A 57,671-nucleotide genomic window follows, 5' to 3' on the forward strand; every position below is an offset into this window, starting at 1 on the left:
TGTTCCCTTCTCTTTAACGTGGTAAAGTGCTCCCGGCTGATCGAATGTTATTTTTATTGGAACTTGATCTTTCTCCTGCATTTGGACAGGTATCATAGCACTACATAGCATCAATGTAACTAACATAAATAGTATCACTTCTATTCTAAACTTTGTGTGTTTCATATTAAATTTTACTTGGTTACATATAAAAAAAATCAAAGTTACAAAATACCTCGCAAATTACCATAGTCTGACATCACATTTGTAATGTTCAACATCTTTTTGAATAAGTACCAATACTTAATTACCCTATATACCTGTATCTTTATAGACACATCGTATCACGTCTTGTTCCAACTTACCATCATCCGTATCTATAAGTTCGTGTAAATGCTATAATCAAGTACAGCAAACCGGTAATCAAATGGATTTTTTCATGGGTAATTTATTATCAAAACGTGAATTCGATAGATTAAAATCTTTATCGAATTCACATTAAATATCCAAAGCCTTACCTGTTAACTATTTTAAATTTCATCAAATATTTATCAAGCTTAAATCCATTTACAATATTACTGAATAGATTTTACTGTTTCCCACTTCAATCTAGGAGTATCGCCGGTCAAATCCCAAATTTCAGTACTCTAATCTAATTCCGACTTACTAGCAGTTTCCTTTAACTTTGTTTCACCTGTTGTAAACACTACCGGATTTTCATCAATGGACCATTGTTCTTCAGAAAAGTACTTATAAGAATGATCAGCGGGAAGTTCGGCTTTCATTTCCTTTTCTGTTAATTTGGAAAACATAGCAATTGTTTCTTCAGCATCCACACTCCGCTTGACATCAATTTGAAACGAAGGAGTCGTACGTATATCAATAACATCTTGTAGTCCGGACTCAACTAATGAAACAACAATATTTTCGGGTTGTCCCGGTCCATCCGGTTTCTCTGTCGAATCTTTATTACCCGAAATCTAATATTCAATCATACACGCAAATCCCTCAACGAAGAGACATTTAAACAAACGCTTCAGCAAGCAGAGGAATCTTCGTATGATATAGAGAAGCAAGTAGAAGCAGCAGATTTAAATATTTATATCGGGAAATTAATTAAATTACTGCCTCCACGACAGCAGGAAACATTCCTGATGAGCAGAGAAAAAGGCATGAGTAATAAAGAAATAGCTGAAAAATTATCAATTTCGGAGAAAGGTGTAGAAAGAAACATTTATCTGGCATTGAAGTTTCTAAAAAAGAACCTTCCTCTATTCATTATATTTATGGGTATACAGCTTCAACAAAACCCAACACAAGAATGGTTGATGAATAAAATAGAAGAGAATAAATCTATTCTGCCAATAACAATTGGCAAATATTATATTGGATATAGTGATTCATCTGAAAATTAGTTCTATCTTCATACCCTAAAATTAGAATTATGATAAAAAATATAGTTTTTGATTTCGGTGGCGTTATTGCCGATATCAGTCGTGACAAAGCAGTTCGGGCATTCTTCAAAATAGGACTAAAGGATGCAGAAACACGTTTGGATAAATATCACCAAACAGGTATTTTTCAGGAATTAGAAGAAGGCAAATTAAGCGCTGATGAATTTCGGGAAGAACTAAGTAAATTATGTCACAGAGAACTTACTATAGAAGAAGTCCAACAAGCATGGTTGGGATTCTTTACGGGAATAGATATACGCAAATTAGATTATATATTAGAGCTTAAAAAATCATATCGTATATATATTTTAAGCAATACAAACCCTTATGTGATGTCATGGGCATGTAGTTCTCAATTCTCATCACAAGGAAAATCTCTGGTTGATTATTGTGAGAAACTTTATCTATCTTATCAGATAGGTTACACAAAACCTGAACCAAAGATTTTCGATTATATGCTAAAAGATAGTAAGATAATTCCTTCAGAAACAATGTTTGTCGATGACGGAAGTTCAAATATAGAAATTGGGAAAAAACTAGGATTCTACACATTCCAACCTCAAAATGGTGCTGATTGGAGAGAAGAATTAACACAGTTATTAAAATCACCATCATAAGTAAAGATAGGTGAATTAACAATAAGTTCCATACTAATTTCTAGAAAATAGGGAACAAGACAAACAATCAAATGAGAAATACAACTAGAAAAATATAAAATTCAGCAAAATAGTTCATAAGGTAAATACTCAATAATATATATTTAACCGAGAACTTTACCACCTTGAAAATTATATTACTCTTGTTGGAATAAAATAAGTTATGGCATTTGTTAATTTAAAGTATAAATACATATTCATCGTTGTCTGTTTGTTAGCCACCTTTTTATGTGGCTATAACTTCAAACGGTGGTATATCACAAATAATAGAACACAAAAATATATCTCCCTCATATATTCTTTCTCTGAAAACGGCATTGGCAACGGAAATTTTGAAGAACTTTTAAAGCAGGAGTTCAGAAAACAGGGAATAGAACCTGTTTTCAATAAGTTCTATCTTGATTGCAATAATTCCTGCGAAAAAGTTGGAATAGAAAATATGAATAATTATCTGGAGACTATCAAAAATAAGCCGATCGATCTTATTCTGACAGTCGGAGATCAATCCATCAATTCTTTATTATCAACCAAACACCGTCTCCTTTCCTCTATTCCCGTAGTAGCTTGTAATGTCCATTTTCCTAACGAGAAACTTATTAAAGAATATGAGACTAGGAAAATATATATTTTACGTGACACGCCGGACTTTAAACGTAACATTGAATTTATAAAGTCATTACAACCTCATAAAAGAATTAATGTTATTTATAATGTTGATTTAACTCCACTCGGACGTCAATCCTTTGACTTATTAACCCATATCGTTGATAGAAAAGATGTGCGGTTTCTAAGCCCCCAATCAGCATTTACCAATGAACTTGAATATGAAGAGATAAGACAAATGATTGAATATTATTGTCTCATGCCGGCAGTAGCCAACAATAATAAAAAGGAAGATTTAATGATTAGCCTTTATCCTTTCCAATACATTAAAAACAGTTCTTTACTTTCTATGTTGAATAGATCAAAATGTGATCAGGAGAAAAGAGTATTTCTGCTCGATAAATTCGATTTAGCAGCACTTCCAGTAGTCAAAACTCTAAATATTCCTTCTTTCAGTTGTTTACACAGAGGATTCGGAGAAGGGGCCAACGTTGTGGGAGGCTATATGGCCACCGAAGAGATTTCTGCGCGGGCTGCTGTCGATCTGGCTATCCAATTATTTAATAAAGAAAAGATTGGCATGGTTAAAATAAGAGATTTGGAGAAAGAATATGTGTTGGACTGGACTTGTTTCTCAACTTATAGCGATTATAATATTAAAGATATACCCTCAAATGTACGCATTATCAACTATTCTTTTCATGATCGTTACCGTAAGGAGATCTATTTCTTTATCGGATTATTTATTCTTGCATTCATCCTTATATCCACTATATTGCTACGTATTTACCGGCGTTCTCTGATCGAACGTAAAAATCTGAATATTCTTCAGGAAGCTCATAAACGATTGACTCTTTCTACAGATGGAGGTCAGATTTCCCTTTGGAACATGCATAGGGGCGAAATAGAATTTGACGATCATTTTGTTCGTCTGACAGGACTGGAACAACGTCGGTTTACACAAACTGATCTTTTAAAGTATGTACATCCTGATGATTTGCAACTATTAGATTCATATAACGAAATACTATACAAGTCGCCAAGCATACAAATATTGCGTATACGATTCTGTTTCAACGATAAGAATGACTATCAATGGTACGAACTCCGATGCCGCAGCCTGACCGATGCACAAGGTGAAATGATGCTGGCGGGTATTGTGCAGAATATTCAAGAACTGGTAGAACGCGAACATCAACTTATTTTAGCCAAAGAGATGGCTGAAAAGGCTGAATTGAAACAATCTTTCCTCAATAACATGAGTCACGAAATTCGTACTCCACTCAATGCCATTGTAGGATTCACTAACTTACTGGTAGAAAGTGCTGACGAAATCGATCAGGATGAAAAGAAAAGTATGCTTGAGATCATCAATCATAATAATGAACTGCTTTTAAAGCTTATAAATGATGTGCTGGAAATATCCCATTTGGATTCCGGTAACATGAATTTTGATATAAAAGTATGGGATGTAACAACCATTATCAAAGAGATTTATTGTAAATATCAGTCATTAATCCAACCTTCCTTGCAGTTTCAACTTGAATTGGATGAGACAATGATTCTGCCTGTAAATATAGACCGTTCACGCTTCATACAAGTTATTTCTAACTTATTGAACAATGCCAACAAGTTTACCCGGAGTGGAAATATCACATTAGGATGCAAAATCGACCAGACCCACAATGAAGTTCGTATATATGTGAAAGACAGTGGTAAAGGAATTGATGATAAGGAACTTATGATGATCTTTAACCGTTTTTACAAGAGCGATGAGTTTGGACAAGGAAGTGGTCTCGGACTTCCCATTTGTAAGGTTATTATTGAAAAACTATCGGGACGTATAGAAGTACATTCAGAAGTAGGAAAAGGTAGTTGTTTTACTGTAATCTTGTCTATAGCAAACAAAGGAGATGACGAAAAATAGTAGATAGTACATCTATTTATGAAGCGCGCCACGAAAGTCATTTTTGGGGTATATTCCTTATTGGAACCGGAGAATCATTCTTAATCAATTCGTGATTATATTTAAAAATGGGATCCAAGTAAAAAATATCAATCCTAAAGTTTTCTATTTACACAAAATTGTGGAGAGTGCCATAAGCCATTAAGCGTGGATTTTACGGAATTCTCTACTGAATTCGTAAAATCCACACTTCACAAATAGGATGATTATTAAAATAAGATTCTTCTATTTCTTTAATCCGTCTACCTCCTTTAAAAGCTCATCAACAGCAGCTTTCAATTGTGCATCTTCACCTTTAACTACCTTTTCGGGGCTATTGGCTACTTTAATATCCGGTTCCAATTGACTATTTTCCAAATAACTGCCATCAGGTAAACGATAACCTATAATAGGAATACCAAAAACTAATGAAGGATCTTGTAAAGTTTCCCAAGACACGCTAGTCATCGTACCCGGAACAGGCATTCCGACAAGTTTGCCTATATTACGATGGCTATATACCCAAGGAGTACCATGTGCATTCGAATAGTTAGCTTCGCACTGCAACATTATGGAAGGCTTATTCCAACGACGGCTGGGCATATCACAGGCTTCACGCCCACGTACCACTTGAGTGAAATACTTCTGTCCACTGAATAGGATTTCAATATCTTCGTGCAAACGACCACCTCCATTAAACCGTGTATCAATTACAATCCCCTCACAATTATTATATTTACCCAAGATATCCGAGTAAACAGTACGAAAACTATCATCTCCCATAGACTGAATATGAACATATCCTAACCGTCCATTCGACCATTTCTCAACATCTGCCGTACGTTGTTTCACCCACCGATCATATAATAATCCATTCAACTGTCCGCTAGTGATTGGCATTACCACTTCATCCCAACGCTCTTTACTCTGTGGGTCATAGATAGAAACCAGCGTTTTCTTTCTTGCTTGATTATTCAACAAGTTCGTTATATTATTATCAGAAGTTATCTCTTCTCCATTAATCTTTTCAATAATACATCCCGCTTTGACCTTAGTACGAGAATGATCGAACGGACCTTTCTCAACGATTTCTGCTATCTGCATACCCTTTCCCTGGTAATTCCAGTCAAACAATAAACCCAAATTGGAAGTCACATCTCCATTACCTCTCGGATAATAGCGTCCTCCGGTATGTGATACATTTAATTCACCTAACCACTCGCTTAACAATTCGGCAAAGTCATAATTATTATCGATATGAGGCAAAAATTTGCGATAAGCAGCAGTCATAGTATCCCAGTCTACCCCATGCATATTGAGATTGTAAAAACGTTTTTGCTGTTGCTTATACACATGGTTGAACATAGCTTCCCGTTCGGCTGCCAAGTCCATCCTCATCTCAGCCTGATAATTAATAGATTTCAAAGCATCCGATTTTGCATCCATCTTTTGCATATTTCTACTGCCCAATAAGAATATACTCCCATCTTTATCAAGCATTAACGATGCCCATCCTGAGTTCAATTTATGCAGACGTTTCGTATTCTTCTCACGAAGATTCATTTTCCAAAGATCATATCCTCCTTCAAAAGCTGAGAAATAATAAAGATTCTCTCCATCTTTCGACAAGATAGCACTACCTAAATTAGATGAATTAGGAGTGAGACGTACAATTCGGTCTTCAATCCCTTTAAGTTCCACGACAATATCTTTCTTATCCTCTTTTTTATCTTCCGTTTTATCCTTGTCTTTATCTTCCGTCTCTTTTTTATCCTTATCTCTTTCTTTCTCTTTTGCTTTTTTCTGTTCCTTCTCAAAGTCTTTGAGCAGTTCGAAATCCTCTTTACTCAAGCGGTAACGATCATAAGCATCCTGATTTAAAAATACAAGCATAACGTCTTGTTGTGATCCCCACGAAGCATGAGCACGCATACCATAACGCTCTGTTTGGAAAAGAATCGCATTTCCATCGAGCACCCAACGCGGAGAACCACTGATATACCCGCTATTTGTCAGATTGGTGATTTCTCCTCCTTCAGCACTGACAATACCTATATCCGAATAAGGATCATGACGATTTCCTATAAACTCAAGGGTAAACCATTTACCGTCGGGCGACCATTCATAATCAAAACCACCTCCTGTATTAAACCAGGTAGAGCCATCCGTTACCTGACGTACCTTTTTCGTCTCCAGATTATATACCATCAACCGAACACGGTCTTCAATAAAAGCCAGTTCCTTGCCATCCGGAGAATATTGCGGATAAGTACGTTCCACTGTTTTTGAAGGAAGTAGCACTTCCTCTTCGATAAGAGTCGCATTTGGAAAGTTCGCTTCTTCTTTACGAGCTATTTTAGCGGTATAAAGTTGCCAGTTGCCATTCCGTTCACTAGCATAAACCAATGTACGGTTGTCCGGAGCAAAAGAAACAGCAGACTCGCCAGCCGGAGTATTTGTTATTTGTTTTGTTGTACCATATTCCGTCGCAGTCACAAAAACATCACCACGCACGATAAAAGCGACTTGCTTTCCGTCAGGCGATACGCTGGCAGAAGTTGCTCCTTGAGAGAATCTCAATGTAGTCAGTTGGGGCTCATCGTCACGAACTAATTCCACTTTCACTTTCTTAGGATGGGCATTTGCCTCTTGTGTATAAAGTTCACCATCATAAGTATAGCACAATGTACCTTTATCACTCACCGACAGGAATCGTACCGGATGAGTACGGAATTCAGTAATAGCCTTCACCTGCTGAGGAGCATTCAGCGGGAAAGAATAGACATTAAATGATCCTCCATTACGTTCACTCAAAAAATAAACAAAATTTCCATCGGGAGCAAAAACCGGATCCCGATCTTCTCCTCCCCGATTGGTTAGATTTGTATGCTTTCCGTTCTGGATATCATATAACCAAAGATCTCTTGTAATCGACGATGTATGATGTTTTCTCCATTCATTCTCAAAACCTTTTTGATCCTGATAAAGAAAGTTCTTCCCCGCTTTGTCAAAACAAACACGTTCGGCAGGTGTTGCCAGTACTTGTTCTGTTTGCCCTCCATTCACTGGGACTTTATATAATTCTGTCATTGCTCCGGAAGGAAACAAGGCACTGCTTGCAGGGTCTTGAATAGAAGCTGAAAAGAGTACATACTGCCCGTCAGGAGTAAAAGCCGAAGGTATTTCTGAAGCTGAATGACTCGTAAGTCGTTGAGCAACTCCTCCGTTGGCAGGCATAATAAAAAGGTCAAAATTACCGTTACGGTCACTGGCAAATGCAATTTTCTTTCCGTCGGGCGACCATACCGGATTGGCTTCATAGGATGCTTGCGTTGTCAGTTGAGTAGCAATACCTCCTTGGGCTGGGACTTTATAAACATCCCCTTTATAACAAAAAACAATTTCTGTTCCATCGGGTGAGATACGTGCATCACGCATCCATAAAGGGGTAACGGCATAACCGGATAATGCCATCAGTGCAAGTGATAAACATGCAATAAATTTCTTCATATCAATCAATTATATATTATTTTTCAAGTCAGTTTGGATAATTCTTCCTGTATAGTTATAGAATATTCTCTCACCAAAATCCCGATAAAAGAACGCATATTTATCTACCCCTGTACAGTGGCAAACACCTATCTGGAGAGGTAAAGAGTTCCTTAAATAACTCGCAATCACCTGATATTTCTGTTCTTCCGCATTATGAATATGGAATCCACCTAATACCAGATTACAAGGGAGTCCGGGAAACGCATTCTGTATAGTTCGCAATATATTGGTAATGCCGCGGTGAGAACATGCACTTAGCACGTATAGTCCTTTAGAATCAACCAAAGCTACCGCCAATTCATCCTGAAAGGTATCTGGTATTTTACTGCCATCTTCCTGCTGTACCCAAAAACGTTCAAAATGAGTGTCGCCTTGATCTACAATCTCCAAAGACGGGAAAAGAAAAACTCCGGGAACAAGCTCTGTCTGCTCATCAATGAAACGAAAGCGGGAAAGATCAAATACCTGTGTATGTTTGATTCCATTCTCACGCTCATCCTTAAATTTCGGAGAAAAAACTTCTCGTTTACAAACGACTGTTGCCCGGCTATTCAATTCCAAAAAATAACGTAACCCACCTGTATGATCAATATGACCATGAGAAAGAATTAAATAATCTACAGTCTGCAGATCAATATGCAACAAACGTGCATTATGTATGAACAGATCAGATGCACCTGTATCAAAGAGTAATCGATAACCGGATGTCTCAATATAAAGAGATAACCCATGTTCGGCTTGCAATTTACGTCCATAGACACAATTCTCTACAAGAGTGGTTATTTTATATCCCATGATTTTGATTTTAGAATTATACCCAACAAAGAGTTCTGCTACAAAATTAGGATAATTCTATGGCAGATCAAACACTTAGTCAAAAATTAGTTCGAAATGAAGAAGGGAATTCTTAGCTTCCAGCCTTACTAACAAGCTCGAAACAACCAACAAAAAGAAGAAAAATTTTTCCTACCCATTTATAATTTATATCTTTGCCCTAGTACACAATATCACAAAACAATGAGAAAGATCTCGCTATCCGATTCGCATAAAGAAAAGTTATTTAAAATTCCTCTCTTTCAGGAATTACCATTAAATATCAAGCATTCTTTGCTTGATAAGTTGGAGTTTGTGGTTTATGAAGCGGATAAAAAGGAAATTGTTGTTATGCAAGGCACACCTTGTAATAAGCTCTATGTATTGTTAGAGGGGAGATTACGTACTGACATTATCGACGGACTAGGAAATGAAGTGTTGATTGAATACATCATTGCTCCACGCACTTTTGCCACTCCCCATCTATTTAGCTCAAACAATACACTACCTGCCACTTTCACAGCTATTGAAAATAGCGTATTGTTGATGGCTACTAAAGAATCGACTTTCAAGGTCATCAGCCAAGATCCTCAAGTACTGCATAATTTTCTTTGTATTGCTGGCAATTGCAACATTTGTACAGTATCTCGATTAAAACCTCTTTCACGTAAGACTGTGCGGGAAAGATTCATTGTTTACCTGTTTGAGCATAAGAAGAAGGACTCTTTGATAGTGAATATTATGCACACTCAGTCTCAATTAGCTGAATATCTAAATGTGACACGTCCTGCTTTATCCAAAGAAATCAATAAAATGATCAAGGAACAGCTAATCACAATGGAAGGAAAACGAATAGAGATTCTGAACAAAACGGCATTAGAAAAATACATCTAGATCGTCCTCTGTTTATTGGGATTCACTCATAATTTAAGTAAGTGTTCATCATTAGTTAGTACTATCTGTCTTTCAGACGACCGTAGGGAGGAAGAGTCTCTTTTTTGTGGCTACAGAAGAGGAAATTCTTCGACAGGTTCAGGATGACAGAGACTATATATATAAATTAATTATGAACATCTACTTATTCATTTATCTTAGTTCTATAAGTGCTCTATCCCGTAGAGTAGTATTACAACACTATTTCCTATTTATAAGTAATGTTATGCCACCATATTGGCACACTTATGCCACCATAGTGACACAGCAGTGCCACCATACTGGCACAACTATGCCATCATAGTGGCACTGATTGAAATTATATAAGATATGCTTTTACCATTTAACGAATAAAACTTTCGGATTTATATTCAGCGAAACCCATCCCCAGTCCTGCCAACTTTTATGATCTCCTCCTTTCACAACATCCATTGTTTTTGTGCCACGCATGAAAGAATATCCAGCAGACAATTTCACATCTTTCATAACCGACCAGTTAATCTGATAATCAACCTCTGAACCTAATGACTTACTCAAATCCGGTAATTTAACCGCAGTGGTAAAATAGTGATAATTCAGTTCCATATCTACTTTGGTAGATGTACGGAAACGGATTCCAACACGACTATCCATAAGCCCCGGTGCAAATCCGTCTTTAAACAAAGAAGCATAGAAGTAGTCCATTCCTCCGTAAAACTTATGATGCGTCCCGTAAAGAGGATCAAAGGCTTTATATTTATCGCCATCACCTTTATCACCACTTAAATAATCAAAGCTGACTACTGCTCCCCACGTCTGATTAAAAGTATAAGCAGCCTGTACACTTCCCATCAAAGCTGAAACTTTCTCCGTATTCTTATTCTTGCCCATCTGATAATAGAAAGCACCATCTAAGTTCCAACTATTATTCTTATAAGTGAGATAAGTTCCCATTGTTTGCAGGTAACGGGTATGAGAGTCCTGCGTAGCTGCGTCTCCCGTTTCCAATCCTAGATTCATAAACAGTAGCGAAGCGCCAAACGGAATCTCATTTGCTTTATAATGATACCAAACCGTTTGCATATTCTTGTAAGGTTGTCCAGTAGCGTCATTATAATAAGTACCACCTATCTTTTTTTCATCATTCTGATTGAAAGCGAGGATAAGATGCAGTTCATTATTTTTATTAGCATATCCTAACTTCAACGCATCATGATATCGACCGGCCACATTCCAATCCAATCCTCCTAAGATACGCTCGTCATCATAAACTAATGTTTGGCGACCTAGTTGGGCAAAGAATCCCTGTCCGAAATTCAGTTTCGCCCAAGCCTCATTCAAGATAAAACGTCCGTTCTTGTCAATCTGCGGATCTTGTCCCCAGACACCGACATGCTGAGCAGACATTTTGATTTCCAGATCCGAGCGCTTGTAATCCATAGACAAGCGGGCACGATTATTGATAAAGGATGCAGCCTCTTGTCCTTCATTTCGAGGAAACAAAGCTCCATTCCTATACTCGGCACGAGGTCTGATTTGCATAGACATCGTAAATTCATTCTCTTTCTCGGTGTTTTGTGTATATGCCATGCTTGGCAATAGCATAAGAATAAATGACCAATAAAGTGCTTTCATCTATTATTTCAATTTAAGTTATAAGTATGTACACTGACTCCCTGTGCAGATGGTAGATAATTAATGCCATACCAGCACATTTGTAACAATACGAATGAGACTAAAAGAATAATTAATGCCGGGCGAACCTGCAACGGTTTCCCCAATCGGAAATGAATATATATCAGATAAGCAAACCAAGTAGCTGCCGCCCACGTCTCCTTCGGGTCCCATGCCCAGTAATGTCCCCAGGCTTCTTTTGCCCAGACTGCTCCTGTAAGCATACCCAAAGTCATAAAGGCCAGACCGACATAAGTGAGGTTATCACACAAATCCATTTCGTTCCGTTCGATGGTTTTCTTTTTGAACCAAAGTAAATAGACTGCCATCACTGTTGCTGCCCCTAACATGGCATAAGCAAACATATACACAATCACATGAGGAGGAAACCATGGACTTTGAAGAGCAGGCATCAAAGTCTTATTATGAATCTCCGGCTTGAAGATATTAATACAGATAAATACCAATGAAAGGATAAAACTGAAACTGAGAATCCATTTATACTTCCAACGGCTATAGGTTATCAATCCGGCAAGTGGCAGGAAAAAAGAGTACCACAGTCGAGTCTCTCCCATTGTACGCATCGGTGGACGTTCCAGAGACAACCAAAAGCCAACAATAAAACTGAAAAAGATAGCTAGCCCTAATATAGTAAATCCATACGCCCATCCCGTTTTCTTTCCACGCCAAGCAATAAATGCTCCTAGTCCCCAGCAGATAAGTGCTGCTATTGCAAATAAAATGAAATGTTCCCAACTCATACTGTTTCCTCCTCTTTCTTCTTCTGAGCATTCACAAACAAACAGATAGCTCCAACCATCATCATTACAATTCCTGTATAAACTACAGGTAGCCAAGGATCCCGGACTAACTCAAAGACACTAATATCGCTCCACCGCCCTTTCGATTCATCGTAACTTAATTGATAAATCTTCCATCCTCCCAACTCTAACGGACGGTTTACTTCTATGGTCGCTTCCGTAATCGTTCCTGCCTGCGTATAGACTTTTACATCCGACGCAAAACGCTGAGGTTCACGTTCCGGCATTACAAGACTGGTCAATGAATCAAGACGTAATGCTTTATATGGAAAAAGGAAACTGCCACAACTAACCCAGCCTTCTCTAGTTAGCTGTTTCTTCTGATTCACAGCTTTCAAATAAACAGCATACGTTGCTCCCATGGAGTGAAAATCCGTAAATTTCAATGTATCTTCAGTAGTTACAGAGGCAGCCATCGGAATAGATTGTAAGATAGTTAGTTGCCAATCTTGCAATGCTCCATCAGTCACGTTTTCTTCAAGCAAAAGATGAACAGGGGATTTTTCGGGAAGCGCATTTCCCGTTTCATTGTCAATCAGCATCAGTTTGGGAGGATACTCATCAATCGTAAAATCCTTCAATTCGATAGCCAACGGCAGTTCAATCAATTGTCCCTGTTCGTCAGAAGCACGCCATTCTGTATTTCCCATCTGTGTCGTCATCTTTAGTCGTTGCAGATCTGCATTTCCCAAAGTAGCAGTGATCAAAGCTATGAATAATCCTATATGATTAAGCAAGAAAGATAATTTACTTACTTTCAAAGGAAAGCCGGCACGAAGGATTGTTAATCCCAAAACCGTAACCATCCAGAAATAGAGTAGCACAAAAGGCCAGGACGAAATCATTCGGGAAAAGCCCAAGATATCGCCAGGAGAATTACCGGAAGAAGCTTGCCGGATAAGCCCCATCATTACTGTTAGCAATGCCACCCATGCTAAGGATGAAACTGCCGCAGAATAATGACTCAGCCATCCAAACAAGTAAACGCGTTTACGAAGAAGGTGTATACTGACTAGTCCGATAATATAAATTATCAATACAATCACATTGACCGGATAGGCGAATAAGTTCCAATTGATCGCTCCTACAGTTACTTGCAACAGAAAGCCTGTCACCAGCAAGCCCATACCAATCAACAGACCTTCTTTATAACTCCAAGGTTTACTCCACATATATCTGTTTTTATTTCTGTGCCAGACGACCTGCTGCCTTTGCTTTCTGTAACCAAGCAGGAACTGTTGTATTCAGGAATTTCTCTTTAGCTGCTTTTTCTGCATCCATATCCAAACCGATATATTGCTGTGCTTTAGCCTTAGTAGAAATATCAGGCATTGGAACTTCTCCTGTAAAACCGTTCTTCACTAATACTTTGGATACTGCCAAACGAGCTTGCATAGCACGATCGAGTCCATGAGAAAGTATTCTTTGAATTTCCTGAGGAGCATGGAACGAACCACCATGTGAAGCAACCCCAAAATCCCAACGCCATTGTGCCTGACGAATCAAAGCAAGTACGTCTTTCATCTGGTCTTCTGTAGCTCCGGCATCCCAAGCATATTTTGCTTCGATATGTGCTTTTGCAAGTTCCTGTTCCAAACGGTTACGGATTTCATTCGCTTTGCGTTGGCGTTCGTAAACGTTGTTTCGCAATGTTTCTTCACTCTCGCGATGACAGGCCTGACAAGTACGGTCTATCATTGCCAAAGGACTTTGTATATGGTGATCACTGAATTTCACACCACCTTCACTCTTATACGGCATGTGACAATCGGCACAAGAGACACCTCTCTGTCCATGAATCCCCATCTGCGCAATTTCATAATCAGGATGTTGAGCTTTCAAAATCGGAGTACGGCTCAACTTGTGAATATAATCATAAAAACCTGCCTCATCATAATATGCTTCCATATCTTCTACTGTGAAACCTTTATCCCAAGGGAATGTCAGATATTTGCCATCACCTTTGAAATAATATTCTACGTGACACTGTGCACATACCAGCGAACGCATCTCTTGCGGAGTAGCTTTCGTGATATCCTTACCTTGACGTTGGAAAGCCTCAATCAAAGCCGGACGACTGATATGAAGATTCATCGTTTCCGAATCGTGACAATCGGAACACCCGATCGGATTCACGATTTCATCACCAAATGCAGCCCATTTATTATGATAAAATGAATCTACGCCAAGAGCTTCCATCATACGAGGAACATCCGGGCTTTTACATGTCCAGCAAGTAGAAGGTTGAGGACCTTCAGTCGGATTCATAGGTGCTCCGGTACGCAGGGATGCAGTTATATCTTCAATAGCATGCATGTGTCCACGTGGAGTAGAATAATCTTTAGAGAATGCATATCCAGCCCAGAGAACAACCATCTCAGGACGTTTTTCCAACACATCAACTGCTATATTCCCATTAAACTCACTCTCAAAATCAGTCTTGGCTGTTTCCGTCCACGTCTGATATTCACGAGGAAAATCATCGTTATAGCGTTCATTACGAGCCTCAATCCCTTTGATAACGTTTTTACGATTATTGAATATGCTTGCTACTTCTGCTCTCCGTTCCATCAGCGCAGAAACACACAATCCCAAAACAAAAACAACAACCATTGAACCTCCGAACAATAGCCATCCTTGCCATGATTTTAATTTCTTTTCCATCATTATATATTGGTTTTATTATTTATGCTGCATTATTGATCATTCATCATTTTCCGAAGCCACTCCGGTACAGGAGATTTCGGATAAGGCACAATAGCTGCCGGAGTACTGGAAAGTGAGTTCTTTCCACCATGAGGTACATCACGATGACAATCCCAACAAGCTTTTCCTTCTCCAACTTGTGACATCATATAGTCTATCTTTCCCGTCTTCACAATTTCCATATTCAATTGTGTATGGCAACGGATACAGTTATTCATAATTACTTGAGAACTGGCTTCATGAGCCTGAATTACCTGCGGCTCACTTTTCGTAAGGAATGCGGCTACATGTTTCATTCCATCCATTCCTTTGAACACCCATTTCTTCACTGCATTTTCATGAGGAACGTGACAATCATTGCAAGTTGCATTTCGGGCATGGGAACTATGAAACCAGGTTGCGTAATAAGGTGCCATGATGTGACAGTTCACACAGGCTGCCGGATCATCACCCAGATAAGTATGTGCCCGAAGCTGATACATGAATAAGCCCCCTCCACCTACAATAATACCGGTAATAATGACTGCCGTCACTTTCCACCTGTACGAAGGGAATATTCGATTTAGAATTGGAAACTTCATCATATAAAAAAGTATTTTTCACAAAGATAAAGGTTTAGAAATAAAAGAAACGTAATATCTATTACACTTTTTAAAGAAAAGATTTGGTTCTAAATTGAGAAAACAGCCTGCGATTCTGCAGCATATAGCCACATGAATAACCATTAGGCAATAAAGATATAAATTAATTATTGTATTGCAAAGGTAAGTTATTGGTAAGAAAAAGAATATCTTTGTGATTTAGTTTTTTAAATGCAGCAGGAGATTAATGAGAAACTTTGCAGCCATTGATTTTGAAACCGCAAATGAACAACGTACCAGCGTATGTAGTGTCGGAATAGTTATTGTACGGAACGGAAAGATTGTAGACAGAATATACAGTCTCATTCGTCCCTGCCCCAACTATTATACACAATGGACTACTGCTGTTCACGGTTTGACAGCCATTGATACGGCAGAAGCCAATGACTTTCCTACCGTCTGGTTGGAAATAGCACCACGCATCCAAGGTCTGCCACTCGTGGCACATAATAGCCCTTTTGATGAAGGATGTTTAAAAGCTGTTTATGAAATCTATAAGATGACTTATCCGGATTATAAGTTTTATTGTACTTGCCGAGCTTCCCGAAAAACATTCAAAAAAGAACTCCCCAATCACCAATTACATACAGTTGCAGCAAGATGTGGATATGACTTGACCAATCATCACCATGCGTTGGCAGATGCAGAAGCCTGTGCCCAAATTGCAATGCAGATTATTCCTGAACCTGATTATAATCTGACACTAAAATGGTAGAAAAGATCAGTGAAAGAGGGTGTCCGACACCCTCATAGATAAATAAATTAAAGTTGCCGGTGAATAAATATTCCATCAATCCAGTAAGTCGCATGATTGGACTTGAATTTCAGTAACACATAATTTGGATCGGTAGGACCACCGGGAAAATGAGCAATAAACCACTCTTGCCAAAGTTCCGCTTTCTGTTTCTCATCTGTCACGACTTCTACTTCTCCCGTTAAAGCTACACTATCTCCTTTTTCATAAAAGCATAACCCCGCTTTCGGATTGGAACGAAAATCCTTAGTCTTCAATGACTCAGCTCCGGTAGCCATCCATACAACAGAAATACCTTCGGTTGCTATTTTACTAATTGGAACGGGACGTGGATACCCTTCTTTATTGATTGAAGTCAATACGACGACCTCACATTGCTGCAACAACTCTGCTGCCTGTTCTTGTAACGTTTTCCTTGTCATAAATCAATTGTTTTTAAATTTGATGACACAAAGATAATGGATAGAAAAACCGCTTTATTGTAAAAAATCGACTTTTATGATTCTACATAAGTCAATGTGATATCATCCGGGACCGTAAGCGAAAGAAACGAACCGGGTGTATTACCAGATAAGGCTTTGATCTCTTTGGAGAAATGTGACAGATCATAATATCCGGCATCAATAGCAGTAGATAATAAATTAGCTGTGGTACTGTTTCGAAGTAAATCAATCGCATTTTTGAACTTGACAATCCGGCTATATTCTTTAGGAGTGAATCCGGTGCAATGTTTGAATTTTCGTTCAAAATGCCGTTGGCACATACAGACTTCATCCATCAAATTAATCATGGACAACTTTCCCTTGAATTGGTTGATGGTATTCACTGCGAAAACAATACGGGCGTCTGCGGATTGATAATAATGTTGGAGATATAATAAAAGATATTCTTCTACCAACCGGATGCGCCCATTAATATGTTTCTGTTCACTAAGTCTTTCTACAAAAGTCTCCTCAAAAACAGATGACATATCACTTGTACTGATTCTCTGATTGGCAAATTCATTCAAAGGAAGCTTAGTAAAACAAGATAACCCGCAAGGTAGAAAACGAACTCCGAACATATGTACTGATTCGGTATATATTACCAACTCCGAATATCTGGTCATCGGTCCCACAAAGAAAGAACGATAGGGTTGCATAACTTGTACCTCTTTCTCAACAGCGTTGGCAATTTCTCCAAACGTAAATATAAAGTCAGCACACCCATCCGGCAAGATATGGACACGCATCCCATATTCCGGATTTCCTTTAAACTCCCAATAATTATCAATATATGGAGCCAATATAGGAGAAGGTTGATATTCAGTGTACATTCTCTATTTTTGTGTACAAATATAGTAAATAACTTCTAATTGAGAATTCACACTGAGAAAAACAGATATAATAATTAAGTAGGGCACCACCAACATCATTACTAACAGTAACAATGATCAGCGTTGCCCTAACAAAACAACTAACTATGAAATTCGTTTAGAGAATAGACTTAGCAATACCCATTTCCAATCCGCGAAGCTCCGCCAATCCGCGAAGACGACCTAAACAAGAGTAACCCGGATTTGTCTTTTTCTTCAAATCGTCAATCATCTGATGACCATGATCGGGACGCATAGCGATCGAACATCCGCGACGTTGTTGCAACAGAATCAGATTTTTCATAACATTGTACATATCTACATCACCTTCCAAGTGGTTTGCTTCATGGAAATTACCTTCAGCATCACGTTGCGTACTACGTAAGTGTACAAAGTTCACCCGATCACCCCAGCGTTCCATCATACCTGCCAAATCATTATCGGCGCGTACTCCAAGAGAACCTGTACACAAGCAAAGACCATTCGATTCGTTAGGTACAGCCTCGACCAATTTCTTAAAGTCTTCCTCTGTACTCATAATACGCGGTAAACCTAAAATGGTATAAGGGGGATCGTCCGGATGGATCACCAGCTTCACCCCTACTTCGTCGGCAACCGGTGTAATCTCTTTCAGGAAGAAAATCAAATTAGCACGAAGCTTCTCAGCGTCTATATCGTTATATCTATCCAGAGCCTCTTGGAATTGCTCTACAGTAAAGCTTTCCTCCGAACCCGGCAAACCGGCAATCATGTTACGAACCAACAATTTCTTGTCATCTTCACTCATTTGTTCGAAACGTGCTTTTGCTTTAGCTATTTCTTCCGGAGTATAGTCTTTTTCTGCTCCCGGACGTTTTAGGATGAAAAGATCAAAAGCTACAAAAGCTGCTTTTTCAAAGCGAAGTGCTCTGGAACCATCAGGCATAGTGTAAGCCAAGTCTGTACGAGTCCAGTCCAATACAGGCATAAAGTTGTAAGTAACTACCATTACACCACACTTAGCCAGATTACGGATACTTTCTTTATAGTTCTCGATATATTTCATGAATTCTCCGGTTTGCGTCTTGATATGTTCGTGTACAGGTACACTTTCGACAACCGACCACGTCAAACCCACTTCTTCAATCATTTGCTTACGCTTCATGATCTCTTCTACTGTCCATACTTCGCCATTCGGAATATGGTGAAGAGCATTTACTATACCGGTAGCGCCGGCTTGTTTGATATCCCACAAGCTCACAGGGTCATTCGGACCATACCAACGCCAAGTTTGTTCACATAAAAACATTTTGTTCAGTTATTAAATATATAGTATTATTGTTTAGATAGAAAATGCATCGAAACCACCGTCGATAACTGCTACTGTACCTGTTACGAAGTTAGAAGCATCACTTATTAAATAATGAATTGTTCCATAAAGGTCTTCCGGTTCACCAAAACGATTAAAAGGAGTATGAGCTAAAATAGTTCTCGAACGGTCGGTCAATGAACCGTCAGGATTAGTCAGCAATGCACGATTCTGATCGGTTAGGAAGAAACCTGGAGCAATCGCATTTACACGTAGACCGTTACCGAATTTCAAAGCCAACTCACCGGCCATATATTTAGTAAAATTCGCAATAGCAGCTTTAGCTGCACCATAACCGACAACACGAGTCAATGGACGAAGAGCTGATTCAGAACAGAAGTTTACAATAGAACCTTTCTTTTGTTCAACCATCACCTCAGCAAACACCATCGTAGGCAATACTGTACCAAACAGATTCAAATCTACTACTTTCTTGAAAGCGTCTACTTGCAGATCAAAGAATGTTTTATCTGGCGCGATAGTAGCTCCCGCCATGTTTCCACCGGCAGCATTAAGCAACACATCAATACGTCCGTAAGCCTTCATAATCTCTGCTTTATTACCTTGCAAGATTTCTTTGTCCATTACATCTGTATATAGAAACATAGCTTCGTTACCTTCAGCTTTTATGCTCTCTACCAAAGCTTTTCCAGCCTCTTCACTTCTGTCGAGAATTACTACTTTTGCACCTTCTTTTGCAAGATAAGCAGCAATTCCTTTACCCAAGATTCCGGCTCCACCGGTGATAACAACAACTTTACCTTTTACATTAAATAATTCATTCATAACTTCTTGATTTTTATATTGTTTATAACATATTATTCAGATAATATTTCAAGTTCTCTTTCAGGAGAATATCAATCGGCATCAGGTTTACTTTCTCCAAACTCTGTTTAAACAACAGATGATTACATAAAGATTTGATGCCATCATATCCCTGTTTTTCAGGGCGTTGTGCAACTAATGCAGTTATCACACCTTCAGAAAGCAACTGTGTATTACGTTTGATTAGATCATAACCAACCAGTTTTACAGACTTCATTTCTCTCGCCTTTAAGTAATTTCCCAAAATATAACAAGTTGAATTAAAGATAACAGCACCTGCAATATTCGGATTCATTCCAAATATCTCATCTAATTTCATGAAATTGTATACCGAATCATCAATTTTTAGTTCTACTTCATACAGCTTTCCGCCGAAACCGATTTCTTTTAGGTAACGGCAAAAACCTTCTCTGCGGTTCTTTCCCTGATTAGAGTCATTCTTCCCATTATGAGTAATTCGCGCCATCAGAATATCGGAAGTAGAAGAAAGTCTGTCTGTCAGCAATCGGGCAGCTATTACTCCTGCATCATAAGATTCCGTTCCGTAATAAGCCAATTGATGTTGTCCTTCAATATTGGAATCTACGTAGATATAAGGTATATCATTTTTATCCAGTTCCAAGGAAAGACGAATAACAGAATCAGTAAACAAGGTAGCAATCAGGACTCCATCTACTCTCTCATCAAATAATTTACGAATTATATCATCAAACGTTTTATTATTATACTGATCAAAAAAGAGCTTGGTAATGGTTACGTTATAGGATTCCATTTCTAAAGCAGCTTTATCAATACCTTCTGAAATGGCCTCCCAATATTCACCCTTAGTAAAAAAAGGAGTAATTGCCACAAAATGATATTGTTTTTTAGAAGCTAAAGAACGTGCCATCAAATTAGGTTGATAATGAACCATATCGAGAATAGCCTGAACCTTCTTCCGGTTCTCTTCCGAAACTTTTCCACGACTATGAATCACCCTATCTACCGTACCGATAGAAACTCCCGCCATTTTAGCGATGTCTACAATACGTATATTTGAGAATTCTTTATCCATTACCAAACAAGTTGATTATTTTTCGTTGCAAATTTAAAATGAATTATTGAAATCGGCAATAGTGTGTGCGTACACACATATTACTCTAAATAGATTAAATTACTATAAATCAAAATATTATAAAACAAAGGAATAGTTATACATGCTGTTAAACATAATAAAAAGAAGAAATACAATAACAAAAGAAGAGATACATCGTCTGTTATAACAAATAAAGAAGAAGAAATTACCATTGAGAAAAGAAGAAAACACATACAAATAGGAGAAAATGTGTACGAACACACCAACACCATATTCATCTATCGAATAAAGATGAAATTACCTCACTTTTTATACGAACTGAAAGTTTAAGATATTCAATAAAGAACTTCCATCATCTTATAATCCTTTCTAATTTGGTGTAAATGAAACAACTCCAATATCGAGCAGTGCATTTATAAAATAGGGATTATTATAACGTTTCTTTCTGTTAGACATCCCCTAAAACGCATCTCTTCATTATGCAAATCACTAAAAACAGATAAATAATTCATCAATCGGTTAAGTCAAACCGCTGAAAATTTAAAATAATTCTATATCTTTGCCAATATGAAAAACATAAAAAAAATAATCATTATTATGGTTTGCTACCTGCTGGTGTTACCGGCACAGGCTCAAACAAAGTCCGAGAAAAATAGCTGGCGTTTAGGAATCCAATCTTATACTTTCCATCTTTTTTCTTTGACGGAGGCGCTTGATAAAACAGAAGAGTTAGGGATAAAATATATTGAGGTTTATCCCGGTCATAAATTAGGTAGTAAATGGGGAGACAAAGTTTTCGACTTTAACCTGGACCTCCAGACTCAAAAAGAGTTGCGGGAATTTGCCGCTTCTAAAGGAATAAAGATCGTCGGAACCGGAGTTTTCGTAACTGATAACCCTACTGATTGGGAAAAGATGTTCAAGTTCGCCCACAACATGAAGTTGGAATTCATCACCTGCGAGCCTGCTTTGAAAGATTGGGACTTGGTGGAGAAACTTGCCAAACAATATAAAATTAAAGTTTCCGTCCATAATCATCCGAAACCTTCAGATTACTGGAATCCCGATAATTTACTAAATGCTATTTCCCACCGCAGTAAGCTATTAGGCTCATGTGCAGATGTCGGTCATTGGCGTAGAGAAGGTCTGGATCAGATTGACTGCCTGATAAAATTAGAAGGTCGTATTGTTTCTTTGCATTTCAAAGATATCGCACCTAAAATAGAAGGCGAAAAAGAACAACACGATGTAATCTGGGGAACAGGCATTCTGGATGTAAAAAGTATGTTGAAAGAATTGAAACGGCAGAATTTCAAAGGTGTATTCTCTATCGAATATGAATATAACTGGAATAATTCGATACCTGATATTAAGGAATGTATCAACTATTTTAACAAAGCAATCAAGCAACTTAATTAGAAAGAGTTGTTCATTGAAAACACAGATTGAAGATATTACACCTAGCTTATAAAAGACTTAATGTTATCTTATCAATCTGCGTTTTTATATAGCTGCAGTACCTATATACCCCTAACCATATCCTTTATTTCTCTAACTTCTCCTTTACTTTACCAGCCACTTTATCAGCTTGCTCAGCCACCTTATCAGCAACTTGTGCTCCTGCTTCCACTGCTCTTACACCTAAATGTCTGGCTTTTTTTTCCGCATCAGCAGCAGCCAATTCGGCATCCTGACCGATACGATGGATAGCGTCATAAATATCACTTTCAAGTTTCTTCACTCTGGCAGTACGTGACAAACGATAAGCTACAGCACCAAGGACAGACCCAATTCCAAGTCCAATCCAGAAATTTCCATGTTTACATCCCATAATTAAGTTTCAAGTTTTAATTGATTAAAAATATAATGATAATAATTCTATCTAAATAAAGAAGCAATCCATAATACCAGAATAGCTCCCACAGTAGCAGTAATCAAACTGCCGATCAATCCGGAAGCAGCCAGTCCGAAAAGACCGAATACCCAACCACCTAATATTCCTCCGAGAATACCAAGTAACAAATTTATGATAAGGCCGAAGCCTCCTCCACGCATGATTTTGCCAGCAAGAAACCCGGCTACAATACCTATAACAATATACCAAATAAAGCCCATACTATTCCTTTTTTTACTTTTAGAACAGTAGGTACAGAGGAAAGTTCAATCATTCAAAAATGAATTAACGACAATTTAGAATACTTAGTTTTAAAGTTTAAAGGTTCTTTATCTAAGAAAACGCATTCTTTATCTCCCCCTTATTTGAAATATATTCTCTATTTTATTACAAACAAATATATTGATACAAATGATATATTAAAAATTAGTGACTTCACAGCTTCCTCCCTAAAACTTCTAGATAAAAAACTTCTTCTAACCTATACATCATGAATGTCAGATATTAACAGTATCCAGCAAACTAATATCAAATTAATATGAACTGCCAACATGTCAAGTTAATCGTAATATATTTATTTTCTTTTTTCATCTATTTCATATTCAAAATTTTTCGTCTATACTCCATTCATTTTTCGGAGTTTGAAAGCACTCTGCCAAAGATATGACCTGAGCTACGGTTTGGCTAATGTTTGATTTAGCCATATCCGGCTCCATTGCTTTCTCTAAAGACATAGGGGCAGAGAGAATAGAGAAAATTCCCTGAAAACCAATTTGCCTCAGGAGTTCGGAATCCTTCACACTACCTACTACAGCAACAACAGGTATAGATTGTTTTCGTGCTTCTTGAAGTACCCCCGATGGTACCTTCCCCATAATAGACTGACGATCGATCCTTCCTTCTCCTGTAATAATCAAATCGGCTCCTCTAATCCTTTCAGCAAAATTCAGCATCTGAAACAACAAATCAATTCCCGATTTCAGTTCAGCGTTTAGAAACGCAAGAAAGGCTCCTCCTAAACCTCCTGCCGCCCCTGCACCCGGCACATGAGTGATTATTTTTCCAGTTACCGATTCAATCACTTTAGATAATAAGTACATTCCCGCATCCAATTCTTCAATCATTGCACTATTAGCACCTTTCTGGCGGGCAAATATATAGGCAGCTCCTTGTGGGCCACAAAAAGAATTACACACATCACAGGCTATTGTAAAATGGGAGTCTTTTAAAGCCGGATGAAGAGAAGAACAATCAATAGTAGCCACCTGCCTCATCACCTTACCACCGACTCCTAATATATTTCCATTGACATCAAACAATCGAATACCCAAAGCCTGCAACATTCCAAGCCCGGCATCATTGGTTGCACTTCCTCCTATACCTATGATAAACTTCCGGCATCCGTACTCCAAAGCATCCAAAATAAGTTCTCCCGTCCCGAAAGTAGTAGTCAGCATAGGATTTCGCTCCGACTCCATTAATAAAGGCAGTCCGTTTACAGCAGCCATTTCAATCAAAGCAGTTTCTCCATCTCCCGAAATTCCATAACAAGTCTTCCTCTGACGCATCAAAGGATCATTTGCGAAAACCTCTCGATAAGTACCATGGGTAGCCTCAACAGAAATTTCTAATATCCCCTCACCACCATCCGCTATTGGAATAAGAATCACATCACAATCCGGACAAACTTTCTTAATTCCTTCTTCGGCAGCTTTCTCTACCTCGGCAGATGACAGACAGCCCTTAAAAGAATCCATTGCAACTACTACTTTCTTCATATCTTTTCAAATTAACTGTTACAAATATATCGAGAAACAGGAAGTTTATCTACCTTTGCAGCCAATTTTTCAGGAACATCTCAAAAAGAAATAGGTATTATGGTACAAAATCAAGAACAACCAGTCGGAAAAATTACATTTTCCATTTTAATAGGGTTGAGTCTTTCACATTGTCTCAATGATTTGTTACAATCCGTCCTCTCAGCGTCCTATCCATTATTCAAAGATGATTTGTCGCTTAGTTTTGCCCAGATTGGTCTGATTACATTGGTTTATCAGTTATCTGCATCCGTATTTCAGCCAATTACCGGGATCATTTTCGATAAACATCCCATAGCTTGGTCATTACCCATCGGAATGAGTTTCACTATGGTTGGATTAGTCAGTCTGGCTTTTGCCACTAATCTTCATTGGATATTACTTTCGGTGTTCTTAATTGGAATTGGCTCTTCAGTTCTGCATCCTGAAGCATCCCGTATTACCTTTTTGGCTTCAGGTGGAAAACGTGGACTTGCACAATCTTTGTTTCAGGTAGGTGGTAATTTCGGCGGTTCATTAGGTCCTTTATTAGTAGCCTTACTTGTAGCACCTTACGGAAGACAACATATTGCAATCTTTGCTTTTGTTGCACTGGCTGCTATCGGAGTGATGTATCCCATTTGCAAATGGTATAAATCTTACCTGACACGTATGAAAACACAAACTGTCAGCGTCAGAAATACAATGAAGCTTCCCTTGCCTATGGACAAGACAGCTATCTCCATTGGAATATTGCTGATACTGATCTTTTCGAAGTATATTTATATGGCAAGTTTGACGAGTTTCTATACTTTCTACCTGATTCATAAGTTCAATGTAACCGTACAGGAATCACAGCTATATTTGTTTATATTTCTGGTCGCCACAGCTATCGGAACATTAGTAGGAGGACCTTTAGGAGATCGTATCGGTAGGAAATATGTAATTTGGGCCTCTATTTTAGGCGCAGCACCATTTAGTTTGCTAATGCCACACGCCAGTCTGGAATGGACCATTATTCTCAGTTTCTGTGTGGGATTAACCCTTTCTTCTGCTTTTCCCGCCATTCTATTATATGCACAAGAGTTACTTCCCAGCAAACTCGGACTGATTTCAGGGCTTTTCTTTGGGTTTGCTTTCGGAGTAGCTGGAGTTGCTTCAGCTGTATTAGGAAACATGGCGGATCATTATGGTATAGAAGCTGTTTATAATGTATGCGCCTACATGCCATTATTAGGATTAGTCACATGGTTCTTGCCTAATTTGAAAAAGAAACAAAAATATAACCTTTAATGATTGTCAATAGTCAATATACTAATTAAAATAGATGTTTCCGTACTATAACACTGCATTCCAAAATTTCTTATTCAATATTGGGAAATAATGTATAGTACGGAAATTTCACCTTATATGTTTACTTCAATTTATCTAATCAATCTGTCAAACTTCCATTCATTTAGAATAAAGGTATTGGGAAAGAACGTATTTCCCCGCTCAAACGTGAATAAGTTACCCAAATATTTTGGTCTTGGTCAGAACACCCCATACGTGCATCCATCATTTGTTCAAGTGTATCGTTCAAACTGGTCTAATTCCCTCTATAATGGAGGTTGAATACGGACCTTATTATATTCCGGACCGGCAAGATTATTCTTACAACCTGAAACTTTCCAATTATCGGGTCCCCAGCCTTTTCCGGTATATCCAATATGAAGAGACCTGTGGAAGCAACAAAGCACCTACCAAGAAAGTAAAAAAGACGTGTCCGCCATTTATATGTTTAAGTAATGAAAATGTACATAGTGTCGTTGAAAGTGTGATTTTCATGTTTGTAAATTAATAGATTATAAGTTCTATAGAAAGATATTACATTAATTTTTGCGTCATATCCCTACTAATAAGATTTATCTTTTATTCTACAGCTATACAAAAATAGCCGATATGCGTCATCCCGACGTACACCGGCTCACATGTTAAGGTCAAAGTCAAAAAATCAAGAGAGCTATTTAAAGATTCGGGTTAGCATTTATTTCTTTTTCCGGAATAGCATACAAATAGTAAGTACTATTTGGAGTAAACGGTTTCTTGTTAGGGAATTTAAGGAACCAATGTCCCAACGGATTACGTTTGGCAAAAGTACCGTCTTCCTGCAAACAATCAACTTGGGTCTTTTGTACTTCTTCCGATAGAGCAGTACGTTCTACCGCTTGCTGTGTACGAAGTACATCAGTAATACCAAATCCTTCTCCCCAAAGTTCACGACGACGTTCCATCAAAATTTCTTTGATCACATCGTCTTCGGATTTACCGGTCAGATCGTAATCACCTACTCCACGCGCTTGGCGCAATGTATTCAACGGTATGACAGCTTGCTGCAATGCTACTCCGTCACGAACTTTTGCTTCTGCTTCTATCAAATACATTTCAGCAGCACGCATCAGTACGATATCAGCTGTATCATCCGCGCGCATTTGGAATTTTTTATATCCCAGGTAACCTTCACGCATCCATTGAAACAGGGGTAGACGAATATCTCCCTCCGTAAATGTATCCTTTAAATGAGGATCTGCCATAAAACTGCTATATCCACCAACATATATGGGATCTAAATACAAAAAGTTATAACTTGCATCCGATTGAGAAGGAATTTGCGGAAAACCCCATATCCATTCCTTATTGGATACGTTATTAAAACCTCCATATTCAGCCGTTGTTGTCATTAACGAATATCCTTCACGAGCAGCTTCTGCTGCTTTGGCAGCTTCTCCCCATTGTCCGGTCAATAAATAAGCACGAGCTAAAAGCCCATTGATGACTGCCGTATTGGGTTTAAACTTCTGATTATCGCCACCACGAGCATAATTCTTGAGATAATCTTGTGCCAGATTCAAATCATCAAAGATACGCTGATACACTTGTGCCACAGACGACTTTCCTTTTGGCACTGAGGTATAGGTATTAGGCTCTGTATAAATTGGTACGCAAGGAGCATCTTTATCCTTCAGATAAGTGAACTGATAGTGTTGCACCAAATGCAAATAACAAAAAGCCCGTAAAACTAATGCTTGTCCTTGTGACTGCCGAAGCTTTTCCGAGTCGCCCTTTATAGAAAGGGCTGTATTACAATTATCAATCGTCTTATACATCAGATACCAGGCAAATGCCGTTCTGTTATTGGAAGGAATTGCCACATCACCAAACTGATATGAAGAATTGAAACCGTATTTTGGACGGGACACAACGTCGCTCGCCATCATATCGTCTTGACATTGAAGTGCACGATAACCGACATTGGCAAGCGTACTGGTATATTCAAACAGATTATACCATGCACCATTAAAGAGTGCTTCCGCATTTTCCGGGACAGGAACTTTATCAGAATCTACCGCATCCGTAGGATCCGTATTCAAGAAACTACTGCTACAGCTTGTCACCAGGAAGAATCCTGCAACTACTGTTAGAATGGATTTTATTTTTATCTTCTTCATCATTTATGTTGCATTTAAAAAGAAATATTAATGCCGCCGGAAATCGTTCGCATAGCCGGATAACGGTAATAAGTGATACCTGTAATCCCCTGTTCCGGATCTAATCCCTGATTCCGATGGATTGTAAATAGATTGTCTCCCTGCACATATACCTGCACTTCTCCTAACGCAATTCTGTCAATCCATTGTTTGGGCAATGTATAAGAAAGTGTCAGGTTTTTCAGACGCATATAGGAGTTATTCTGTAAGAAGCGAGTAGAAGTCGAATTCCAATTATTGGAAGTAGTACTCAAAGCAGGTACATCCGTATATCGGTTTTCAGGGGTCCATCGTTTTAAAATCTCCGTAGACCAATCACGCCCTTCCAAACTACCATTGTGCAGAATCATTGTGATATCACGATTGTAAATATATCCACCAATGCTATATGCAAATACAGCCGAAAGATCAATACCTTTCCAGGAAAGCGAAGTATTAAACCCACCATACACTTTAGGAAGTGAGGATTTATTAATATAATAATTACTAGCCAAAGAATAATCGTTGGTAGTAGTACGACCAATCACATTTTCATTGTCATCTTTCAGATCTTTATACCACAACGGATCTCCGTTTTCAGGATTCACTCCTGCCCACTCTTTCATATAGAAGTCATAAACCGAACGACCTAGCTGCAATTTATTCACTCCGCTTTGTGGCATATCTTTCAATGGAAGTTCAGTTACCTTATTTTTATAATGAGTCAGGTTTATACCAAGTTTCCATATCCAACCGTTCTGATTGATAATCGTTCCGTTCAGTACCAATTCAATACCGGTATTCTTCAATGCTCCCACATTCTCATCTATCGTATTATATCCCAGAGAAGGTGCTATTGGGCGGGCATATAACAAATCTTTCGAACGTCGCTGAAAAAAGTCAAACGAACCGGAGAAACGGTTATTGAAAAGAGAAAAATCAAGACCTAAATTAAAATTCAGGTTAGTCTCCCATTTCAAGTTAGGAGTTGCCATACGACTGGATATCAGCGCATTTTCACCCAAATTCGAAACTATTGTATAAAGCCCTTTACTTGCATAATACGTACCCAGATTATCATTTCCCTGTGCGCCATAACTCATTTTTAAGGTTAGAGCAGACAACCAATCGATAGTAGCAGCCATAAAATTCTCACGATCTATACGCCAGGATGCACCTAAGGACCAGAAGTTACCCCAACGTGTTCCAGGTGCAAACCGGGAAGAGCCGTCTCGACGGTAAGAAGCTGAGAAGAAATATTTATTCTGATAATCATATAATAACTGTGACAGATAACCTACCAATGCATAATCTATACGATATCCCGACCCTCCTGTCAGTTGTGAACCGACTACCAATTCCGGCATATCAGGTTGTGACATTTTAGAACGGGAAGCTGTCAGTTCATCATAACGATACGAATAGGCTTCCATTCCTGCCAGAATATTAAAATGATGATCACCAATCGTTTTATCGTAAGTGGCGATATTATTCCAAGTCCAAGAGAAAGTCCTGGAATTGAGGCGACTTGCTCCACCACCGTTTATGGCTGCGGGACCCAATTTGATATTCGTATAATCTAATGTATTATAGTTAATCAAATCGAAGTTAAAACTCGTCTTGAACTTCAGTCCTTCAATAATAGTTGCTTCCAGAAACGTACGACCGGAGAATTCATCTTTCATCCTTTCGGACTTATCCGTCGGTAATGTAGCCGGTAAATTCCAGTTTGCCATTGATCCTGAAGGACGATATGAACCGAAATCATAAATACGATCTCCATTTTCATCCAACCGAAAACTCCCATCTGCGTTCCTTTCATAGATAGGATAGAAACCGGGCATGGTACGTCCGGCAGTAATCACATTACTAGTCTTTGAATCCGAAGATACCGGATAGTTCTGCATTGAATGGGCAAAGCTGAGGTTTACACTTCCTTTCAGCCAGGAAGTCATTTCACTTGTCACATTTGAACGCAGATTAAAGCGTTGATAACCAGACTCAAGCGCTATACCTTTATCATTCAGATATCCTGCTGAGAAAAAGTATTGATTGGATTTACCACCACCGGAAACACTCAGATTTAAATCTGTCCGAAGTGCTTGTTGCTCCATAGCATCACTCCAATTGGAATTCCACAACGGACGTGCACCATTCACCAGTTTACCATCTGTACCGACAGGCTGAGAGTATTGCAGACCATAAGGATTCGGACCGTCTCCCATCAACTTAGTAACTAAATCTTTGGAGGCCTGTATAGCCGCAGTTGCAGAGGTATAATCGGAACTACTAGCATATTGATTTCTAAGTGCCTCCCAATATAATTCAAAATATTGATTAGTACTGACACGGTCGTAATCACGAACGGCTCGATTAGAACCTCCCAAAGTAGCTTTTATCTTCACTGTCGGTTTAGACTCCTGCTGACCTTGTTTTGTTGTGATAATAATTACACCGTTAGCACCACGCGAACCGTACAAAGCAGCAGAGGCCGCATCCTTCAATACTGTCATAGAGGCTATATCATCGGGATTAATAGAATTGACACTACCATCAAACGGAACCCCATCCACCACATACAACGGAGCACTGGAAGCATTGATAGAACCGATACCACGAATGCGAATCTCTGCATCCGTACCAGGCTGTCCACTGGCTGCACTAGCCTGTACACCCGCCACCGTTCCCTCCAATACACGTGAAATACTGGAAGTTTGCAGTTTTTCAATTTCTCCGGCTTTCATCGTCGAGGCCGCTCCGGTAAAACTATACTTTTTAGCTGTGGTATAAGCTACCACCATTACTTCATCCAATTCTTTGCTTTCCGCTTCCATAGTAACATTAATCGTGTTCCGACCATCCACTACTTGTTCAACGGTTTTCAAGCCGAGAAAACGAAATATTAATGTTCCATTCGCCGGAACTTCAATTGAATAATTTCCATCTATATTAGTGATTGTACCGGTAGAGGTACCTTTTACTTGCACGGAAACGCCGGGTAAAGGTTCGCCTTCAGAGCTCACTGTACCCGTTACGCGTTTATCCTGCTGCACTCCCGCATATATTATATTTCCCGTCGAGAGCAAAAGAAACGTCATGATCAGACGAAAATAAATTCTCATAATTTTGTGGTTTAGGATTTATTTGCTTGCTGTAACTAACAGTACAGTGAAGTTTATTGTTTAGGAAACAAAACATTTTTTAGATGATTATTAGTATAAATCCAAGAAAGGTCGTACTTTCGTAAAACGAATTAGGCCCAACTGACAAAAGGAATCACATGATAAAACGATTTGTTCTTTATCTTTTTCTATCTATGTCGTTCTCCCTACAGGCTCAGACTGAGAGGAAGGATACACTTGTCTGCAACAGTAAACAAACAGATACCATCCCCACCAAATCCGGCACTTTCAAAAGAGCAATCAAGAAGTTCCTGAATTTCAGTGATTTTGATACGATCTATATTAGTCCTAATCGTTACAATTACGCACTCATGATCACTCATTTCAGCAATTTCGAATATTATTCTGTCACCAGTACTCAGCCGCAGCCGCAGAAGTTGAGTTTTTCACCCAATCCTCACAATAAAATTGGTCTTTATTTTGGTTGGCGATGGATCTTTCTGGGATGGTCTTTCGATGTGGATGATATCTACCGGAAAACAAACCGGAAGAATAAAGGAACCGAATTCGACTTGAGTCTTTATAGTTCTAAATTTGGTGTGGATATCTTCTACCGCCGTACGGGTAATAATTATAAGATTCATAAAATAAAAGGATTCCCAGAAGAAATACCATCGGATTATACCGCCAATTTCAATGGAATGAAAGTAGATATAAAAGGATTGAATCTATACTACATATTTAATAATCGTAGATTCTCCTATCCTGCAGCTTTTAGCCAATCAACCAATCAACGGCTTAATGCAGGTTCATTCATTGCCGGTTTTTCAATCTCCAAACATAATCTGGATTTTGAATATACACAATTACCGGATATTATTCAAGAGCACATGAATTCCGGAATGAAAGTACAAAATATAAAATATACGAATGCTAATATCAGTTTCGGCTATGCCTACAACTGGGTCTTTGCACGCAACTGTCTGGCCTGTCTTTCTCTCACTCCCGCTATTGCTTATAAAGCGTCCGACGTAGATGCAGAAGTCCGCGAAGGAAGAAAATGGTACGGCAAATTCAATCTGGATTTCCTTATTCGTGCAGGGATTGTCTACAACAATGGAAAATACTTTGTGGGTACTTCATTTGTCGGAAAGAACTATAATTATCATCGAGGCAATTTCTCTCTTGACAATGGTTTCGGTACACTTCAGATATATGCCGGCTTCAATTTCAATGTACGTAAACAATATCGGAAAAGTAAATAAAGATTTGTTTATCCATAGATTCTTCGTACATTTGTCCCGTTCTATTCAAATAAGGACACGAACCTGATGAAGAAACAATATCACATACAGACTACACGCACCCTTCCCCGTTTCCAATACTGGGGCAGAAAAAACTATGCCGCTTTTGCTAGTTTGGGACGTGAATTTCAGATTGGTCATCTACATACCAATGTGATAGATGTTGCGCTTCAGAAACAGGACGTCAAAGTAACTATCTCATCCCAAACATTTATGACACTTAAAGAAATTAAAGACCAAGTGCTGTCAGGGGTCGAACTATCGCCCGAACAAGCTGCTTGGCTCGCCAACATGGCGGACGGCGATGCGCTCTACGCTGCTGCGCACGAAATTACTGTCGCATGTGCTTCACACGAATTCGACATGTGTTCCATCATTAATGCCAAGTCCGGAAGGTGTCCGGAGAATTGTAAATGGTGTGCACAATCTTCCCACTATCAGACTAAAGCGGATATTTACGACCTCCTCCCCGCAGAAGAATGCCTCCGACAGGCAAAATACAACGAAAATCAAGACGTCAATCGTTTCTCCCTCGTCACCAGTGGACGAAAACCTTCTCCCAAACAGATTACCCAACTTTGTGATACGGTAAGTCATATTCGAAAACATTCATCGATTCAACTTTGTGCTTCATTGGGATTACTCAATGAAGGAGAATTAAAAGCACTTCATGATGCAGGGATTACCCGTTATCACTGTAATCTGGAAACGGCTCCCTCCTACTTTCCACAACTTTGTTCCACTCATACGCAAGAGCAAAAATTGGCTACACTTGATGCAGCACGCCGAGTAGGCATGGATATTTGTTGTGGAGGTATTATTGGTATGGGAGAAACTATGGAACAACGCATTGAATTTGCTTTTACCCTTGCAAAACTGAATGTCCAGTCTATTCCTATCAATCTGTTAAGTCCTATACCGGGCACTCCTCTCGAAAAGGAAAAGCCGTTAAGTGTAGAAGAGATACTGAGGACCATTGCATTATTCCGATTTATTAATCCCACAGCATTTCTACGTTTTGCCGGAGGACGTTCGCAGCTCAGTACGGAAGCTATGCAAAAGGCATTGTATATCGGAATCAATTCGGCAATAGTCGGTGATCTTCTTACCACTCTAGGCTCTAAGGTATCCGATGATAAACAGATGATTCTGAAAGAAGGATATCATTTTGCCGATTCACAATTCGATCGGGAGCATTTGTGGCATCCTTATACTTCTACGACAGACCCGCTTCCTGTGTATAAAGTGAAACGGGCGGAAGGTGCAACCATCACATTGGAAAGCGGACAGGAATTGATTGAAGGAATGTCTTCCTGGTGGTGTGCGGTACACGGATATAATCATCCTATACTCAATCAGGCTGCGAAAGAACAGTTAGATAAAATGTCTCATGTCATGTTTGGAGGATTGACACACGATCCTGCAATAGAATTAGGCAAGTTAATCCTTCCTTTAGTTCCCCCTTCTATGCAGAAGATTTTCTATGCAGATTCAGGATCGGTAGCGGTTGAAGTCGCTATGAAAATGGCTGTTCAGTATTGGTATGCTGCAGGAAAATCCAGCAAAAACAATTTCGTAACGATTCGGTCCGGTTATCATGGAGACACATGGAATGCCATGTCTGTTTGTGATCCGGTCACAGGAATGCATAATCTTTTCGGGACTTCTCTTCCGGTTCGTTATTTTGTACCTTCCCCTGTTTCTAAATTTGGGGAAGAATGGCAACCGGCAGATATTGAACCGCTACGAAAAGTGATTGAAGAGCATTCCAATGATTTGGCAGCACTGATTCTGGAACCAATTGTTCAGGGTGCCGGTGGTATGCGGTTCTATCATCCGCAATATCTAAAAGAGGCTTCCCGTCTTTGTCAAAAACATAATATCTTGCTTATTTTTGATGAGATCGCTACTGGATTCGGACGTACCGGGAAACTCTTTGCCTGGGAACATGCGCAGGTAGAACCGGATATTATGTGTATTGGTAAGGCACTGACTGGAGGTTATATGACCCTATCTGCTGTATTGGCTAGTAACCGGATAGCTGATACAATTTCCAATCATGCACCAGGAGCCTTTATGCATGGACCTACTTTTATGGGTAATCCGCTTGCTTGTGCTGTGGCATGTGCTTCCGTACGATTATTGTTAGATTCGGGATGGCAGGAGAATGTGAAACGAATCGAAACACAATTGAATGGAGAACTAGCACCCGCTCGTAAACTTCCGCAAATAGCTGATGTACGGGTATTGGGAGCTATCGGAGTCATCGAAACCAAACAGCCTGTAAATATGGCGTATATGCAACGTAGATTTGTAGAAGAAGGAATCTGGGTACGACCATTTGGAAAACTCGTTTATCTGATGCCTCCATTTATTATCACTGATTCCCAATTAAGTAAACTAACTTCCGGATTGCTTAAGATAGTAAAAGAGATGTAGAAGGAAACCGTACAGAAAAGAATTAATTATACTAATGAATATTTATTAATTATGTAAGCAACTACCATATGAATGATTTTATCAATTCAATACAAGAAGAATTACAAATTTTAAAAGAAAAAAGAAATTTCCGTTCCCTTCCTCAACTTATTCACGACAAGGGTGAAGTAGTCGTGAACGGACAGCGAATGCTGAACCTCTCTTCCAATGACTATTTGGGCCTGGCGAATGACCTGTCCCTAAGAAATGAGTTTTTAGAAACTTTGACTCCTCAAACATTTCTGCCAACTTCTTCTTCTTCACGTCTACTGACAGGCAATTTCACAGCCTATCAAGAATTGGAACAACAATTAGCAGATATATTCGGTACGGAAAGTGCATTAGTATTCAATAGCGGTTATCATGCAAATACCGGAATTCTTCCGGCTGTCAGTGATATCCATACACTGCTCTTGGCAGACAAGTTGGTTCACGCCAGCCTGATAGATGGTATCCGTCTATCAGCTGCAAAGTGTATCCGGTATCGGCACAACGACTTATCACAATTGAAAAGATTAATAGAAGAAAATCACAATCACTTTGATAAAATCATCATCGTCACCGAAAGTATCTTTAGTATGGACGGTGACGAAGCTGATCTTTCAACTTTAGTCAAGTTCAAACAAAACTATTCGAATGTCCTATTATATGTCGATGAAGCTCACGCTTTTGGTGTACGCGGAGAAAAAGGGTTAGGCTGTGCCGAAGAACAAAACTGTATAAACGATATAGATTTTCTGGTTGGAACTTTCGGAAAAGCAATCGCTTCTGCAGGTGCTTATGTCGCTTGTCGCAGTGTGATACGCGATTACCTCATCAACAAGATGAGGACATTTATTTTCACAACAGCCCTTCCACCTGTCAATGTGCAATGGACTTCTTTTATTTTAGAACGCTTATCAAGTTTTCAGGAAAAGAGGCAACATTTACTACGGATTAGCCGAAAACTTAAAGAAGTTCTCACTTGCAAAGGATATGTTTGCCCTTCTGTCAGCCACATTGTACCTATGGTGGTAGGCGACAGCAAAGACACTATTCTTAAAGCAGAAGAACTTCAACGAAAAGGATTTTATGCTTTGCCTGTTCGTCCGCCAACAGTTCCTGAAGGAACTTCCCGCATCCGTTTCTCATTAACAGCAGATATCACTGAAAAAGAAATTGATGAATTAATAAATTCTATTCTAAACAAATGATACAGGAATTTTTAATCAAGAATAGTCATCCACACCTGATTCTCTTCTTCGCAGGGTGGGGAATGGACGAAACGCCATTTCAACAAATTCATTCCAATGATTGTGATTTGATGATCTGTTATGACTACCGTTCATTGAATTTTGACGATACTCTTATTCAAAAATACTCTCATATCACACTGATTGCCTGGTCAATGGGAGTATGGGTAGCCTCACAGATTATGCAACGATTTCCCCATCTACCGATTGTCCATAGTATTGTTCTCAACGGCACACTTTATCCGATAGACGACACACGAGGTATTGCACACTCAATTTTTGAAGGAACACTTCAAGGCTTAAATGAACAGACACTACTTAAATTCCAAAGGAGAATGTGCGGTTCAGCGGTTGAATATAAAGAGTTTCTATCAGTAGCCCCACGACGCCCTGTTGAAGAACTAAAAGATGAACTAGCTGCCATTCAATGTTTGTATCTGGCTTTACCTCCTTCTTCATTCATTTGGCAGAAAGTTGTCATTGGAAAGAATGATCGTATTTTCCTTCCGGAAAATCAATGGCAGGCATGGAAAGACAAAGTAGATATGATAGAAGAAACAGATGCAGCACACTATCAGAAAGAGCTTTTTAACTTACCATTAAAACATTTATTTTCAACGGACTAGTAGTAACGAACGAGTCATTTAACTATTGAGATATTGGCTATTAATAGTTGAGAAATAGACTATTAATAGCTTGGAAATGAAGTATTAATAGTTGAGACATAAGCTATTAATACTCAACAAATGGATAAATAATTAACCTTCCCAAGCCTAAGAAAACCACTTGTGGAAGTAAAGTATAATATTGCAAATCAAGCGTGAAACTTTAATTATTGCTCATGAATAAATCATTGATTGCCGAACGCTTCTCTAAAGCCATCACCACCTATTCCGAGGAAGCAAATGTACAAAGACAAATTGCCGACAAGATGATCCGCCTTCTTCAAGAACACTTGTCCGCTCCTTGCCCAAATGTCATTGAATTCGGCTGTGGAACAGGAATTTATTCCCGTATGTTGCTCCAAAGTCTTCGTCCAAAATCTCTGGTGTTGAATGACCTTTGCGAAGAGATGAAATATTGCTGCGAAGATTTATTAAAAGAACATCAAGTTGCCTTTCTTCCGGGAGATGCAGAAAATATCTTTTTTCCTAATAGTAGTTCATTAATCACTTCCTGCTCTGCCTTGCAATGGTTCGAATCTCCCGAAAAGTTCTTTCAGAGATGCAACAACTTACTCAACGAAGACGGCTATTTTGCTTTCAGCACATTTGGAAAAGACAATATGAAAGAAGTTAGGGAACTCACTGGAAACGGACTCCCTTATCGTTCACGAAAAGAGTTAGAAGCAGCTTTATCTCCTCACTTTGATATCTTATATTCAGAAGAAGAAATTATCCCTCTCCGCTTCGAGAATCCAATGAAAGTGCTCTATCATCTGAAACAAACCGGTGTAACCGGACTGTCAGCACCTGTTTCCTTACATACGGAACAAGATCATAAGGCAAAAGAACATCTCTGGACCCGTCGTGATCTATACCACTTTTGTGAACGTTACACCCAAAAGTTCAGTCAAGGTAGTACAGTATCTCTAACATATCATCCAATTTATATTATAGCAAAGAAAAAAAGAGTATGAAACAGAATGTATATTTTGTAAGCGGTATCGATACCGATGCCGGTAAAAGTTATGCCACCGGTTTTCTGGCACGTGAATGGAATAATAGCGGAAAGAAAACCATCACACAAAAGTTTATCCAAACCGGCAATGTAGGGCATTCCGAAGACATCGACCTGCACCGCCGCATCATGGGAATCCCTTTTACACAAGAAGACAAGAAAGGACTAACCATGCCGGAAATCTTTTCTTACCCGGCCTCTCCCCATCTCGCCGCCCGTCTGGACAACCGCCCCATCGACTTCGACAAAATCAAACGTTCCACACAAGAATTGAGTGAACGCTATGATTATGTACTACTTGAAGGAGCGGGTGGTCTTATGGTACCTCTTACAACAGAACTCCTGACTATCGACTACATCGCTCAAGAACAGTATCCGCTGATCTTTGTCACTTCCGGTAAATTGGGTAGTATTAATCATACGCTTCTAAGTTTGGAAGCTATACAAAGACGTGGCATTACACTAGATACTGTACTTTATAATTTATATCCGACTGTAGAAGATAAAACAATTCAAAATGATACCATGGAATTCATTCGTACTTATTTGAAAAAGAACTTTCCAGGTACTAAATTTCTTTTAGTACCTGAGATATCTGAAATTTAAAGACTAAATTGTACATTATCAAAGAATCTCTTCTATTAGTATAAGAAGAGATTCTTTCTACATATTATATCCTCTACCAGATACATAATAGATCGATGAGGGACTGAAATATAAAGAGTTAATATGCTATTCTCCAGAAATCTATGTGATTAATATTGTGTAATTTAACAATTTCAGTTTTTCCATTAAAATCCTACCTGTCGTTGCTGTTCAGCATTATAACGATCTCCGACAACCGGAATGGCAACAATCGCATCTTCTAGTTCTTTCCATTCTTCAGTGGATAATGTTAAATCGAGGGTACGTAAATTCTCTTCCAGATGCGAAAGTTTCGTCGTTCCGGGAATCGGTACAATCCATGGTGCCTTCTGCAACAACCAACCTAGCGCTACCTGCGCAGAAGTCATACCTCGCATACGACCAAAGTTTTGCAGCACATTCACGATTCGGGTATTCATTCTCATTGCTTCCGGTTGGAAACGTGGCAGAGTCTGACGGTTATCATTGTTCGGATCAAAAACCGTATATTCGTTTGTCCGAAGTTACGAAAAGAGTGTAATTTATTGGAAATGAGCATTGGGTAATCGCTCATAATAGTAATAGGTTACGAATTAGTTAGTTATCTACTGCATTATTCTTCTGTGCGTTGCGTAACCTTCAAAGAACTCTTCGTATGCAAAAGTAACAATAAAACGGGAGATTTAGAAATGAATCTCCTGATTTTTCTTCTCACACAAGTTTTTCCGTAAAAGCGATTTTATCCGTCAGCACACCATCGCCCAAAAAGATTTTGAACGAACGTGTGCCGACTGCCGCATAAGCGGAGAAAAGGGCTTTGCCTCATGCCTAAACAATAGTTTAGACTGATGAGACAAGGCCCCTTTCTTTTGTGCTTATGCCAAAGAGGTGCTTTTACGGGGTTTTGACGATTTTTCTTTTTTCGTTGTCCTTTTGAGCCGGAAGCGGAAAGCCGTGTATGACCGCACATTCCATAAATGGAACAAGCCGTCACTCACGGCAGACAAACCGGGAAGAATGATTTTATCCATCCGACCAAACACGTTTGGCCAAACAGATAAAAACATACTTCCTTGCCGATGGTTTGCTCAGTTTCACGCTACCGGCTATGTTCTTTTCTGTTGGGGATGTCTTTTTCACGGATTTCTCTTTTGAAGTTTTCCTGTCTAATCTGCCTCCACTTCCGTTTACCTCCATTTTCGCGCCTTTCAGTGAGCCGCATCAGGCAGTCATTTTCGTGCTGGGTGCAAAGGTAACTCCGGGATTGTACGGGAAAGCAAGGTCAAGCCTCCTGTTTTCTGGAAAAATCTCCAGCCTTTCGGGTAGTATTTTTCGTTAAAATTCTTCTATAATCTGCTGAATAGCTTAAAATGAGCGATTTATAAGTGTTCAACCTCAATAGAGGTAATGATTTGGCAATAGTCACAACTTCTGCAATATGCATATGTTTGCTTTGCCTAACAACTCTTTACAGTTGCAAAAATACAAAATAAAAATGAAACCACACTATGTTGGTGCAAAAAAACAATAGTCATAAAACAAAGATTAACTTCGCCTTATGACTATTGTTGTCCACATTAAACTTATTTATCATTTAATTGGTTCCGCATGCACATAGTATTCACTGTTTATAGGGTCTTCCCCGTCAGTTTTAAGTATCAGTACCATGCGAGAATGTTTTGTACGCCAATATGCTTTAATATCAGCATCTTCGGGTAGTGCCTTAAACGTTTTACACAGCGAAGCCTTTTCTGTTTCTTTTATAGTACTATGTGCTTCATAGTACTGGTCCATAATCTTCAACAGACCTTCTCTTTCACGTTCAAGCACGCCTAACATATATTCCTTGTCGTTTTTGTCTTTTGCTCCTTTCAGTACAATACGTAACTCTGCATACGGTTTTGTAATGTCTTCTTTGTAGGCAGTAGGTGGAGTTAGGATAAACTCACGGCTCTTGTCCAGCAAGCAATATTCTGTTAGTTCGGGGTTCTTGGAATTATACCTTACGTTATCCCAATCGTAACCAAAGAATCCATCATTCACCAAATAGAGCCTCTTTCGGGCTTGATAGACAATACGGCCATCTTTATAGCCATTGGCATAGACAATAGTATTGTCATGAGGCGTGAAGAAGTATGTGCTCCACCAATAGGAAGTATTCAAACAGTTTGTCTTACGTTCCATGATTCCAAAGCTATCTGGCATATCACGACAATCACTCGTCCAAGTAATTGAATCGTAGTAGTTGTAATAGGCATTATCTGAAGAGTTGAAACCATATTCATCGGTAAGCTCAAATGTTACAAGGCAGAAGGTCTGAAACACAGGGTCTGTGTTGTCTTTGTCGTCTTCTGCATAGTATGCCTTAATCTTAAACTTGCAGTTGTCGGGAACAGAACGGTCAATATCCGTATCATACGTGTAACTTTTCTTCATCATTTCCAAATCGGTTTCGGTCATGCGTTTATATACAATCATGCCATATATAGACTTGTAACCATTGCTGCCATCACTCGTCGCTCCCAATTTTTGTATGGTGTACATTAAGGTCTTGCCATTCGACTCGTCAAGCTTAAGAATCTGCATGTATCTGCTGTCTGTTGTCTGCTTGTTGCTGCCAAACAGTATGAAGCCTTTGTCCATGTCATAAGTCCATGATACACGACTGAAACAAAAGGCTGGCAAGGCATCACTATAAAAATAACTAAAAGCTTGCTGTGATGTCTCAAACCAAAAGTGTGTAGGGCTGCCACCAAATCTGTCTTTCCAAAATTCCTCCTTGCTCAACTTTCCGTTTTCCTGTACCTCATAAGTGGCAATACTCTCCCAACCATAGCCCTTGACCTTACTCTGTATTTCTTCTGCTGCTATTGGCTTTCTCCCTTTTAGCACACAGCACCCCTCATCATTAACAGTATAGGTTTGGTTGAATAGATTCATATCCAACTTACATTGCTCAACACTCAATTCCTCAGACTTATCGCAACTGCCAAATACAACAGTGCAAGCTACGATGAGTGCTATTAACCAAAACTTCTTAGTCATAATAATCCAAATTTAAAGATTTTACATATAGACAGATTACGGATTTTCAGTGTTTCAAATTCTGCTGTCCAAGATAACTGAGTGCAAAAATACAAAAGTATCAACGTAATAGTGCATTTTTTTATTTTTTATAACACTCAAAACATACTTTTGTGCAAATAAAGGAAGAATAAACTACACCTGACAAATCTATTTACATATTTCTATGCACTGCCTACAGTTGGTACACTCACTTTCTGCAACCGTTGGGAGCAAAATTTCTTCGCCCTCATGGTGGAGCGAGGCGTTTTGGGGTTCCCAAAACATAACCTCGCTCCCTCCTCTAAGAACAAAAGACGAGATATTTGCCTTTCGGCTTTCCATGCCCAAGGTTGCAGACCTTAATTCTCTCAATTTACGCCAAACATCAAAGCTGCCACATTGAAAGAACAAGGTCACAGACACAAGCTACTTTGTACATGGAGTTTGCAAAGGAAAAGGTGATATTTTCAGTGTGAAACTTGCCAAGTGTTTCAGTTGTGTGTTGTTGATTTCCTTTGTGAACTATGCCGAGTGTGCTGTGTGTCCTCGGTATAGTCTGCATAAATCTAATGCCATGCTAAAACACTGCGGAGGTTCGCCCAAGTGGCTGGAGGCGCAAAGCCTCCAAGAAACGTTGCTGCAACCATTTCGGAGAATAGAGCGGTTGCCAATTAATCCACAAGCACATTTTACAGCGTACCAAGTGAGGGCATGTAAAACGTTGAATTGTTGAAGATAGGTGTTATCTTTATGAGAACCAACCACTTATACCCTCAACAAACTCTCAACAAATAGCTCTACACAACAAATTACTGGGCAAAAAAGAAAGAAAGGAATGGTGTTCATGGTTTTCTCTTTTCAACATTATCTTTCTTTTGTTGAGAGATTTGTTGAGAATATGTTGAGCCGTAAATGCCTGATGTTCAATACTTCTTTCATCATATTCAACAATTCAACAAAAATAAGGGGTGTTTTGTCCGTCATTTTTATGAACAGAACTCATCCCCCTACAAGTAAGAATGTCATGCTTATGCTTCAGTACTTATTCACGACAGTACGACAGCGCCAAGCCAACAAACAAGCAAGAGGACATTCAACTAAAGGCGGTTGTTCTTCTATTGAGTTGTAGGATAATGACACTACTTTTCTCTTTTGCCCCGTACAATCTCTTGAAGATGGTGGCACGAAACCGAGCTGCCCCGTATGAGTTTATACGGAAGCAAAGGGCAACAATCATCGGAAAGCCATACAACGTTTGCCAAATGCCATTGGAAGTTTCCTGTTTCTGTTGGACTTCCGACACCGTCAATAAACCATCCTTGTATATTGACCTTATCACAGCATGGAGTTTCATGGCGGTGACATGAAGCATATCAACCAATTCACCCTCACTCATCCACAAGTCTTGCAAGTTGGACGGAATGGATAACATTCCATTTCCGTCCACGGTGATTACAGTCCTTTTCATGCCATTCCCCCCATTGTCGGCATATGCCCCTTGATTCGACTTTCAAAAGCTGATATGTCATGCTCCAATTTAGTACTTGTCACCTTTGCGTAAATTTGTGTTGTGGCGATGTCCGTATGTCCCAGTATCTTGCTTACACTCTCTATCGGCATACCGTAGTTTAAAGCCAAAACTGCGAACGAATGCCGGGAGCAATGAAATGAAATTCGCTTCTTGATGCCACACATTTTTGCCACTTTCTTTATACGCTTGTTTACCATGTCAAGTGAGCCAATATTAAACAAGTGCATATCTTTTCTCAATGGCTTGTAACGTTCAATTATCTGTATGGCTGCATCTATCAGTTTAATTTTGAATGGTACGCCTGTCTTTTGACGCTGAGAAACTATCCATGGAGACCCACTTATAATGGCAACATTGTCCTCTGTAAGATTCTTGATGTCAACGAAAGAGATACCTGTCCAACAACCAAACATAAACAAGTCTCTCGCAAAAGCAAAGTTGGGATTTTCCAACTCTATTCCTGCAAATATGTCCAATTCTTCCTCTGTCAAGAACTCACGCTCCTTGTGGTCTGGGTCAACGTGGTACATGGCAAACGGATTTCTCTGTATCTTGCCGTTGTAGTGTGCTGCCGTGACGATATGCTTCAATGGTATGGAGTATATCCAAATGGTAGATTGCGTGAGTCCAATGACATTCTTCAAATACAGACAAAAATCACGGATGAACTCCTCGGTAAGCTCATTCATGGACATATCGCTGCGCTTGTACTGAAATTTGATGAACTCGGCAACGTACTTTCTTACCGTCAGATACTTGCGGTAGGTTCGGACAGCTCGGTCTTTTCCCACGCGTTGGGCAAAGGCTGCGTTCTCCTTGTCAAAAGCTCTGAGTAATGTCTCATACTCCGTACCTATGCCTTGATATGCGTTTCTCACCATTTCAGCGGTAACGAACGCCTCACGGTCGGAAAGCCGTTGGTAATGCTTAGCGATTTGAGCCTTGATGTTATCAAGCGCAAAGTTCACCTCATTGGCTTCCTTGCTTCTGCCTTTGGCTCTGTTGCCCTTGGCATCCCATATCGCCTTGGTCACGCTCAGCTTGCAACTGAACTGTGCGATAGTTCCGTTGATTGTCACACGTCCCATGATAGGGACAATTCCGTTTCTCTCCTTGCTTCCGTTTACATAGAAGACTGTCTTGAATGTACTTCTCATAATTCCTTGCTTTTTGTTCTGTGCAAAATTAAATCATGAGAGTTGCATGGCAAATTCACAACCTGTGCAGAATTGAGAAGTAAAAACCGAAGCCGTTAAAAATGCTTATTAGAGCGTTTCTTTGAGGTAATGACTTGAAAGCGTTTCTACTTCTCAAATCCGCCATTTTCGCATTTCCTCACGAATGCCACAAAAAGCCAACGACTGCCACAACCACTTGAAACTCAAAACAAAAGCTCAAATCTGCTATTTTTTGCTTTTTTAGTCATTCTTTTTCCGAAAAACCTTGCATTCCCTAATCCCTACCTTTTTAAGCACCCGAAACGAAAACGACCGATGCGACAGAAAGACGCATTAAAAAAAATGTCGGATAAACGAGAAGCAGATAAGATAGTTTGAAACTCAACTCCCTCAGCTCTTGAATCCGCATTAAAAAACAAAAAATCAAAAACAAAACGGATATGAGAACGGCAATAGCAACAAAATTCGTGGCATGGGAAGTACCAAGTTTGGAGAACCTGCAAGGCAGCAAGGTGTACGGACTTCGCACCAAACTGAACAATGGTGAGAAATTGAGCCGAGAGGAAAAGGATTGGCTTACACGCAACGTGAACAGCAACACCTATTTCAAGAGCGCAGTACCCTTGCAAGGTTGGATGTTTGACTTTTCCGACATTCTCCGAACCTACATTGTAAAGCAGTATGGACATTGGGCGGAATACAAGGCTACCGACAAGACCGCACTCCGCAGTTTCCTATACGGCAGGATAGACAGCATCGTGGAACTTAACAAATGATACGGCTATGACAGCAACGGTAAATTTCAGACAAATGGCGCAATACATAGGGCTTGCGATATGCACCCTAATCATGCGCACCGCCTTTTGGGTGTCCGGCATCCTTTGGTACATCGTCAGAGAGATAATAAACGGAGTGTTCCGAGTGGCAATAGGGGTAATCGTGGCTATTCTTTCCGTTATCCTGTTCTTCGGCTTCATTCTTTGGTTATTCACCCTTTAATCCCTACCGACATGGCAAAGAGAAGAAGCAAGACAGTGGAGCAACAATGCAGATACTACGAGGTGGGCAACATCTTCGAGTACATGGTGGAAACATACCTCAACGGCAATATGTCCGTGTTCCGTGGACTCTACCACGAACTGAACAAGGACGCACGGAAGGACTTTATAGACTTCCTATTGAGCGAGGTTGAGCCGATTTATTGGAGGGAGATTTTGAAACATACTATTTGACAACTCATAAAAACGACAGCGATATGAAAGGAACAGACCATTTCAAGAGAACGATACAGATGTATTTGGAACAACGTGCGGAGGAAGACACGCTCTTTGCGAAGAACTACCGCAATCCAGCCAAGAACATTGACGATTGCGTAACCTACATTCTGAACTATGTGCAGAAAAGCGGTTGTAACGGCTTCACGGACGGAGAGATATACGGACAAGCAGTACACTACTATGACGAGAACGAGATTGAGGTGGGCAAGCCTATCCAATGCCAAGTGGCGGTGAACCACATTGTGGAACTCACGGCAGAGGAAAAAGCAGAAGCACGTCAGCAGGCAGTCCGCAGATACCAAGACGAGGAACTCCGCAAGTTGCAGAACCGCACCAAGCCGACAAAGGCGAAAACAGAAACCCAAGTTCAACCCTCATTATTTGATTTTGGCTTATGAAACCGAGAAACAAATTTGAAAAAGCAGTTCTTGCCCAAAGCAAGAAACTACGCCCGATAACCCCGATACAGATAAATTGGGCATTCCGTAATTGCGTGGAGCATTATGCACACCGCTTGCCGAAAGGTCGTACCACTTGTATGGATTGCGGTCATAGTTGGGTAATGACGGAGCAGACCGAGCATTGTACGTGTCCCGAATGTGGAGCAAGTTTGAAAGTCTGCCTCACCTATCAGCGCAAGGTAAGACAAAAGCAGTATTTCACAACCCTTACCACAAGCGGAGAATACCAAGTGCTACGAATGTTCTTGCTTGTCGTGGGTATGGAGAAAGGGGTTAATGCCAAGTCCTATGCCCTTGAAATCGGGCAGTATTGGTGGAATGAACAAGGGCGTAAGGCTGTTGTTGCCATTCCACGCACATTGGGATGCTACATCGACACGTTCTCATTCGCTTCTCCTTTTGCTATCCGCAATGACAATGAAGCGTACCGCCATATCTCATATTCCCCGATATATCCAAGATATAAGGTGTTGCCGACGCTCCGCAGAAACGGCTTTAACGGCAATTTCCACGACATTGTACCCACCAAACTAATACCGGCATTATTGTCGGACAGCCGTGCGGAAACGCTGTTGAAGGCAGGGCAATATCCCATGTTGCGCTACTATCTGTACCACTCTTTCAATATTGGAGAGTATTGGGCTTCAATCAAGATATGTATCCGCAACGGCTATACCATTGAGGACGGCTCAATGTGGCGTGACACCATAGACCTCCTGCGTCATTTCGGCAAGGACACAAACAGCCCGAAATACGTTTGCCCTGCCGACCTCAAAGTTGAACACGACAAGTTGGTGGCAAAGCGCAACCTGCAAAGGAAACATGAGTGGACTGAACAGCAACGCAGGAAAGCGATTGAGGACGAGAAACAATATCTGAAAGCTAAGGGCATATTCTTCGGACTTGCCTTTACCGACAGCCTTATTTGCGTCAAAGTCATAGAGAGCGTGGAAGAAATGGCAGAGGAAGGAAGGACGATGCACCATTGTGTGGGCGGTTACCACAAACGAAAAGACTCCCTTATCCTATCCGCCACCATTGACGGAAAACGAATTGAAACGATAGAGGTGTCACTAAAAACTTTTGAGGTGGTGCAGTGTCGTGGCGTATGCAACGAGAACTCCGAATACCACGACCGCATCATCGCCCTTGTGAACAAGAACGCCAACCTTATCCGCCAGCGGATGAAAGCGGCATAATATCGACATCTAACAACTAACATTATGGAAGTAAGATTTGAAAGCATGGTTTTCCTATGGGATGATAAAATCCCCACGATGTTCCTTGAATTTATGAACCTCCTCACTCTTTGTCAGAGTGAGGAGCAATTAAGGGCGAGCGTCAAGGACTTTGCCGAGAAACACGAACTTGACAAGTTCTTTTATTACGGCTTCGGCTCACATCATTTCTACCTGCACCAACGCTATACGAGTAACCCCGAAATAGTGATGCAGAACAGAGTGTTGTCAGTACATTTCTAACCATCTAAAAATAACGATTATGAGTACACGGATGACCATCAACGGAGTAAGCACCTGCACGCAAGCAGGGACAGAGAAATACGAGAAGTCCCAAACGGGTATCGGCAGACGTAAGCGGACACTTATGCAATACGACTACCGCCACACGGACGGGGAATTGTTCTCTTGTGTGAAACCCACGTTAGACGAGTGCCGAGCCGCACGGGACAAGTGGCTGACGGCAAAGGAAAGAAAGGAGGACAAGCGATGAACGAAGTTGCCTACCAAACGCTGATAGTCAAGTTCAGCGAGCCAATCAAGGCATTGGACGGAATGTTTGATGATGCCGAAGCATGGGGAGTTGATACCCTGAAGGGGTGGATAGACAACTATGAAAGTAGCAGGTTTACTGCCATTGACAGCCATACGGCAGTCATAACGAGCGAGTATAACATGGAGTGGCTGAAAGAGTGGCTGGAAAGATGCACACCCATAGCCGAGAAAACTGAATTTTGAACGTTGTGGCGGTGTCCGCACCGCCACAACATAACGCCTAAAATACAACGAATATGATAGCGAAGACAATTTTGGAGCAGATAGGTGGCAGACGCTTTGCCACCATGACGGGAAGCAAAGACTTCATAGACATGGGCAACGGCTTACGCATGAGCCTTGCGAGGAACAAGACGAGTGCCAACCGCCTTGACATCATCTATGATGCAGGGGCAGACCTCTACAATATGCGCTTCTACCGCAGGACGTTCAGCAAAAAGACATTCGAGTGCAAGACGAAAGACATAGAAACGCACGAGGGGATATATTGCGATATGCTGGAGGAAATGTTCACGATGGTGACGGGGCTTTACACCCGTTTTTGAACGATGGGCGGCGAAAGCCGCCTACTTTCTTTCAGTGAGCATGATGGCGGACAAAGAAAGTAGCAAAGAAACCTTTGTTCCAATCTTCGATAAAATTCTTATTTGAATATGTAAAATTAGCCATAAAAGGCTAATTTTGCATTGTTATTTTTTTGTATATTAATATGAATATAGAAGATTTACAACTAATTGTAGAAACAATATATCAGCACAATCCATCTGCATATAAACGAGGAGGAGATGTTGAGTTGTTGAATTCTCATATAAAAGCGATGCAACATCTGAAAGAGGTCAATAAAATACATTATAAAGAATATAATTTGACTGATTTAGAAGCATTAAGTATCGTCATCCTTGAAGGCTTTGGTAGTTCTCGGTTCATACAAGAACCTCTGTATAATAGGCGTAAATTGAATGCCTTAACAGAAGTTTTAATCCAAAACTTAGATAGTGCATTAAGAAAAGCTCCTAAAAATACTCACCCTGTGTTATATGCCAATGATGGTTTTATGCGTGGTAATAATAGGATTGGAGATATTTTTACCGTAAATGGCTTTTTTACGACATCAATAGATGATTTTGATAATGCTCATTCTATAAAATGGATAATTGAGCCTTTACCGGAAGGTCAAACAAAAGCTCATGAAATATATAAAATATATAATCATGGAGAGGATTGTCCGTATCCTGAATATCAAGTGGAATTTGAAAGAGGAACAAAATTTGAGATAACTGACATAAAGAAAGGCAAAGAATATAATGTAGTTCATATAAAAGAACTGCCATCTCAAACTATCTGATAGCAGCAATATATTAGAAAATCCGATGAAGTTGCGGCTTCATCGGATTTTCTTTTGTCAGGTACTTATTATTTATGGTACATACAACAGTGCAAACTCCGCCTTTCTCCGTTTGAGCAGCATGGCGTGCCGTTTCCCCTTGTAGTTGCAGAAAGCGATATACTCCCGATAGATGTTCCTGTCGCCCGCCTCCAACTTTCGGATCAGCGTGCTTTTGGGAATCTTTCCGCTACCCAAAAGTCGATATGGACCGACATTGTAGGCGAGCGTGGCAAGCAGAAGCGAATCCTTCCCGAACTGCTGGAACATCGCGCAGAACTTCCGCAGGTCTTTTCGCAGAAGCGCGTCCGCCTGCCGCTTCGTCATGGTGCGTGCCGAATACCTTTCCCCCGGCTGCAACCGATGTCCATATCCTACATACGGGTGATGTTTTTCCGAATGCCAGCCCTCAAAATACTTCGTGCATCGCACCGCCCTCTCGAAAAGCGGCAGCCGGTAGATAGCCGCCTGCCCGTCCGTTCCCTCATGGCGTCTGTTCCGTGCGGACACGGAACAGACCGCCAGAAGCGAACAGAGGATAGCCATGAATACACGCATCATCGTGTAAGGGGCTTGAAGTTCCCGATGGGGACAACAGTGATAACCCCGTCATCCTTCACGTTTCGGTTGTTGAAGTCAAATTCCAACTCGTAGGAGTTGCTGAAATTGTCCTCCACTACCACGATGAAGTTGTGCGCTTCCTCACCCGCCGCCGTGTAGTACAGCCGGAACTTCTCGTTTTCGAGCAGGTAGCGGTCATTGGGCAGGAACGTGATTCCGTTGTCCATTTTCAGCGTGCCTTCCCCCTCGAACTGGAAATACCGGATGGTGTAGAGGGTGTTGGCGAAGTCGCCCGTCTTTTTCAGCTCACAGCGGATTTCAACCGTCTGCCCCTTCGTCACCTTGTTCGGCACGGGCATGGTTTCCACCGTGAAGGGATAGGATTGCTGTATGTCCATGTCGTCGTCACACGATACGAGCGTGAGCGACACGGCAGCGAACAGGCAGAGTGCCAACGTCTTGAAGATTGATATTCTCTTGTTTTTGTTGTTCAGTATGTTCATTGTCATTTGATTTTTAAGTTATTGTTCTTTTTTGGTTGTCAGTTGCAGATACTCGTTCAAGTCCTTGCAACCGTCATAGAGAGCGGAACGGTCATAGACACGTTCTCCATAATGTCCTTTCAGCGTTTTCAACGTGCGCCGTCCGGCTGCGTCATGGTCGAGATAACAGTCTATGCACCCGTAGCCGTCCAGATACCTCATTGCCTTTTCCACGTTGGCAACAGAGTTCAATACGAGGCACTCACCCTTTTCCAATCCGAACGTGGCAGCAGAAAGAAAGTCCATGAAGCCTTCAAAAACGCTGCACACGTCAGCCGGAGAGCCTTCCGCCTTGACCAGCGACACATCTTTCGGAGGCACGCATCCTTTGAAGAAGCGGCTGCGGATCTCATATCCACCCGCCACGTTCGGGAAACCGACGGCAAAATATCGTTTGCCACGCACACAGTAATTCAGTCGGCAGCAGTAGCGTGATGCGACAACGTAAGGAATGCTCCGTTCCGCCAGATAGTCTGTCAGTGGAGAACGAAGCAGAGGGACGGCTTCCACTCCCTCAAAGGCAGGTTCTGTCTGCTTCGGAATGTAGGTCGGTTTGTCAAACTCTGCAATCTGCATATTAGAGGTTCCCGCTATAAACTTCACTTGTTCCATGAAGTCGCCACTTCCGATAAACTCCCCGGCAAGCGTGAAGATGTCACCACCTTTGCCCAGACCGAAGTCGTACCAGAGCTGTTTCGCCACGTTCACACGGAAAGAGGGCGTGCGCTCGCCCCTATACGGGGCGATATACCACAGCTCGTTACCGCTCCTTCTGACAGGCTCATGCCCCAGCCGTGCGAGAAAAACCGCAATGGGCATTTGTCTGATGATGTCTATTTCCGTCCGTTCCATGTCCGTGTCAGTTGATGATGAACTTGATTCCGACCCCGAACTGCGTATGAAACTTCCTCGTGTCGCCACCCCACAGGCAACGCTCCCGGAGGTTGGCGAGCAGGGCGATACGGTCTGCCACGTAAAACTCCACATCGAGCGTCAGCGCACCGCCGTAGATGAAGGCGTCCCGGTCATGGAGCGTGGAGCCGTCATGCAGTACCTTTTCGCCCCAGTTCACCGATTCATATCCGGCAAGAGCCGAAGCACCTGCATAGACGAACACGATTTTACGGGCATCGGAAAGTATCTTGAAGTCGTATCCGCCCTCCGCCGTGAACTGCGCCACGGGTATCTTTCCGTCCTTGTAAGGGTTGTTCTTCAACAGATATTCGCCGCCGAACACCCATTTGTTCCCCTTTTTCGTGTAGGTGGAGAGAGCCGCCCCGAAACTGTACCCGCCGTCGTTGCCGCCGGGATTGAAGCGGTCCGCCATGTTCGCCCTGACCTCGATGCCCTGCATCTTCGGCAGGCATCGCTGGGCGTGCGCTTGCCCCGTAAACAGGGCAAGCGACGCGATGATTATTGCGATGTACTTTCTCATGGTCAGCGCACTTGAAGTTCGTTGATGGTATTGGCACGTACCAAGTCCTCGTTCTCAATCACGAAAGACTGGTGACGCCCCCCGTTCTTCTCGTTGAGTTCCACCACGAGGCATTTATCGTCGGGGATAGTGAACTTCGCCATCGTGAACACCGTGCGCTCGCTCTTCTTGCCCGGCACGAGTGTGGCGTAATTCTGCGCACGGAGCGGCAGGATGATCTGCTCCTGCACGGCGGTACGCTTCGCCACCTTCTTGTCCACGATTTTCCATGTGATGTAGTCCACATCGAAAGGCACATTGCTCTGGTTCTTTATCTCCGTGTGGAAATAGAGCAAACCATTATGCGTGTAGATACCTTTCAGCAGATACTGGATACCGAATCGCTTGCAGCCGATGTGCTTCACCTCGCGCTTGTTCTGCTTGTGGATGGACTTCATGATAAGGCGTACCAGCATCGGGCTTTCGCTGCCCAGTTCCTTCAGATAGATTTCCTGCGCATTGTTCGGGCGGTTCACCTTCTCGCCGTCATGGATGAAGTCGCACATCTCCACATTGAGCAGCAACGGTTCGGAGGCATATTTCACGTTGAAGGTATAGAAACTCCCGTCCTCCGTTATCACGGACATATTGGTTTCGTTCGGGAAGTTCCTCACGGTAGCCTTCACGCGGATGACGTTCTCCGCTCCGTCGGCTTTGCCCGCAATCAGGTCGGGCGAACCTAAATCGACGTAACGAACCTCCGAGGGGAAAATGACGTGGACGGTCTTGTCGTAGGTCACTTCCAAGCCGTGCGGAGGGACCATGCGGTCAAAGGTCAGCTTCTTTGTCAGCCCGTGATACAGGTCGCCGTCCGCCTCCTTCTGCGGATAGACCTCCTTTGTCAAGGTCGGTTGTTCACTTCCGTTGTCCTTTCCAACGGTTACGTTCTCCTGCGCGTTGGCAGTTACGATGCCCATAGCGAGGGCAAACATGATGATTACTTTTCTCATTACTTTGGATTTTAGTGGTAAATAAAAATTGGATTGTTGTTACTTTTTCTGTTTTCAATTCCTGTCCTGATAGAGCATTACCTTATACCCGGCTTTCAGATGCACCTTGACGGTACGCATCTTCTTGGCGATATACTGGCTTGTGCCTTGTATCAGCCCCTTGCCCAAATCGGAGGCAAGCTGCGCCCCTGCGTTGGTGGAGATATTGATGCTGCTGCCCAGCGAGCCGCCCATGTTGGCGGCAACCTCCCTGACGGCATTCATTTCCATCGAGTTGGGAATAAAGATACCGGGTTGCCCGTCCGTGTCATACACCGCCAGCTCCACCGGAATGATAGTGCCGTCATATTCCAACGACGTGATTCCTATGTCAAGCCGTTCGCCCTGAATCTTTGCTGTGCCTACCACCACCGCATTGCGGGGGATGATTTTGTCCGCTACCTCCATCGGCTCCAGCAGCCGGAGTTTGACAGCTTGCCCGTCGGTCACGCTCTGCGCCCCATAGACACACGCCGATATGGTGTTCTTGTCTGATACGGTCGTGACGCCCACCGCCGTATTGAAACTGCGGTTACGCTCCTGCGAGAAGGAGGCGACAAACTCGGCGTTGCTCATCGGCTGTGAGAGCGAGGATACCACCTGATGCGTCACCTGCCTGACAGGTGCAGCCGTGTTCTTTCCGGTTTTCTGCACAGGGTAAGGTTCCGCCGCCTGTCCGACAGGTGGCTGTGTGCCGTTCTGTCCGCCCATATACTTCGCCGCCAGCTCGTAGGACTTCTCCATGAGTGCCACTTGGTCATCCATAGCGGACGCCTTGCCTTTCTCGCTCTCCAGTTCCGATTCCAGCGAGGCGATACGCTCCAACAATTCGTCCATTTCCGCGTTGTCGTTCTTCGGTTGCTCATAGAAGTTGCCGAGCGTGGCATTGAGGTCGCGGTAGGCGGCTGCGGAGGATTGGATGGTTTTCGGAGCGGATGATTTTGCTGTTGCATCTTCCGCATTTCCGGGATTGGCAAGGTCGAAGTCCCTACCACCGTCCGTTTCCACCACCTCGCGGTCGAACATATCGCCCAGTTCCTGCATGGCGCGGCTGCGGTTCTCCTGCCGTTCCTCCATCGCCCCCTGTTCGTAGGCTTTCGCCTTGTCGCCGATGATCTGACGGTTCGCCTTGTCCGCGTCGGGCATTTCGATGTTGTAACCTCCCGTCCCCGGTTGCTGCTCCTTGTCGGAAGACGGGGCGAATATCAGCCACATAGCCCCGATAAATACCAGTACCATAGTGGGCAGCACTATCATTTTCTGACGTTTCAGCCTTTGGGCTTCGGTCAGCGGCTTGCGCTCCTTGGCTTTGCCTTCCTCCTTCGCGCCTTGGCCATTCAAGCAGGCTTGATGGCTCTCGGCTTGGCGTTGGTTCTTCGGTTTCCCGTTGTCGGGAGCCGCCTTGTTCTCGTTTTTAGGTTCATTCTTCGTCTGTTCCATATAAATAAGGTATTACATTATGATTGTTGTCCGGCTTTACGGACAGTTCCACTTGTCCGGCATGGTCTGTCACCATACGGCTGCCGTCATTCCTGCCGATGTCATAAACGGCTTTGCCGAAGGTGTAAATGGCAAGCACCGCGAAGGCGGCGAGCATCGCCAGCACGATGCGCCTGCGAGTCTTCGGGGGCAAACCGTCCAGATAGCCTTTGAGCCTTGCCACCAGCATTTTCTTTTTGTCGTGGAGTTTCCAGTACGCACGCCAAAATGATTTCCTGATTTTCTTCATGTCCGTTACCTTTTGATGGTTTGTAAATCCTTGTTCTCGATGATGGTGAATCCCTCGATGGTGAAACCGTTGGGATTGTCGTCCGAACGGGACGAGTTCAAGAGGCGGCACGTCGTCACGAGGCTGCGCTCGGTGACGTTGCTTTGTCTGATGATCTTCTGCGTGGCGTAGGTCACGGCACGGTAGGGATAGCCGTTGAAATCGCATACCACGCTGTCCACCTTCAGCACTTGGTTGATATTCCCGGCGATGATACGGTTGTAGTACCCCTTCTCGGCGAAGTCCGAATAGTAGTTGTACACGCTTTTGTCCGCTAATAGCAGGGCGCGTTTCACATTATGCTCTATCGCGCTCTTTTCGGGCGAGAGCGTGAAGAACAGCTCGTGGAAGCGGCGCACGTGTTCCCTTGCCTCCGCCGGACGGTTCTGCGACAAGTCCTGCGAGAGAGCCAGCATCAGCGACTTGCCGTTGTCCAGCACGTAAATCTTTTCCCGTTGTCGCTCAGCGAAGCGGTAGGAACTCCACACGCTCCATACCGTTATCACGGCGCACAGCGAGAGGAAGACGATACCGAACAGGCGTATCTGCCTGAACGATGATTCGATGTTTTTGAGTGACTTAAATTCCATTGTTGTTTATTCGTTTTTAATTGTCAGTTGATTATTTCAGCAGTTTCCCGGCACGTCCGACCACGTTTCCTGCGGCTGCACCCGCCACGCTGCCCGCCATGCTTCCGGCTCGTCCTGCCGTCTGGTTCACGTTGCGACCGTAGCTTCCCATGCCTCCGGCTTGGATAATCCAGCCTGCCACCGTCGGGATGGTGAAGTAACCGATGATGCCGATTATCATGAAGACGATATACACCCCGTCGCTCGAATCCAGCGAAAAGTTCGGGTCAGCCTGCATCCGTTCGATGTCGCTTTGCAGCATCAGCACTTGGATTTTCGCCAGTATGGTGCTGAACATATCCGACACGGGCAGCCACAGATAGACCTGTATGTAGCGGCATATCCATTGCGTGAGCGTGCTTTGGAAGCCGTCCCATACCGATATGGCGAAGGCTATCGGACCGAGTATCGCCAGCACCACGAGGAAGAACGTGCGGATGGTGTCTATCACGAGTGCGGCGGCTTGGAACATCAGTTCCAATATCTCGCGGAAGAAGTCGCGGATGCCCTTCTTCATGTTGTACATCCCGCGCTCGATATACATCCCCGCCATCGTCACCATGTCGCCGGGCGACCAGCCCAGTTCCTCCAACTGTTTGTCAAACTCCTCGTTCGACACGAGGTAGGCGGTTTCGGGATTACGCATCATCGCCTCGTATTCCAGTTTATCCTTCTGCTCACGGTATCGGTTCATGTCCAGCGTTTCCGCCTCCAGCATCTTTGCCGTACCCTGCACGACGGGCGACATGATGCTGTTTATCGTACCTAATACCACCGTCGGAAAGAACATGATGCACAAGCCTATCGCAAAGGGGCGGAGCATAGGGAACACGTCTATCGGTTCGGCTCTCGCCAGCGACTGCCACACCCGGTAGGCGACGTAGAACAGCGCGCCCAGCCCGGCAATGCCTTTCGCCACACCCGCCATGTCCCCGCATAGCGGCATCATCTGCTCATAGAGCGAGCGCAGAATCTGGTGAAGGTTGTCGAAATTCATAGGCTACCAGTATCTTTCGTTCATGTTCCCGTACAGCCCCATGATGCGGTCGAGGTCGTTCTTCTTCTTCGCACGCAGGTAGCTCACGCTGATGTTCTTGTTGGTGTAGTAGCTCACGAGGTTGCGGTAACGCTTCATCTTGGAGTAACAGCGTTCCACCACATCCATGCGCTCCTTGTCCGTCATGGAGAGCGTGGTGATGTTCACCACGTTCTTCAGTTCCGTCAGCACGTCGTTGGATTCCTCCAACAGCTTGGTGTAGCCAAAGGCGATGGCTCCCAGTTCCTCCACCGTGAAGTTGTCGTCACGCATCATCTTCTGGAAGCTGGTCACATAGGTGTCGGTGATGTCACCCACCATCAGGATGGTCTGCTGCACCTTCCGGGCGTCCTTTACCAGATTGTTCACGGATTTGAGCGCGTCGTAATACTTCTTGCCCTGCTCGTAAATCTTCACCGTCTCTTGAAAATTTTTTATCATATTCTGGGCGGTCGTGGAAGTGTGTACCACGTTCTTCGAGGTGTTCACGATGCTCTGCGCGATGTTGGACGGGTCTATCACCGCCCACTGTGCGCTTGCCCTGCCGACTGCAAACAGGCACAGGCAGATAATAAGTGTTATTCTTGTTCTCATGTTACTTTGGATTTTAGTGGATTTCATTATTTATTGCTTGCCTATCGGATGGTCCGGTTTCGGGTTCACGCGCACATAGTCCCCGTTGGGCGAGAAGGTCAGGATGTCCGTTGCTTCGTTGTAGGACACGTCGATACGGAAGCCGGTGTTCATGAACAGGTTGCCGTTCTCTTCCTGCAAGAGATAGGTTTCCGGCTTCAGTTTGCGGCGCAGCCCGCTACGCTTGAACACCGTCACCTTATAGGCTTCGCCCTCCTTGTAGATAAGCACGTCGGGCTTGCCCTCTACGCTTTCCCAGTTTCCGCAAAGCAGGTCACGGCGGTTGTCCGCTACATCGCAGGATTGCAACACCATGACCGCCAGCCCGATTAAACACTTGCTGACTTGCAGCATTTTCGTTCTTGATATACTCATACGCATTTTCTTTTTTAGTTGATGAATCTGTTTTTACTTATTGCCTATTCCTTGTTTCTCCGTCTTTCGGCAAGCTGCCGGATGGCGGCTTCAATGTCGCCGCCCAGCTGCTCCGCCAGACGGTACACCTCTACTTTTTCCGTTTCTTCGGTGGTGTACGCCAGATACTCTTCAGCACTAACTTCGGTGGCATAGACCGCCGACTGCGTGCCGCCCAGTCCTATCC

General features: G+C 41.7%; 58 protein-coding genes and 2 pseudogenes (2 of these 60 running past the window's edge). 24 read left to right on the forward strand and 36 right to left on the reverse strand.

Going from position 1 to position 57,671, the window contains the following annotated elements:
- Positions 1-165, reverse strand: the beginning of a protein-coding gene (locus EJF25_RS16420) for a glycosyl hydrolase (RefSeq protein ID WP_235016839.1). 1,473 nt of this gene lie to the left of the window's left edge; the window shows 165 of its 1,638 coding nt (coding positions 1-165); the start codon lies at positions 163-165; its stop codon lies off the left edge, out of view.
- A 461-nt stretch (positions 166-626) separates the two neighbouring features.
- Entirely contained in the window at positions 627-815 is a 189-nt protein-coding gene (locus EJF25_RS16425) for a hypothetical protein (protein WP_125041984.1), read from the reverse strand.
- 96 nt (positions 816-911) lie between these two features.
- Here EJF25_RS16425 and EJF25_RS16430 point away from each other — a divergent pair, with 96 nt between their 5' ends.
- The 3 genes from EJF25_RS16430 to EJF25_RS16440 all read left to right on the forward strand — a co-directional run bounded on the left by EJF25_RS16430 (position 912) and on the right by EJF25_RS16440 (position 4,619).
- Complete coding sequence (locus EJF25_RS16430; protein ID WP_235016840.1) at positions 912-1,394, forward strand: sigma-70 family RNA polymerase sigma factor; 483 nt, start codon at positions 912-914, stop codon at positions 1,392-1,394.
- A 29-nt stretch (positions 1,395-1,423) separates the two neighbouring features.
- Entirely contained in the window at positions 1,424-2,050 is a 627-nt protein-coding gene (locus EJF25_RS16435; protein ID WP_125041986.1) for an HAD family hydrolase, read from the forward strand.
- A 202-nt stretch (positions 2,051-2,252) separates the two neighbouring features.
- A complete protein-coding gene (locus EJF25_RS16440) occupies positions 2,253-4,619 on the forward strand; it encodes a sensor histidine kinase (protein ID WP_125041987.1) in 2,367 nt (788 codons plus the stop codon).
- A 264-nt stretch (positions 4,620-4,883) separates the two neighbouring features.
- Here EJF25_RS16440 and EJF25_RS16445 read toward each other — a convergent pair whose 3' ends face one another.
- Entirely contained in the window at positions 4,884-8,147 is a 3,264-nt protein-coding gene (locus EJF25_RS16445; RefSeq protein WP_125041988.1) for a S41 family peptidase, read from the reverse strand.
- Between the two features lie 9 nt (positions 8,148-8,156).
- Positions 8,157-8,984, reverse strand: a complete 828-nt coding sequence (locus EJF25_RS16450; protein WP_125041989.1) for an MBL fold metallo-hydrolase — start codon at positions 8,982-8,984, stop codon at positions 8,157-8,159.
- Positions 8,985-9,206: 222 nt separating this feature from the next.
- Here EJF25_RS16450 and EJF25_RS16455 point away from each other — a divergent pair, with 222 nt between their 5' ends.
- On the forward strand, positions 9,207-9,896 hold the full coding sequence (locus EJF25_RS16455; RefSeq protein WP_125041990.1) for a Crp/Fnr family transcriptional regulator: 690 nt from the start codon (positions 9,207-9,209) through the stop codon (positions 9,894-9,896).
- Positions 9,897-10,271: 375 nt separating this feature from the next.
- Here EJF25_RS16455 and EJF25_RS16460 read toward each other — a convergent pair whose 3' ends face one another.
- The 5 genes from EJF25_RS16460 to nrfH are packed head-to-tail and all read right to left on the reverse strand — an operon-like array spanning position 10,272 to position 15,699.
- Positions 10,272-11,549 carry an alginate export family protein gene (locus tag EJF25_RS16460; protein WP_125041991.1) on the reverse strand — a complete coding sequence of 426 codons (1,278 nt, stop codon included), beginning with the start codon at positions 11,547-11,549 and terminating at the stop codon, positions 10,272-10,274.
- Between the two features lie 8 nt (positions 11,550-11,557).
- Positions 11,558-12,349, reverse strand: a complete 792-nt coding sequence (locus EJF25_RS16465; protein WP_125041992.1) for a cytochrome c biogenesis protein — start codon at positions 12,347-12,349, stop codon at positions 11,558-11,560.
- Entirely contained in the window at positions 12,346-13,581 is a 1,236-nt protein-coding gene (locus tag EJF25_RS16470; RefSeq protein ID WP_125041993.1) for a cytochrome c biogenesis ResB family protein, read from the reverse strand. Before EJF25_RS16470 ends, EJF25_RS16465 begins: the two co-directional genes overlap by 4 nt.
- A gap of 10 nt (positions 13,582-13,591) precedes the next feature.
- Positions 13,592-15,073: an ammonia-forming cytochrome c nitrite reductase gene (gene nrfA / locus EJF25_RS16475; protein WP_125042023.1), complete on the reverse strand. Its 1,482-nt coding sequence runs from the start codon at positions 15,071-15,073 to the stop codon at positions 13,592-13,594.
- Between the two features lie 32 nt (positions 15,074-15,105).
- Positions 15,106-15,699, reverse strand: coding sequence for a cytochrome c nitrite reductase small subunit (gene nrfH, locus EJF25_RS16480; protein WP_125041994.1), 594 nt, complete (start codon positions 15,697-15,699; stop codon positions 15,106-15,108).
- Between the two features lie 244 nt (positions 15,700-15,943).
- Between nrfH and EJF25_RS16485 the strand changes: the two genes are divergently transcribed.
- Positions 15,944-16,471 (forward strand): 3'-5' exonuclease, encoded by a 528-nt coding sequence (locus EJF25_RS16485; RefSeq protein ID WP_125041995.1) that lies wholly within the window; start codon positions 15,944-15,946, stop codon positions 16,469-16,471.
- Between the two features lie 47 nt (positions 16,472-16,518).
- Here the strand turns inward: EJF25_RS16485 and EJF25_RS16490 are convergent, their stop codons facing one another.
- From EJF25_RS16490 to EJF25_RS16510, 5 genes are all read right to left on the reverse strand, one after another.
- Positions 16,519-16,932: a pyridoxamine 5'-phosphate oxidase family protein gene (locus tag EJF25_RS16490; protein ID WP_125041996.1), complete on the reverse strand. Its 414-nt coding sequence runs from the start codon at positions 16,930-16,932 to the stop codon at positions 16,519-16,521.
- A gap of 74 nt (positions 16,933-17,006) precedes the next feature.
- A complete protein-coding gene (locus tag EJF25_RS16495; protein WP_125041997.1) occupies positions 17,007-17,825 on the reverse strand; it encodes an AraC family transcriptional regulator in 819 nt (272 codons plus the stop codon).
- Positions 17,826-17,982: 157 nt separating this feature from the next.
- Positions 17,983-19,152 (reverse strand): mannonate dehydratase, encoded by a 1,170-nt coding sequence (gene uxuA, locus EJF25_RS16500; protein WP_125041998.1) that lies wholly within the window; start codon positions 19,150-19,152, stop codon positions 17,983-17,985.
- A gap of 33 nt (positions 19,153-19,185) precedes the next feature.
- Positions 19,186-19,998 carry an SDR family oxidoreductase gene (locus tag EJF25_RS16505; protein WP_125041999.1) on the reverse strand — a complete coding sequence of 271 codons (813 nt, stop codon included), beginning with the start codon at positions 19,996-19,998 and terminating at the stop codon, positions 19,186-19,188.
- Positions 19,999-20,020: 22 nt separating this feature from the next.
- A complete protein-coding gene (locus tag EJF25_RS16510; RefSeq protein ID WP_125042000.1) occupies positions 20,021-21,091 on the reverse strand; it encodes a LacI family DNA-binding transcriptional regulator in 1,071 nt (356 codons plus the stop codon).
- Positions 21,092-21,679: 588 nt separating this feature from the next.
- Here EJF25_RS16510 and EJF25_RS16515 point away from each other — a divergent pair.
- Positions 21,680-22,531 carry a sugar phosphate isomerase/epimerase family protein gene (locus EJF25_RS16515; protein WP_125042001.1) on the forward strand — a complete coding sequence of 284 codons (852 nt, stop codon included), beginning with the start codon at positions 21,680-21,682 and terminating at the stop codon, positions 22,529-22,531.
- A 124-nt stretch (positions 22,532-22,655) separates the two neighbouring features.
- On the opposite strand, the gene EJF25_RS16520 is transcribed toward EJF25_RS16515, so the two are convergent.
- From EJF25_RS16520 to EJF25_RS16530, 3 genes are all read right to left on the reverse strand, one after another.
- Positions 22,656-22,943 carry a YtxH domain-containing protein gene (locus EJF25_RS16520; protein ID WP_125042002.1) on the reverse strand — a complete coding sequence of 96 codons (288 nt, stop codon included), beginning with the start codon at positions 22,941-22,943 and terminating at the stop codon, positions 22,656-22,658.
- A gap of 47 nt (positions 22,944-22,990) precedes the next feature.
- Entirely contained in the window at positions 22,991-23,227 is a 237-nt protein-coding gene (locus tag EJF25_RS16525) for a GlsB/YeaQ/YmgE family stress response membrane protein (protein WP_125042003.1), read from the reverse strand.
- 381 nt (positions 23,228-23,608) lie between these two features.
- The gene (locus tag EJF25_RS16530) at positions 23,609-24,784 is read right to left on the reverse strand and encodes a glycerate kinase (protein ID WP_125042004.1); all 1,176 of its coding nucleotides are present in this window, start codon (positions 24,782-24,784) and stop codon (positions 23,609-23,611) included.
- A gap of 99 nt (positions 24,785-24,883) precedes the next feature.
- On the opposite strand from EJF25_RS16530, the gene EJF25_RS16535 reads away from it, so the two are divergent.
- A complete protein-coding gene (locus EJF25_RS16535; RefSeq protein ID WP_125042005.1) occupies positions 24,884-26,095 on the forward strand; it encodes an MFS transporter in 1,212 nt (403 codons plus the stop codon).
- Between the two features lie 713 nt (positions 26,096-26,808).
- Here the strand turns inward: EJF25_RS16535 and EJF25_RS16540 are convergent.
- Both EJF25_RS16540 and EJF25_RS16545 read right to left on the reverse strand, forming a co-directional pair.
- Positions 26,809-28,290 (reverse strand): RagB/SusD family nutrient uptake outer membrane protein, encoded by a 1,482-nt coding sequence (locus tag EJF25_RS16540; RefSeq protein WP_125042024.1) that lies wholly within the window; start codon positions 28,288-28,290, stop codon positions 26,809-26,811.
- A 14-nt stretch (positions 28,291-28,304) separates the two neighbouring features.
- On the reverse strand, positions 28,305-31,430 hold the full coding sequence (locus EJF25_RS16545) for a SusC/RagA family TonB-linked outer membrane protein (protein WP_125042006.1): 3,126 nt from the start codon (positions 31,428-31,430) through the stop codon (positions 28,305-28,307).
- A 158-nt stretch (positions 31,431-31,588) separates the two neighbouring features.
- On the opposite strand from EJF25_RS16545, the gene EJF25_RS16550 reads away from it, so the two are divergent.
- From EJF25_RS16550 to bioD, 6 genes are all read left to right on the forward strand, one after another.
- Entirely contained in the window at positions 31,589-32,695 is a 1,107-nt protein-coding gene (locus tag EJF25_RS16550) for a DUF4421 domain-containing protein (protein WP_200832929.1), read from the forward strand.
- Between the two features lie 66 nt (positions 32,696-32,761).
- Positions 32,762-35,173, forward strand: a complete 2,412-nt coding sequence (bioA, locus tag EJF25_RS16555; RefSeq protein WP_125042007.1) for an adenosylmethionine--8-amino-7-oxononanoate transaminase — start codon at positions 32,762-32,764, stop codon at positions 35,171-35,173.
- A 68-nt stretch (positions 35,174-35,241) separates the two neighbouring features.
- A complete protein-coding gene (locus EJF25_RS16560; protein ID WP_125042008.1) occupies positions 35,242-36,405 on the forward strand; it encodes an 8-amino-7-oxononanoate synthase in 1,164 nt (387 codons plus the stop codon).
- Positions 36,402-37,070 carry a DUF452 family protein gene (locus EJF25_RS16565; RefSeq protein WP_125042009.1) on the forward strand — a complete coding sequence of 223 codons (669 nt, stop codon included), beginning with the start codon at positions 36,402-36,404 and terminating at the stop codon, positions 37,068-37,070. Before EJF25_RS16560 ends, EJF25_RS16565 begins: the two co-directional genes overlap by 4 nt.
- A 215-nt stretch (positions 37,071-37,285) precedes the next feature.
- Positions 37,286-38,083, forward strand: coding sequence for a malonyl-ACP O-methyltransferase BioC (gene bioC / locus EJF25_RS16570; protein WP_125042010.1), 798 nt, complete (start codon positions 37,286-37,288; stop codon positions 38,081-38,083).
- Positions 38,080-38,730, forward strand: coding sequence for a dethiobiotin synthase (bioD, locus tag EJF25_RS16575; RefSeq protein ID WP_125042011.1), 651 nt, complete (start codon positions 38,080-38,082; stop codon positions 38,728-38,730). Before bioC ends, bioD begins: the two co-directional genes overlap by 4 nt.
- Positions 38,731-38,915: 185 nt before the next feature.
- Here the strand turns inward: bioD and EJF25_RS16580 are convergent.
- Positions 38,916-39,263: pseudogene (locus EJF25_RS16580) on the reverse strand (aldo/keto reductase); the annotation flags it as partial.
- Positions 39,264-39,623: 360 nt separating this feature from the next.
- Positions 39,624-39,779 (reverse strand): hypothetical protein, encoded by a 156-nt coding sequence (locus EJF25_RS25115; protein WP_004314171.1) that lies wholly within the window; start codon positions 39,777-39,779, stop codon positions 39,624-39,626.
- 14 nt (positions 39,780-39,793) lie between these two features.
- Here EJF25_RS25115 and EJF25_RS24935 point away from each other — a divergent pair, with 14 nt between their 5' ends.
- On the forward strand, positions 39,794-40,087 hold the full coding sequence (locus tag EJF25_RS24935) for a hypothetical protein (RefSeq protein ID WP_160119425.1): 294 nt from the start codon (positions 39,794-39,796) through the stop codon (positions 40,085-40,087).
- Positions 40,088-40,338: 251 nt separating this feature from the next.
- Here EJF25_RS24935 and EJF25_RS16585 read toward each other — a convergent pair whose 3' ends face one another.
- From EJF25_RS16585 to EJF25_RS16595, 3 genes are all read right to left on the reverse strand, one after another.
- A complete protein-coding gene (locus EJF25_RS16585; RefSeq protein ID WP_089545425.1) occupies positions 40,339-41,793 on the reverse strand; it encodes a hypothetical protein in 1,455 nt (484 codons plus the stop codon).
- 1,114 nt (positions 41,794-42,907) lie between these two features.
- Positions 42,908-43,282 carry a hypothetical protein gene (locus EJF25_RS16590; RefSeq protein WP_038606222.1) on the reverse strand — a complete coding sequence of 125 codons (375 nt, stop codon included), beginning with the start codon at positions 43,280-43,282 and terminating at the stop codon, positions 42,908-42,910.
- Positions 43,279-44,502, reverse strand: coding sequence for a site-specific integrase (locus tag EJF25_RS16595; RefSeq protein WP_125042012.1), 1,224 nt, complete (start codon positions 44,500-44,502; stop codon positions 43,279-43,281). The genes EJF25_RS16590 and EJF25_RS16595 overlap by 4 nt, the downstream gene beginning before the upstream one ends.
- A gap of 461 nt (positions 44,503-44,963) precedes the next feature.
- Here EJF25_RS16595 and EJF25_RS16600 point away from each other — a divergent pair, with 461 nt between their 5' ends.
- The 10 genes from EJF25_RS16600 (at position 44,964) to EJF25_RS16645 (ending at position 49,399) form a co-directional block, all read left to right on the forward strand.
- On the forward strand, positions 44,964-45,299 hold the full coding sequence (locus EJF25_RS16600) for a hypothetical protein (protein ID WP_004310306.1): 336 nt from the start codon (positions 44,964-44,966) through the stop codon (positions 45,297-45,299).
- A 7-nt stretch (positions 45,300-45,306) separates the two neighbouring features.
- Positions 45,307-45,522: a hypothetical protein gene (locus tag EJF25_RS16605; protein WP_005643957.1), complete on the forward strand. Its 216-nt coding sequence runs from the start codon at positions 45,307-45,309 to the stop codon at positions 45,520-45,522.
- An 11-nt stretch (positions 45,523-45,533) separates the two neighbouring features.
- The gene (locus EJF25_RS16610) at positions 45,534-45,755 is read left to right on the forward strand and encodes a hypothetical protein (RefSeq protein ID WP_008019901.1); all 222 of its coding nucleotides are present in this window, start codon (positions 45,534-45,536) and stop codon (positions 45,753-45,755) included.
- A gap of 23 nt (positions 45,756-45,778) precedes the next feature.
- Entirely contained in the window at positions 45,779-46,198 is a 420-nt protein-coding gene (locus EJF25_RS16615) for a PcfK-like family protein (RefSeq protein ID WP_004310304.1), read from the forward strand.
- The gene (locus EJF25_RS16620) at positions 46,195-47,460 is read left to right on the forward strand and encodes a PcfJ domain-containing protein (RefSeq protein WP_008645912.1); all 1,266 of its coding nucleotides are present in this window, start codon (positions 46,195-46,197) and stop codon (positions 47,458-47,460) included. The genes EJF25_RS16615 and EJF25_RS16620 overlap by 4 nt, the downstream gene beginning before the upstream one ends.
- A gap of 24 nt (positions 47,461-47,484) precedes the next feature.
- Entirely contained in the window at positions 47,485-47,742 is a 258-nt protein-coding gene (locus EJF25_RS16625; RefSeq protein WP_008645913.1) for a DUF8466 domain-containing protein, read from the forward strand.
- Between the two features lie 19 nt (positions 47,743-47,761).
- Positions 47,762-47,992 carry a DUF3873 domain-containing protein gene (locus tag EJF25_RS16630; RefSeq protein WP_008645914.1) on the forward strand — a complete coding sequence of 77 codons (231 nt, stop codon included), beginning with the start codon at positions 47,762-47,764 and terminating at the stop codon, positions 47,990-47,992.
- The gene (locus EJF25_RS16635; protein ID WP_032567514.1) at positions 47,932-48,237 is read left to right on the forward strand and encodes a DUF6956 domain-containing protein; all 306 of its coding nucleotides are present in this window, start codon (positions 47,932-47,934) and stop codon (positions 48,235-48,237) included. Before EJF25_RS16630 ends, EJF25_RS16635 begins: the two co-directional genes overlap by 61 nt.
- Positions 48,238-48,290: 53 nt before the next feature.
- Entirely contained in the window at positions 48,291-48,599 is a 309-nt protein-coding gene (locus tag EJF25_RS16640) for a hypothetical protein (protein ID WP_008645916.1), read from the forward strand.
- 164 nt (positions 48,600-48,763) lie between these two features.
- Positions 48,764-49,399: a hypothetical protein gene (locus tag EJF25_RS16645; RefSeq protein ID WP_008778212.1), complete on the forward strand. Its 636-nt coding sequence runs from the start codon at positions 48,764-48,766 to the stop codon at positions 49,397-49,399.
- 72 nt (positions 49,400-49,471) lie between these two features.
- On the opposite strand, the gene EJF25_RS16650 is transcribed toward EJF25_RS16645, so the two are convergent.
- The 12 genes and pseudogenes from EJF25_RS16650 to EJF25_RS16705 all read right to left on the reverse strand — a co-directional run.
- The gene (locus tag EJF25_RS16650) at positions 49,472-49,999 is read right to left on the reverse strand and encodes a glycoside hydrolase family protein (RefSeq protein ID WP_008645928.1); all 528 of its coding nucleotides are present in this window, start codon (positions 49,997-49,999) and stop codon (positions 49,472-49,474) included.
- Complete coding sequence (locus EJF25_RS16655; protein ID WP_008645930.1) at positions 49,996-50,502, reverse strand: DUF3872 domain-containing protein; 507 nt, start codon at positions 50,500-50,502, stop codon at positions 49,996-49,998. The genes EJF25_RS16650 and EJF25_RS16655 overlap by 4 nt, the downstream gene beginning before the upstream one ends.
- A gap of 18 nt (positions 50,503-50,520) precedes the next feature.
- Positions 50,521-51,393 carry a toprim domain-containing protein gene (locus EJF25_RS16660; protein WP_117515652.1) on the reverse strand — a complete coding sequence of 291 codons (873 nt, stop codon included), beginning with the start codon at positions 51,391-51,393 and terminating at the stop codon, positions 50,521-50,523.
- Positions 51,394-51,400: 7 nt separating this feature from the next.
- On the reverse strand, positions 51,401-51,976 hold the full coding sequence (locus EJF25_RS16665) for a conjugal transfer protein TraO (protein ID WP_008645934.1): 576 nt from the start codon (positions 51,974-51,976) through the stop codon (positions 51,401-51,403).
- A gap of 2 nt (positions 51,977-51,978) precedes the next feature.
- Entirely contained in the window at positions 51,979-52,965 is a 987-nt protein-coding gene (traN, locus tag EJF25_RS16670) for a conjugative transposon protein TraN (RefSeq protein WP_008645936.1), read from the reverse strand.
- Between the two features lie 54 nt (positions 52,966-53,019).
- The gene (gene traM, locus EJF25_RS16675; RefSeq protein ID WP_125042013.1) at positions 53,020-54,444 is read right to left on the reverse strand and encodes a conjugative transposon protein TraM; all 1,425 of its coding nucleotides are present in this window, start codon (positions 54,442-54,444) and stop codon (positions 53,020-53,022) included.
- On the reverse strand, positions 54,425-54,733 hold the full coding sequence (locus tag EJF25_RS16680; protein WP_117515646.1) for a TraL conjugative transposon family protein: 309 nt from the start codon (positions 54,731-54,733) through the stop codon (positions 54,425-54,427). Before EJF25_RS16680 ends, traM begins: the two co-directional genes overlap by 20 nt.
- Positions 54,734-54,738: 5 nt before the next feature.
- Positions 54,739-55,362, reverse strand: a complete 624-nt coding sequence (gene traK, locus EJF25_RS16685; RefSeq protein ID WP_004308925.1) for a conjugative transposon protein TraK — start codon at positions 55,360-55,362, stop codon at positions 54,739-54,741.
- A 31-nt stretch (positions 55,363-55,393) separates the two neighbouring features.
- Positions 55,394-56,398 (reverse strand): conjugative transposon protein TraJ, encoded by a 1,005-nt coding sequence (gene traJ, locus EJF25_RS16690; protein ID WP_005643924.1) that lies wholly within the window; start codon positions 56,396-56,398, stop codon positions 55,394-55,396.
- A gap of 3 nt (positions 56,399-56,401) precedes the next feature.
- Positions 56,402-57,031 (reverse strand): DUF4141 domain-containing protein, encoded by a 630-nt coding sequence (locus EJF25_RS16695; protein WP_004308927.1) that lies wholly within the window; start codon positions 57,029-57,031, stop codon positions 56,402-56,404.
- A 30-nt stretch (positions 57,032-57,061) separates the two neighbouring features.
- Positions 57,062-57,445 carry a DUF3876 domain-containing protein gene (locus EJF25_RS16700; RefSeq protein WP_008645944.1) on the reverse strand — a complete coding sequence of 128 codons (384 nt, stop codon included), beginning with the start codon at positions 57,443-57,445 and terminating at the stop codon, positions 57,062-57,064.
- Between the two features lie 44 nt (positions 57,446-57,489).
- Positions 57,490-57,671: pseudogene (locus tag EJF25_RS16705) on the reverse strand (TraG family conjugative transposon ATPase) (it continues 2,324 nt past the right edge of the window).

Source organism: Bacteroides faecalis (genome assembly GCF_003865075.1).
GTDB classification, from domain to species: Bacteria; Bacteroidota; Bacteroidia; order Bacteroidales; family Bacteroidaceae; genus Bacteroides; species Bacteroides faecalis.

What these genes read in the sequence shown, in the direction of transcription:
- EJF25_RS16435 (WP_125041986.1), top strand. Translation starts at nt 1,424, where the DNA reads ATGATAAAAAATATAGTTTTTGATTTCGGTGGCGTTATTGCCGATATC.
- EJF25_RS16440 (WP_125041987.1), top strand. Translation starts at nt 2,253, where the DNA reads ATGGCATTTGTTAATTTAAAGTATAAATACATATTCATCGTTGTCTGT.
- EJF25_RS16445 (WP_125041988.1), bottom strand. Translation starts at nt 8,147, where the DNA reads ATGAAGAAATTTATTGCATGTTTATCACTTGCACTGATGGCATTATCC.
- EJF25_RS16450 (WP_125041989.1), bottom strand. Translation starts at nt 8,984, where the DNA reads ATGGGATATAAAATAACCACTCTTGTAGAGAATTGTGTCTATGGACGT.
- EJF25_RS16455 (WP_125041990.1), top strand. Translation starts at nt 9,207, where the DNA reads ATGAGAAAGATCTCGCTATCCGATTCGCATAAAGAAAAGTTATTTAAA.
- EJF25_RS16460 (WP_125041991.1), bottom strand. Translation starts at nt 11,549, where the DNA reads ATGAAAGCACTTTATTGGTCATTTATTCTTATGCTATTGCCAAGCATG.
- EJF25_RS16465 (WP_125041992.1), bottom strand. Translation starts at nt 12,349, where the DNA reads ATGAGTTGGGAACATTTCATTTTATTTGCAATAGCAGCACTTATCTGC.
- EJF25_RS16470 (WP_125041993.1), bottom strand. Translation starts at nt 13,581, where the DNA reads ATGTGGAGTAAACCTTGGAGTTATAAAGAAGGTCTGTTGATTGGTATG.
- nrfA (WP_125042023.1), bottom strand. Translation starts at nt 15,073, where the DNA reads ATGGAAAAGAAATTAAAATCATGGCAAGGATGGCTATTGTTCGGAGGT.
- nrfH (WP_125041994.1), bottom strand. Translation starts at nt 15,699, where the DNA reads ATGATGAAGTTTCCAATTCTAAATCGAATATTCCCTTCGTACAGGTGG.
- EJF25_RS16485 (WP_125041995.1), top strand. Translation starts at nt 15,944, where the DNA reads ATGAGAAACTTTGCAGCCATTGATTTTGAAACCGCAAATGAACAACGT.
- EJF25_RS16490 (WP_125041996.1), bottom strand. Translation starts at nt 16,932, where the DNA reads ATGACAAGGAAAACGTTACAAGAACAGGCAGCAGAGTTGTTGCAGCAA.
- EJF25_RS16495 (WP_125041997.1), bottom strand. Translation starts at nt 17,825, where the DNA reads ATGTACACTGAATATCAACCTTCTCCTATATTGGCTCCATATATTGAT.
- uxuA (WP_125041998.1), bottom strand. Translation starts at nt 19,152, where the DNA reads ATGTTTTTATGTGAACAAACTTGGCGTTGGTATGGTCCGAATGACCCT.
- EJF25_RS16505 (WP_125041999.1), bottom strand. Translation starts at nt 19,998, where the DNA reads ATGAATGAATTATTTAATGTAAAAGGTAAAGTTGTTGTTATCACCGGT.
- EJF25_RS16510 (WP_125042000.1), bottom strand. Translation starts at nt 21,091, where the DNA reads ATGGATAAAGAATTCTCAAATATACGTATTGTAGACATCGCTAAAATG.
- EJF25_RS16515 (WP_125042001.1), top strand. Translation starts at nt 21,680, where the DNA reads ATGAAAAACATAAAAAAAATAATCATTATTATGGTTTGCTACCTGCTG.
- EJF25_RS16520 (WP_125042002.1), bottom strand. Translation starts at nt 22,943, where the DNA reads ATGGGATGTAAACATGGAAATTTCTGGATTGGACTTGGAATTGGGTCT.
- EJF25_RS16525 (WP_125042003.1), bottom strand. Translation starts at nt 23,227, where the DNA reads ATGGGCTTTATTTGGTATATTGTTATAGGTATTGTAGCCGGGTTTCTT.
- EJF25_RS16530 (WP_125042004.1), bottom strand. Translation starts at nt 24,784, where the DNA reads ATGAAGAAAGTAGTAGTTGCAATGGATTCTTTTAAGGGCTGTCTGTCA.
- EJF25_RS16535 (WP_125042005.1), top strand. Translation starts at nt 24,884, where the DNA reads ATGGTACAAAATCAAGAACAACCAGTCGGAAAAATTACATTTTCCATT.
- EJF25_RS16540 (WP_125042024.1), bottom strand. Translation starts at nt 28,290, where the DNA reads ATGAAGAAGATAAAAATAAAATCCATTCTAACAGTAGTTGCAGGATTC.
- EJF25_RS16545 (WP_125042006.1), bottom strand. Translation starts at nt 31,430, where the DNA reads ATGAGAATTTATTTTCGTCTGATCATGACGTTTCTTTTGCTCTCGACG.
- EJF25_RS16550 (WP_200832929.1), top strand. Translation starts at nt 31,589, where the DNA reads ATGATAAAACGATTTGTTCTTTATCTTTTTCTATCTATGTCGTTCTCC.
- bioA (WP_125042007.1), top strand. Translation starts at nt 32,762, where the DNA reads ATGAAGAAACAATATCACATACAGACTACACGCACCCTTCCCCGTTTC.
- EJF25_RS16560 (WP_125042008.1), top strand. Translation starts at nt 35,242, where the DNA reads ATGAATGATTTTATCAATTCAATACAAGAAGAATTACAAATTTTAAAA.
- EJF25_RS16565 (WP_125042009.1), top strand. Translation starts at nt 36,402, where the DNA reads ATGATACAGGAATTTTTAATCAAGAATAGTCATCCACACCTGATTCTC.
- bioC (WP_125042010.1), top strand. Translation starts at nt 37,286, where the DNA reads ATGAATAAATCATTGATTGCCGAACGCTTCTCTAAAGCCATCACCACC.
- bioD (WP_125042011.1), top strand. Translation starts at nt 38,080, where the DNA reads ATGAAACAGAATGTATATTTTGTAAGCGGTATCGATACCGATGCCGGT.
- EJF25_RS25115 (WP_004314171.1), bottom strand. Translation starts at nt 39,779, where the DNA reads ATGGATAAAATCATTCTTCCCGGTTTGTCTGCCGTGAGTGACGGCTTG.
- EJF25_RS16585 (WP_089545425.1), bottom strand. Translation starts at nt 41,793, where the DNA reads ATGACTAAGAAGTTTTGGTTAATAGCACTCATCGTAGCTTGCACTGTT.
- EJF25_RS16590 (WP_038606222.1), bottom strand. Translation starts at nt 43,282, where the DNA reads ATGAAAAGGACTGTAATCACCGTGGACGGAAATGGAATGTTATCCATT.
- EJF25_RS16595 (WP_125042012.1), bottom strand. Translation starts at nt 44,502, where the DNA reads ATGAGAAGTACATTCAAGACAGTCTTCTATGTAAACGGAAGCAAGGAG.
- EJF25_RS16600 (WP_004310306.1), top strand. Translation starts at nt 44,964, where the DNA reads ATGAGAACGGCAATAGCAACAAAATTCGTGGCATGGGAAGTACCAAGT.
- EJF25_RS16605 (WP_005643957.1), top strand. Translation starts at nt 45,307, where the DNA reads ATGACAGCAACGGTAAATTTCAGACAAATGGCGCAATACATAGGGCTT.
- EJF25_RS16610 (WP_008019901.1), top strand. Translation starts at nt 45,534, where the DNA reads ATGGCAAAGAGAAGAAGCAAGACAGTGGAGCAACAATGCAGATACTAC.
- EJF25_RS16615 (WP_004310304.1), top strand. Translation starts at nt 45,779, where the DNA reads ATGAAAGGAACAGACCATTTCAAGAGAACGATACAGATGTATTTGGAA.
- EJF25_RS16620 (WP_008645912.1), top strand. Translation starts at nt 46,195, where the DNA reads ATGAAACCGAGAAACAAATTTGAAAAAGCAGTTCTTGCCCAAAGCAAG.
- EJF25_RS16625 (WP_008645913.1), top strand. Translation starts at nt 47,485, where the DNA reads ATGGAAGTAAGATTTGAAAGCATGGTTTTCCTATGGGATGATAAAATC.
- EJF25_RS16630 (WP_008645914.1), top strand. Translation starts at nt 47,762, where the DNA reads ATGAGTACACGGATGACCATCAACGGAGTAAGCACCTGCACGCAAGCA.
- EJF25_RS16640 (WP_008645916.1), top strand. Translation starts at nt 48,291, where the DNA reads ATGATAGCGAAGACAATTTTGGAGCAGATAGGTGGCAGACGCTTTGCC.
- EJF25_RS16645 (WP_008778212.1), top strand. Translation starts at nt 48,764, where the DNA reads ATGAATATAGAAGATTTACAACTAATTGTAGAAACAATATATCAGCAC.
- EJF25_RS16650 (WP_008645928.1), bottom strand. Translation starts at nt 49,999, where the DNA reads ATGATGCGTGTATTCATGGCTATCCTCTGTTCGCTTCTGGCGGTCTGT.
- EJF25_RS16655 (WP_008645930.1), bottom strand. Translation starts at nt 50,502, where the DNA reads ATGAACATACTGAACAACAAAAACAAGAGAATATCAATCTTCAAGACG.
- EJF25_RS16660 (WP_117515652.1), bottom strand. Translation starts at nt 51,393, where the DNA reads ATGGAACGGACGGAAATAGACATCATCAGACAAATGCCCATTGCGGTT.
- EJF25_RS16665 (WP_008645934.1), bottom strand. Translation starts at nt 51,976, where the DNA reads ATGAGAAAGTACATCGCAATAATCATCGCGTCGCTTGCCCTGTTTACG.
- traN (WP_008645936.1), bottom strand. Translation starts at nt 52,965, where the DNA reads ATGAGAAAAGTAATCATCATGTTTGCCCTCGCTATGGGCATCGTAACT.
- traM (WP_125042013.1), bottom strand. Translation starts at nt 54,444, where the DNA reads ATGGAACAGACGAAGAATGAACCTAAAAACGAGAACAAGGCGGCTCCC.
- EJF25_RS16680 (WP_117515646.1), bottom strand. Translation starts at nt 54,733, where the DNA reads ATGAAGAAAATCAGGAAATCATTTTGGCGTGCGTACTGGAAACTCCAC.
- traK (WP_004308925.1), bottom strand. Translation starts at nt 55,362, where the DNA reads ATGGAATTTAAGTCACTCAAAAACATCGAATCATCGTTCAGGCAGATA.
- traJ (WP_005643924.1), bottom strand. Translation starts at nt 56,398, where the DNA reads ATGAATTTCGACAACCTTCACCAGATTCTGCGCTCGCTCTATGAGCAG.
- EJF25_RS16695 (WP_004308927.1), bottom strand. Translation starts at nt 57,031, where the DNA reads ATGAGAACAAGAATAACACTTATTATCTGCCTGTGCCTGTTTGCAGTC.
- EJF25_RS16700 (WP_008645944.1), bottom strand. Translation starts at nt 57,445, where the DNA reads ATGAGTATATCAAGAACGAAAATGCTGCAAGTCAGCAAGTGTTTAATC.